Annotated in this window: 54 protein-coding genes (1 of these 54 only partly in view); 13 read left to right on the plus strand and 41 right to left on the minus strand. The window is 61.2% G+C overall.

From position 1 onward, the window contains the following. Together JJ869_RS00420 and JJ869_RS00425 are read left to right on the plus strand one after the other, a co-directional pair. On the plus strand, positions 1-276 hold a 276-nt coding region (locus JJ869_RS00420), incomplete at its 5' end, for an ABC transporter permease subunit (RefSeq protein ID WP_292263889.1). A gap of 229 nt (positions 277-505) precedes the next feature. Then, entirely contained in the window at positions 506-1,558 is a 1,053-nt protein-coding gene (locus tag JJ869_RS00425) for a YeeE/YedE family protein (protein WP_292263892.1), read from the plus strand. Here the strand turns inward: JJ869_RS00425 and JJ869_RS00430 are convergent, their stop codons facing one another. The 6 genes from JJ869_RS00430 to scpA all read right to left on the minus strand — a co-directional run bounded on the left by JJ869_RS00430 (position 1,559) and on the right by scpA (position 7,033). Then, a complete protein-coding gene (locus tag JJ869_RS00430; RefSeq protein WP_292263895.1) occupies positions 1,559-1,918 on the minus strand; it encodes a hypothetical protein in 360 nt (119 codons plus the stop codon). A 41-nt stretch (positions 1,919-1,959) separates the two neighbouring features. Continuing rightward, positions 1,960-2,985 carry an endonuclease/exonuclease/phosphatase family protein gene (locus JJ869_RS00435; RefSeq protein WP_292263897.1) on the minus strand — a complete coding sequence of 342 codons (1,026 nt, stop codon included), beginning with the start codon at positions 2,983-2,985 and terminating at the stop codon, positions 1,960-1,962. 21 nt (positions 2,986-3,006) lie between these two features. Then, positions 3,007-3,690, minus strand: a complete 684-nt coding sequence (locus tag JJ869_RS00440) for a molecular chaperone DjiA (RefSeq protein WP_292263900.1) — start codon at positions 3,688-3,690, stop codon at positions 3,007-3,009. 42 nt (positions 3,691-3,732) lie between these two features. Next, complete coding sequence (locus tag JJ869_RS00445) at positions 3,733-4,212, minus strand: GNAT family N-acetyltransferase (protein ID WP_292263902.1); 480 nt, start codon at positions 4,210-4,212, stop codon at positions 3,733-3,735. Then, positions 4,209-4,826 carry a VOC family protein gene (locus JJ869_RS00450; RefSeq protein ID WP_292263904.1) on the minus strand — a complete coding sequence of 206 codons (618 nt, stop codon included), beginning with the start codon at positions 4,824-4,826 and terminating at the stop codon, positions 4,209-4,211. The genes JJ869_RS00445 and JJ869_RS00450 overlap by 4 nt, the downstream gene beginning before the upstream one ends. A 77-nt stretch (positions 4,827-4,903) precedes the next feature. Continuing rightward, the gene (gene scpA, locus JJ869_RS00455) at positions 4,904-7,033 is read right to left on the minus strand and encodes a methylmalonyl-CoA mutase (RefSeq protein ID WP_292263906.1); all 2,130 of its coding nucleotides are present in this window, start codon (positions 7,031-7,033) and stop codon (positions 4,904-4,906) included. 162 nt (positions 7,034-7,195) lie between these two features. On the opposite strand from scpA, the gene JJ869_RS00460 reads away from it, so the two are divergent. Next, complete coding sequence (locus JJ869_RS00460) at positions 7,196-7,669, plus strand: DUF4174 domain-containing protein (RefSeq protein ID WP_292263908.1); 474 nt, start codon at positions 7,196-7,198, stop codon at positions 7,667-7,669. A gap of 72 nt (positions 7,670-7,741) precedes the next feature. On the opposite strand, the gene JJ869_RS00465 is transcribed toward JJ869_RS00460, so the two are convergent. The 6 genes from JJ869_RS00465 to JJ869_RS00490 form a co-directional block, all read right to left on the minus strand. Then, positions 7,742-9,742, minus strand: a complete 2,001-nt coding sequence (locus JJ869_RS00465) for an acetyl/propionyl/methylcrotonyl-CoA carboxylase subunit alpha (RefSeq protein WP_292263909.1) — start codon at positions 9,740-9,742, stop codon at positions 7,742-7,744. A 126-nt stretch (positions 9,743-9,868) separates the two neighbouring features. Beyond that, a complete protein-coding gene (locus JJ869_RS00470) occupies positions 9,869-10,084 on the minus strand; it encodes a hypothetical protein (protein WP_292263911.1) in 216 nt (71 codons plus the stop codon). A 337-nt stretch (positions 10,085-10,421) separates the two neighbouring features. Then, the gene (locus tag JJ869_RS00475; RefSeq protein WP_292263913.1) at positions 10,422-10,781 is read right to left on the minus strand and encodes a hypothetical protein; all 360 of its coding nucleotides are present in this window, start codon (positions 10,779-10,781) and stop codon (positions 10,422-10,424) included. A gap of 63 nt (positions 10,782-10,844) precedes the next feature. After that, the gene (locus JJ869_RS00480; protein WP_292263916.1) at positions 10,845-10,991 is read right to left on the minus strand and encodes a hypothetical protein; all 147 of its coding nucleotides are present in this window, start codon (positions 10,989-10,991) and stop codon (positions 10,845-10,847) included. Between the two features lie 214 nt (positions 10,992-11,205). After that, a complete protein-coding gene (locus tag JJ869_RS00485) occupies positions 11,206-11,928 on the minus strand; it encodes a DUF6497 family protein (RefSeq protein WP_292263918.1) in 723 nt (240 codons plus the stop codon). A 40-nt stretch (positions 11,929-11,968) separates the two neighbouring features. Then, positions 11,969-13,501 (minus strand): acyl-CoA carboxylase subunit beta, encoded by a 1,533-nt coding sequence (locus JJ869_RS00490; protein ID WP_292263920.1) that lies wholly within the window; start codon positions 13,499-13,501, stop codon positions 11,969-11,971. 176 nt (positions 13,502-13,677) lie between these two features. On the opposite strand from JJ869_RS00490, the gene JJ869_RS00495 reads away from it, so the two are divergent. Both JJ869_RS00495 and JJ869_RS00500 read left to right on the plus strand, forming a co-directional pair. After that, positions 13,678-14,907 carry a multidrug effflux MFS transporter gene (locus JJ869_RS00495; RefSeq protein WP_292263922.1) on the plus strand — a complete coding sequence of 410 codons (1,230 nt, stop codon included), beginning with the start codon at positions 13,678-13,680 and terminating at the stop codon, positions 14,905-14,907. Positions 14,908-14,960: 53 nt separating this feature from the next. Then, on the plus strand, positions 14,961-16,358 hold the full coding sequence (locus JJ869_RS00500; RefSeq protein WP_292263924.1) for a helix-turn-helix transcriptional regulator: 1,398 nt from the start codon (positions 14,961-14,963) through the stop codon (positions 16,356-16,358). Positions 16,359-16,457: 99 nt separating this feature from the next. Here the strand turns inward: JJ869_RS00500 and JJ869_RS00505 are convergent, their stop codons facing one another. The 7 genes from JJ869_RS00505 to bchE form a co-directional block, all read right to left on the minus strand. Beyond that, positions 16,458-17,033 (minus strand): N-acetylmuramoyl-L-alanine amidase, encoded by a 576-nt coding sequence (locus JJ869_RS00505; protein WP_292263926.1) that lies wholly within the window; start codon positions 17,031-17,033, stop codon positions 16,458-16,460. Between the two features lie 83 nt (positions 17,034-17,116). Then, positions 17,117-17,824, minus strand: coding sequence for a hypothetical protein (locus JJ869_RS00510; protein ID WP_292263928.1), 708 nt, complete (start codon positions 17,822-17,824; stop codon positions 17,117-17,119). A gap of 23 nt (positions 17,825-17,847) precedes the next feature. Next, positions 17,848-19,332, minus strand: coding sequence for an Asp-tRNA(Asn)/Glu-tRNA(Gln) amidotransferase subunit GatA (gatA, locus tag JJ869_RS00515; protein ID WP_292263930.1), 1,485 nt, complete (start codon positions 19,330-19,332; stop codon positions 17,848-17,850). Then, complete coding sequence (gene gatC / locus JJ869_RS00520; protein WP_292263932.1) at positions 19,332-19,619, minus strand: Asp-tRNA(Asn)/Glu-tRNA(Gln) amidotransferase subunit GatC; 288 nt, start codon at positions 19,617-19,619, stop codon at positions 19,332-19,334. The genes gatA and gatC overlap by 1 nt, the downstream gene beginning before the upstream one ends. 151 nt (positions 19,620-19,770) lie before the next feature. Next, positions 19,771-20,934 (minus strand): HWE histidine kinase domain-containing protein, encoded by a 1,164-nt coding sequence (locus JJ869_RS00525; RefSeq protein WP_292263933.1) that lies wholly within the window; start codon positions 20,932-20,934, stop codon positions 19,771-19,773. A gap of 193 nt (positions 20,935-21,127) precedes the next feature. Beyond that, complete coding sequence (gene bchJ, locus JJ869_RS00530) at positions 21,128-21,784, minus strand: bacteriochlorophyll 4-vinyl reductase (RefSeq protein ID WP_292263935.1); 657 nt, start codon at positions 21,782-21,784, stop codon at positions 21,128-21,130. Next, complete coding sequence (bchE, locus tag JJ869_RS00535; protein ID WP_292263937.1) at positions 21,729-23,393, minus strand: magnesium-protoporphyrin IX monomethyl ester anaerobic oxidative cyclase; 1,665 nt, start codon at positions 23,391-23,393, stop codon at positions 21,729-21,731. Before bchE ends, bchJ begins: the two co-directional genes overlap by 56 nt. A 138-nt stretch (positions 23,394-23,531) precedes the next feature. On the opposite strand from bchE, the gene JJ869_RS00540 reads away from it, so the two are divergent. Continuing rightward, positions 23,532-24,224: a metal-dependent hydrolase gene (locus tag JJ869_RS00540; RefSeq protein WP_292263939.1), complete on the plus strand. Its 693-nt coding sequence runs from the start codon at positions 23,532-23,534 to the stop codon at positions 24,222-24,224. Between the two features lie 83 nt (positions 24,225-24,307). Here JJ869_RS00540 and JJ869_RS00545 read toward each other — a convergent pair whose 3' ends face one another. Together JJ869_RS00545 and JJ869_RS00550 are read right to left on the minus strand one after the other, a co-directional pair. Then, positions 24,308-26,179 (minus strand): OmpA family protein, encoded by a 1,872-nt coding sequence (locus JJ869_RS00545; RefSeq protein ID WP_292263941.1) that lies wholly within the window; start codon positions 26,177-26,179, stop codon positions 24,308-24,310. 175 nt (positions 26,180-26,354) lie between these two features. Next, positions 26,355-27,644: an O-acetylhomoserine aminocarboxypropyltransferase/cysteine synthase family protein gene (locus JJ869_RS00550; protein WP_292263943.1), complete on the minus strand. Its 1,290-nt coding sequence runs from the start codon at positions 27,642-27,644 to the stop codon at positions 26,355-26,357. A gap of 226 nt (positions 27,645-27,870) precedes the next feature. Here JJ869_RS00550 and JJ869_RS00555 point away from each other — a divergent pair, with 226 nt between their 5' ends. Next, positions 27,871-28,860: an NAD(P)H-quinone oxidoreductase gene (locus tag JJ869_RS00555; RefSeq protein WP_292263945.1), complete on the plus strand. Its 990-nt coding sequence runs from the start codon at positions 27,871-27,873 to the stop codon at positions 28,858-28,860. Between the two features lie 47 nt (positions 28,861-28,907). Here the strand turns inward: JJ869_RS00555 and glpK are convergent, their stop codons facing one another. The 8 genes from glpK to glpD all read right to left on the minus strand — a co-directional run bounded on the left by glpK (position 28,908) and on the right by glpD (position 38,394). After that, positions 28,908-30,398, minus strand: a complete 1,491-nt coding sequence (glpK, locus tag JJ869_RS00560; RefSeq protein WP_292263947.1) for a glycerol kinase GlpK — start codon at positions 30,396-30,398, stop codon at positions 28,908-28,910. Positions 30,399-30,551: 153 nt separating this feature from the next. After that, positions 30,552-32,264: an ABC transporter substrate-binding protein gene (locus JJ869_RS00565; RefSeq protein ID WP_292263949.1), complete on the minus strand. Its 1,713-nt coding sequence runs from the start codon at positions 32,262-32,264 to the stop codon at positions 30,552-30,554. A 77-nt stretch (positions 32,265-32,341) separates the two neighbouring features. Beyond that, a complete protein-coding gene (locus JJ869_RS00570) occupies positions 32,342-32,620 on the minus strand; it encodes a DUF2160 domain-containing protein (RefSeq protein WP_292263951.1) in 279 nt (92 codons plus the stop codon). A gap of 121 nt (positions 32,621-32,741) precedes the next feature. Further along, complete coding sequence (locus tag JJ869_RS00575; RefSeq protein WP_292263953.1) at positions 32,742-33,608, minus strand: carbohydrate ABC transporter permease; 867 nt, start codon at positions 33,606-33,608, stop codon at positions 32,742-32,744. 114 nt (positions 33,609-33,722) lie between these two features. Further along, positions 33,723-34,592: a sugar ABC transporter permease gene (locus JJ869_RS00580; RefSeq protein WP_292263955.1), complete on the minus strand. Its 870-nt coding sequence runs from the start codon at positions 34,590-34,592 to the stop codon at positions 33,723-33,725. Further along, entirely contained in the window at positions 34,592-35,689 is a 1,098-nt protein-coding gene (locus JJ869_RS00585) for an ABC transporter ATP-binding protein (protein ID WP_292263957.1), read from the minus strand. The genes JJ869_RS00580 and JJ869_RS00585 overlap by 1 nt, the downstream gene beginning before the upstream one ends. Positions 35,690-35,699: 10 nt before the next feature. Continuing rightward, positions 35,700-36,788 carry an ABC transporter ATP-binding protein gene (locus tag JJ869_RS00590; protein WP_292263960.1) on the minus strand — a complete coding sequence of 363 codons (1,089 nt, stop codon included), beginning with the start codon at positions 36,786-36,788 and terminating at the stop codon, positions 35,700-35,702. Between the two features lie 10 nt (positions 36,789-36,798). Continuing rightward, positions 36,799-38,394 carry a glycerol-3-phosphate dehydrogenase gene (glpD, locus tag JJ869_RS00595; protein ID WP_292263962.1) on the minus strand — a complete coding sequence of 532 codons (1,596 nt, stop codon included), beginning with the start codon at positions 38,392-38,394 and terminating at the stop codon, positions 36,799-36,801. A gap of 241 nt (positions 38,395-38,635) precedes the next feature. Here glpD and JJ869_RS00600 point away from each other — a divergent pair, with 241 nt between their 5' ends. Beyond that, complete coding sequence (locus tag JJ869_RS00600; RefSeq protein ID WP_292263964.1) at positions 38,636-39,400, plus strand: DeoR/GlpR family DNA-binding transcription regulator; 765 nt, start codon at positions 38,636-38,638, stop codon at positions 39,398-39,400. On the opposite strand, the gene JJ869_RS00605 is transcribed toward JJ869_RS00600, so the two are convergent. Next, positions 39,397-40,875, minus strand: a complete 1,479-nt coding sequence (locus tag JJ869_RS00605; RefSeq protein ID WP_292263966.1) for a cobyric acid synthase — start codon at positions 40,873-40,875, stop codon at positions 39,397-39,399. The genes JJ869_RS00600 and JJ869_RS00605 overlap by 4 nt on opposite strands. A 69-nt stretch (positions 40,876-40,944) precedes the next feature. Then, positions 40,945-41,967: a LacI family DNA-binding transcriptional regulator gene (locus JJ869_RS00610; RefSeq protein WP_292263968.1), complete on the minus strand. Its 1,023-nt coding sequence runs from the start codon at positions 41,965-41,967 to the stop codon at positions 40,945-40,947. Between the two features lie 341 nt (positions 41,968-42,308). Here JJ869_RS00610 and hisD point away from each other — a divergent pair, with 341 nt between their 5' ends. The 4 genes from hisD to JJ869_RS00630 are packed head-to-tail and all read left to right on the plus strand — an operon-like array spanning position 42,309 to position 45,785. Then, the gene (gene hisD, locus JJ869_RS00615; protein ID WP_292263970.1) at positions 42,309-43,616 is read left to right on the plus strand and encodes a histidinol dehydrogenase; all 1,308 of its coding nucleotides are present in this window, start codon (positions 42,309-42,311) and stop codon (positions 43,614-43,616) included. Continuing rightward, the gene (locus JJ869_RS00620) at positions 43,609-44,370 is read left to right on the plus strand and encodes an SDR family oxidoreductase (protein ID WP_292263972.1); all 762 of its coding nucleotides are present in this window, start codon (positions 43,609-43,611) and stop codon (positions 44,368-44,370) included. Before hisD ends, JJ869_RS00620 begins: the two co-directional genes overlap by 8 nt. After that, on the plus strand, positions 44,367-45,347 hold the full coding sequence (locus tag JJ869_RS00625) for an alcohol dehydrogenase catalytic domain-containing protein (protein WP_292263974.1): 981 nt from the start codon (positions 44,367-44,369) through the stop codon (positions 45,345-45,347). The genes JJ869_RS00620 and JJ869_RS00625 overlap by 4 nt, the downstream gene beginning before the upstream one ends. A gap of 24 nt (positions 45,348-45,371) precedes the next feature. Continuing rightward, a complete protein-coding gene (locus tag JJ869_RS00630; protein ID WP_292263976.1) occupies positions 45,372-45,785 on the plus strand; it encodes a universal stress protein in 414 nt (137 codons plus the stop codon). 29 nt (positions 45,786-45,814) lie between these two features. Here JJ869_RS00630 and JJ869_RS00635 read toward each other — a convergent pair whose 3' ends face one another. The 4 genes from JJ869_RS00635 to JJ869_RS00650 all read right to left on the minus strand — a co-directional run bounded on the left by JJ869_RS00635 (position 45,815) and on the right by JJ869_RS00650 (position 49,855). Next, entirely contained in the window at positions 45,815-46,684 is an 870-nt protein-coding gene (locus tag JJ869_RS00635; RefSeq protein ID WP_292264018.1) for a mechanosensitive ion channel domain-containing protein, read from the minus strand. 228 nt (positions 46,685-46,912) lie between these two features. Then, the gene (locus tag JJ869_RS00640; protein ID WP_292263978.1) at positions 46,913-47,680 is read right to left on the minus strand and encodes an ATP-binding cassette domain-containing protein; all 768 of its coding nucleotides are present in this window, start codon (positions 47,678-47,680) and stop codon (positions 46,913-46,915) included. Beyond that, positions 47,680-48,741: an ABC transporter permease gene (locus JJ869_RS00645; protein WP_292263980.1), complete on the minus strand. Its 1,062-nt coding sequence runs from the start codon at positions 48,739-48,741 to the stop codon at positions 47,680-47,682. Before JJ869_RS00645 ends, JJ869_RS00640 begins: the two co-directional genes overlap by 1 nt. A gap of 94 nt (positions 48,742-48,835) precedes the next feature. Further along, positions 48,836-49,855 carry a sugar ABC transporter substrate-binding protein gene (locus JJ869_RS00650; protein ID WP_292263982.1) on the minus strand — a complete coding sequence of 340 codons (1,020 nt, stop codon included), beginning with the start codon at positions 49,853-49,855 and terminating at the stop codon, positions 48,836-48,838. A 197-nt stretch (positions 49,856-50,052) separates the two neighbouring features. Here JJ869_RS00650 and JJ869_RS00655 point away from each other — a divergent pair, with 197 nt between their 5' ends. Continuing rightward, on the plus strand, positions 50,053-51,252 hold the full coding sequence (locus tag JJ869_RS00655; protein WP_292263984.1) for an ROK family transcriptional regulator: 1,200 nt from the start codon (positions 50,053-50,055) through the stop codon (positions 51,250-51,252). A gap of 8 nt (positions 51,253-51,260) precedes the next feature. Here JJ869_RS00655 and JJ869_RS00660 read toward each other — a convergent pair whose 3' ends face one another. From JJ869_RS00660 to JJ869_RS00685, 6 genes are all read right to left on the minus strand, one after another. Beyond that, entirely contained in the window at positions 51,261-52,061 is an 801-nt protein-coding gene (locus JJ869_RS00660; protein WP_292263986.1) for an arylamine N-acetyltransferase, read from the minus strand. A 10-nt stretch (positions 52,062-52,071) separates the two neighbouring features. Continuing rightward, the gene (locus JJ869_RS00665; RefSeq protein WP_292263989.1) at positions 52,072-53,028 is read right to left on the minus strand and encodes a VOC family protein; all 957 of its coding nucleotides are present in this window, start codon (positions 53,026-53,028) and stop codon (positions 52,072-52,074) included. A gap of 7 nt (positions 53,029-53,035) precedes the next feature. After that, complete coding sequence (locus tag JJ869_RS00670; protein ID WP_292263991.1) at positions 53,036-54,340, minus strand: TRAP transporter large permease; 1,305 nt, start codon at positions 54,338-54,340, stop codon at positions 53,036-53,038. Next, complete coding sequence (locus JJ869_RS00675) at positions 54,337-54,843, minus strand: TRAP transporter small permease (protein WP_292263993.1); 507 nt, start codon at positions 54,841-54,843, stop codon at positions 54,337-54,339. Before JJ869_RS00675 ends, JJ869_RS00670 begins: the two co-directional genes overlap by 4 nt. Then, positions 54,844-55,818, minus strand: coding sequence for a TRAP transporter substrate-binding protein (locus JJ869_RS00680; protein WP_292263995.1), 975 nt, complete (start codon positions 55,816-55,818; stop codon positions 54,844-54,846). It abuts the gene before it with no gap. A 90-nt stretch (positions 55,819-55,908) separates the two neighbouring features. Next, positions 55,909-56,601 carry the 3' end of an aminomethyltransferase family protein gene (locus tag JJ869_RS00685; RefSeq protein WP_292263997.1) on the minus strand. 714 nt of this gene lie beyond the right edge of the window, so only the last 693 of its 1,407 coding nucleotides appear in the window; its start codon lies off the right edge, out of view; it ends in the stop codon at positions 55,909-55,911.

The following is a 56,601-nucleotide window of genomic DNA, read 5'->3' on the forward strand; positions in this document are numbered from 1 at the left end:
CTGCTGCCCAACGTGCTGTCTCCGATCATGGTGTCGGCCACCTTGGGCCTTGCAACGGCGATCATTACGGAGTCCGCCCTCAGCTTCCTTGGCGTCGGCTTCCCGTCGGACTTCCCGACTTGGGGCAAGATGCTGGCCGACGCGGTACAACGGATGCAGCAATTCCCCGAACGGGTGTACCTGCCCGGCATCGCGATCTCGTTGACGGTGCTGAGCGTGAACTACCTCGGCGACGGCCTTCGCGACGCGCTTGACCCGCGTATCCGGGGACGCTGAACCGGACAGGCAGAAAAGACAGGCAGAAAATAAGATCAATTGGATCGGGGTGGCTGCTCCACCCTGAACGTCGCCTCCGATTTTTCCCGAAAAATCGGAACGGCGTTCAGAAATCAGCCAAAATCACAGGAACCGATCCCCAAAACTGCACCTCTTGCTGCACCCCCCGGCCTTGTCACAGGGAAATTTTCCCGCCATCTGCCTTTCAACTTCATGGAAGGACAGACCCATGTTCGAATCCCTTGGCTTTGAAAATTTTACCGCGCCGCAGGTGGCAGTGGGTCTTGCGCTGGTCCTTGGCGCCGCGTTTGGCCTGCTGGCAGAGCGCACCAAGTTCTGCTTCCGTCGCGGGCTTGTCGGGGACGATCGCCGTCAGGCAATGGGCGTCTGGCTGACCGCGCTGGCGGTGGCTGTTCTGGGCACGCAGGCTGGCGTTCTGTCGGGTCTTATCACCTTCGACGAGCACCGTTTCATGGCAGGCGACCTGCCGGTGCTGGCCATCATTCTGGGCGGTCTGATGTTCGGCGCGGGTATGGTGCTCACCCGTGGTTGTGCCTCGCGCCTGACAGTTCTGTCGGCCACCGGCAACCTGCGCGCCGTGTTCGTACTGATGGTCTTCGCGATCACCGCGCACGCGACACTGAAAGGCGTCTTGGCCCCGGTCCGCACAACACTGGGCGCGGTCACCGTGCCTTTGGGCGACACCCTGTCCCTCGCTTCCCTGCCCGGCGGCGCAGTGCTGTGGTCGCTGGTCATCGTCCTGGCGGCGCTGGCCTTTGCCGCCCGTTCGGGCAACCGCGCAACGACCCTGATCATGGCAGCCCTGCTGGGCGCTCTGGTCCCTGCGGGCTGGATCGGCACCGGTTTCGTGCTCTATGACGATTTCGACCCCGTCGCGCTGCAAAGCCTGTCCTTCACGGCACCCTTCGCGGACACGCTCTTCTGGTCCATCGCTTCCACCTCCATCCCGGCGAATTTTGGGGTTGGCCTGATCGGAGGCGTGCTGGTCGGTGCATTGGTCTCGTCGCTGCTTTTCGGCAGCTTCCAGTGGCAATCCTTCCACGCGCCCGCCGAAACCGGTCGCTATGCGGGCGGTGCAGTCCTTATGGGCGTCGGGGGTGTTCTGGCCGGAGGATGTACCGTGGGCGCAGGTCTGGCGGGTGTGCCGACACTGTCCATCGCAGCACTTCTGGCAATCCTGTCGATTGCAGGCGGCGCACTGCTGACCAATGCGGCCCTCAAGCCGTCACGCCAAAACGCCTACGTCCAACCGGCAGAATAATCAGATATCGATCTCGCCGTCCTCGGGCGGCGGGAGCGCTTCGAGCCGCGGCGCATCCTGTTTTCGTTTCAACAGGATATCCCCGTTGGGCAAAACGACCGGCGGCTCATACGCCGACCAATCCTCGACCTGTTCCATCAGATCGCGCAAGGCAGGGCCCATCTCCTCGGCAAAGCTGCGGATGGCGGGCTCGATCTCTTCAGCCAGACCTTCCAGCTCGCGCAGGGCGGGCTCCATCTCTTCCATAAGCCCGCGAAAGAACAGCTTTGCGCCTTCTTCCATCAGGCTTGTGCCCTCCTCGGCAGAAGCGGCAGAGGCCGACAAGGCGGCCACCAGAACATATGCGGGTATTTGTTTCATGCGGTCTATATAAGCATGCTCCACAGAAATTTCACCTAGAGTTACAGATCCAGAGTAACCGGGAAGTGATCCGACGCCGTCAGCAACGCCTCGCGTAGTTCGGGTGTGTTCCAACAGACCGGATCATCGAACGGGTGCCAGATGCGCCAGCGTTTGGCCTTGGACCGCAGGTCGCGCGACACCATGATGTAGTCCAGCAATGCCTGCAGATACCGATCCTCGTGCGGGATGTAGAAGCGCGCCGTGGTCGGCTGCGCCCCGATCCGCCGCAACAGCGCCTTGGATGCATGTGGATCGTAAAGCACCGCATCCCCATCCCCCAGGATGATCTCGACCGAACTGCGCCCGAAAAGATGCTCGTACTCATCCAGACCGGGACCGTCGTTCAGATCGCCCATAACGATCAGTGGATCGCCTGCCTCCAGATGTTCCGCCACCCGCGCCCGCAGCCAGATCGCCTGCGCCAATTGCTTGCGCCGGTTGGCAATCGACAACCGCATCACCGCATCGCGGTTGGTGGCCCCATGTGGCGCTTTCGACTTGAGATGCGCCCCGATCAGGCGGATCACCTGCCCGGTCGCCAACACCGTCATTTCAACCTCGAGCGGCGGTTTCGAAAACACCACCTTGTCCTCGGTCGCGTCGATATCGAGGTCGATGCGGAACGTCCCGTCAAACCTCGGCGCGCCCGCCACCTGCGGCGCGCCGGGCACAGGGGCCTGTCCCTTGGGATCATGGCGTATATCCACCACATAGGGATCGTACATCACCGCAATTTCCTGCTGGGTGTCATTGCTGAACCCAATGACAGCGCTGTGCGTCCGCAGATCAAACGCCTTGGCAAAGGCTTCCAGCGCCCGCACCGTATTGCGGCTGCGGCTGGTGTCCGGCGCTTCGATCACCATGATCACATCCGCGTCCAACGCCGTGAACACGATCCCCAACGCTTCTGTCTGCATGGCCTTGGTCACGTCATGCCGCGCAGACCACGACCCATCCGCAATCGGGAGACCCGAGTCATCGAACAGCGCGTCGAACCATTCGACATTGTAGGTGGCAAGTCTCATCTGCGCCGCGTCATATCGGCATCAGGCGTGTTCGCGCGCCGCGATCTCTTCCCAGGCGCGGTTGATGTCGATCAGCCGCCGTTCCGACAGCTTCACCGCTTCTTCCGGCACGCCTCGGGCGATCATACGATCCGGATGGCTCTCTCGCACAAGCTGCCTCCAGGTTGCGCGGATCTCGTCAAGTGACATCCCCGGCTCGACACCCAGCACATCGTACGGGTCAGGCTCTGCATCCGGGACAAAGCGCGACTTCAAGCGGCGGAACGACCCTTCGGGCAACTCGAAAATCTCGGCCACCCGCAGCAGGAACGCGTCTTCACCGGGGTGATAGGTCCCATCCGCCATCGCGATGTGAAACAGGCCTTCCATCAGGTCACACAAGGTTCCCTGATCAGGCCCGAACATCGCGCGGATGCGCTTGGCGTATTCCTCGAACCCGGCCACGTCCTGCCGGGCAAGGTTGAACACGCGGGCCGCGCCCGACTCGTCTTCGCGCGGGATGTGGAACACTTCGCGGAACGCCATCACCTCGTCACGGGTCACAAGACCATCCGCCTTGGCCATCTTGGCCGACAGAGCAATCACGGCAATAGTGAAGGCCACGGTCTTTTCCGGCGGCGTGCGCAGGCGGTCAAACACCGTTGCAAGACCCTCGCCCGAGGCAAGGGCCGAAAGAGCATCCGCAATGCGCGACCAGATCGACATAACCGCATCCTACGGCAAACGCCCGGTTTTGTCAGTGCGGCATCAGAGCTTTTTCTGCATCAGCACAAGGTCGATCCAACGCCCGAACTTGAACCCCACCTCGGACAGCGTCGCCACCTCGGTAAAGCCAATCGCACGGTGAAAGGCATGACCTGCCGGGTTTTCCGCGCTCACACCTGCCCAAAGCGAATGCACACCTTCGGCCCGTGCCACGCCCTCCAACGCCGTCATCAGCTTTCGTCCGGCCCCGGTGCCACGAGCCTCTTTGGTCAAAGCAATGGAATGTTCCTTGGTCCGCGCATAGCCGGGACCGTTGCGAAACGGAAAATAACTGGCATAGCCGACAGCCACCCCGTCCGTCTCGGCCACAAGAAACGCAGGCCCCTTGGCGGCGATATCGTCGCGCACATAGTCGACGGTCTTGAGCTCCGAGGTGAAGGTGATCGTGGTGTTCGCGATCACGTCATTCAGGATCACCGTCAACGCCTCGGCATCGTCGGCGCGCGCGGGTCGGATGATCATGTGAGGATACGTCTCCCGCTGGTGGTCAGAAACACGGCCTGCATCATCCGGTCAGCCATGGTGCGATAGATCACCCGGTCATCATCCAGAACCGGGGCCAACCGCGCCTGAAGATCGGTCACATCCGGCCCACAAATCGTCAACGCCTCAAGCCGCAACCCGGCACTTTGCAAGGTCATTCCCGGCGGTGTGTCGGTGTGCCATTGGATGATCGCGGGGAATTGGTCGCCAAAAGGCAAGCGGCCATCCGGAGGCACCAGCATGGTCCAACTGAGATCGCCCCGCGACAGCTCCACCGGCTCTCCGGCTTCGGGGAACGTCCGCTGCGCGGCCTCGATGTCATCGCAACGCAGGATCCACTTGTCGAGCTGGGCCGGACCGTCAAAATCATCCAGCCCGAACCAGCGCGGATAGCCCGGCTTGGGCTGCGAGGGATCGGGGGCAATGGCCTCGAAGTAAAGGTCGTTCTCAAGCCCGAGAACCCGGTTATGCGTGGCATAATGCGCGTGCTGACCGCCAGCACCCAGCGTCACGCCCAGCGCTTCTTCGCTGTGGCGCACCGCCTCCTCCAGCGTTTCGCCCGCAACCGCGATATGATCCAGTTCGAATTTCATGCGGACATTGACACACGCGGCAGGTTTTCCGTCAACGGAAAACAGCGGACGCGTCGACGCGTCCGCCTACCCGTGCGTTAACCGCGCGCTTCGCGGATCAGCCGCAGGATGTCCTGCGCGGCTTCCGGAATGTTGGTCCCCGGCCCGAAGATCGCCTTGACCCCGGCGTCATAGAGGAACCGGTAGTCCTGCTGCGGGATGACCCCACCGCAGATCACCAGAATGTCCCCCGCACCCTGCGCCTTCAGCTCTTGCACCAGTTGCGGCGCCAAAGTCTTGTGCCCAGCCGCCTGAGAGGAAATCCCGATCACATGCACATCGTTGTCGATGGCATCCTGCGCGGCCTCGGCCGGGGTCTGGAACAGCGGCCCCACATCCACGTCAAAGCCGATGTCCGCGAATGCCGTCGCGATCACCTTGGCACCCCGGTCATGGCCGTCCTGCCCCATCTTTACGACCAGCATACGCGGACGGCGGCCTTCGTCCTCGGCAAACGCCTCGACCGACCGCTGGATGGCTGCAAAGCCTTCGTCGCCCTCATAGGCCGCGCCATAGACGCCCGCCAATGTCTTCACCTCGGCCCGGTGGCGGCCGAACACTTTTTCCATCGCCATGCTGATCTCTCCTACCGTGGCGCGGGCGCGGGAAGCCTCAACCGCCGCTTCCAACAGATTGCCGCCTTCGGCTGCGCGTTTCTCAAGTTCGGCCAGCGCCGCAGCGCAGGCCGCCTGATCGCGGGTGCTTCGGATGCTCTCCAGCCGGGCGATCTGGCTCTGCCGCACCTTGACGTTGTCCACATCCAGAATGTCCAGCGGGTCTTCCTTGGCGAGCCGGTACTTGTTCACACCCACGATCACATCGGTGCCCCGGTCGATATCCGCCTGACGCTGCGCTGCCGTTTCCTCGATCCGCAGCTTGGGCATGCCAGAGGCCACGGCCTTGGTCATGCCGCCCATCTCGTCGACCTCTTCGATCAACTTCCACGCGGCTTCGGCCAGATCATGGGTCAGCTTCTCGACGTAGTAAGATCCCGCCAGCGGGTCGACCACCTTGGTCACGCCGGTTTCTTCCTGCAAGATCAACTGCGTGTTCCGCGCGATCCGGGCACTGAACTCGGTCGGCAGCGCAATCGCTTCATCCAACGCATTGGTGTGCAGCGACTGCGTGCCGCCCAGAACCGCGCTCATCGCCTCGAAAGCGGTGCGGATCACGTTGTTGTAGGGGTCCTGTTCCGCCAGCGACACGCCAGAGGTCTGGCAATGCGTGCGCAGCATCTTGGAGCGGTCATTCTTCGCGCCCAGATCGGTCATGATCCGGTGCCAGAGCAGACGCGCCGCGCGCAGTTTCGCCGCCTCCATGAAGAAGTTCTTGCCGATGGCAAAGAAAAACGACAGACGCCCGGCGAACTTGTCCACGTCCATGCCGCGTGCCATCGCAGTCTGCACGTATTCTTTGCCGTCCGCCAGCGTATAGGCCAGCTCCTGCACAAGGTTCGCGCCCGCTTCCTGCATGTGGTAGCCGGAAATCGAGATCGAGTTGAACTTCGGCATCTCGTTCGAGGTGTATTCGATGATGTCCGCGATGATCCGCATCGACGGCTCGGGCGGGTAGACATAGGTGTTGCGGACCATGAACTCCTTGAGGATGTCGTTCTGGATCGTCCCCGACAACAGAGCACGATCCACACCCTGCTCTTCGCCCGCGACGATGAAACTGGCGAGGATCGGAATGACCGCGCCGTTCATCGTCATCGACACCGACACCTGATCCAGCGGGATTCCGTCGAAGAGGATCTTCATGTCCTCGACAGAGTCGATGGCCACACCGGCCTTGCCGACATCGCCGACAACCCGCTCATGGTCGCTGTCATAGCCTCGGTGCGTGGCCAGATCGAACGCGACAGACACCCCCTGCTGACCGGCCGCCAGGTTCTTGCGGTAAAACGCGTTCGATTCCTCCGCGGTCGAGAACCCCGCATATTGCCGGATCGTCCAGGGACGACCGGCATACATGGTCGCTTTAACACCACGCGTGAACGGTGCCTCACCCGGCAGCGTGCCCAGATGCGGCAGGTCCTTGATGTCGTCCTCGGTGTAGAGCGGCTGAACCTCGATCCCTTCGAGCGTCTTCCAGGTCAGCGAGTCGACCGATTTCCCGCGCAGTTCCTTTTCGGCCAGCGCGCGCCATGTGTCTGTCTTGGACGTCATCTTCTGTCTGTTCCTCTTGTCGTCATCCGCACCCTGCCGCATGTGCACAGGTGCGATTGTGGAATGGGTCGAGAGCCGTGCCGCAGGAGCGCGGTCACTTTTTTGCGTGTGGACGCGCTTCGTGCCTTCGCATTGTGCAGAGCTCGCCCTATGTTTTCGGGTATGAACAAAGTCTTATCCGCAGTGCTTGCATCTCTCATGCTGTCCGCCCCGATTGCGGGACAGGCGCAGGAGTCCGGTGCAACCGTCGACGACCTGTCCGTCGACATGATCCGGTCCGCCGAAACCGTGACGCTTGAGGAATTCCTCTGGATCAAGCGCCCCGTCGTGGTCTTTGCCGACAGCCCCGCCGATCCGCGATACGTGCAACAGATGCAGTACCTGACCAGCGATCTGCACGCGCTCGATCTGCGCGACGTCGTGATCATCACCGACACCAACCCGGCGGAACGAACCCCGGCCCGCACCGCCCTCCGGCCGCGCGGGTTCATGCTGGCGATCATCGACAAGGATGGCGGCGTCAAACACCGCAAGCCCCTGCCCTGGGACGTCCGTGAAATCAGCCGCGCCATCGACAAGATGCCGACCCGCCAGCAGGAGATCCAGGAACGCACCGACGGGTTGCCGCGCGGATAGGCCCTTTCCCACCCGGTGCGGTCAGTCCACACCGGGTCGCGGCCTGATATGCGCGCAGCTGGGGTCACGGCCTTATTCGAACTCCATGATCACATCGTCCACGGCCAGGCTGTCGCCCGCCGCCGCGTTGATCTTGGACACGGTGCCCTTGCGTTCGGCGCGCAGGATGTTTTCCATCTTCATCGCCTCGACCGTGCAGAGCGCCTGACCTTCCTGCACTTCCTGCCCCTCTTCCACGTCGATCTTCACGATCAAACCGGGCATCGGGCAGAGTAGCAGCTTGGACGTATCCGGGGCCACTTTCTCGGGCATCATGCGGGCCAGTTCCGCCTGACGCGGGGTGCGGACATGGACCTTCAGCTCGGCTCCGCGTGAACGGATGCGGAAGCCGCCAGACACCTTGCCCACCTTCATCACCAACGGCGTGCCATTGACCGTCATGCGGGCCAGTTGATCGCCCGGTGTCCAGTCACCGCTGACCCGGATCTCGGATCCATCCGCAAAGCGCACTGTTGACCCGTCATGGTCAGCCGCGATGGTGACGTCAAAATCGACACCCTGAAGCGCGACGTTCCACTCTTCGCCCACCCGGCGCTCGTGGTTGTCGAGCGTGCCCGAGATGCGCGCGCGGCGAATTTCGGCCACCCGGTTCATCGCCGCACAGGCCGCCGCGATATTGCGCAGCGCGGCGTCACCAAGCGTCACCCCTTCAAAGCCGTCGGGATATTCCTCGGCGATAAAGGCCGTGGTCATGTCGCCGGAAATGAACTTGGGATGATCCATCACCGCGGCCACAAACGGCAGGTTGTGACCAATGCCTTCCACCTCGAAACTGTCCAGCGCGTTGCGCATGGTCTCGATCGCAGTGGCGCGGTCCGGGCCCCAGGTGCACAGTTTGGCGATCATCGGGTCGTAATACATGCTGATCTCGCCGCCTTCGAACACACCGGTGTCGTTGCGCACGATGCCATCGCCCAGCGGGCCTTCGGCAGGCGGGCGGTAACGGGTCAAACGGCCAATCGACGGCAGGAAGCCGCGATACGGGTCTTCGGCATAAAGCCGGTTTTCAATCGCCCAGCCGTTGATCTTAACGTCGTCCTGCGTGATCGACAGTGGCTCGCCATTGGCAACGCGGATCATCTGTTCCACCAGATCAACGCCGGTGATGAGCTCGGTCACCGGGTGTTCCACCTGAAGGCGGGTGTTCATTTCGAGGAAGTAGAAATTCCGGTCGCCATCGACGATGAATTCCACCGTGCCTGCGCTGGTGTAGCCAACAGCCTTCGCTAGTGCGACCGACTGTTCGCCCATAGCTTTGCGGGTGGCTTCGTCAAGGAACGGGCTGGGCGCTTCTTCGACAACCTTCTGGTTCCGGCGCTGGATCGAACATTCGCGCTCGTTCAGGTATATCCCGTTGCCATGCGCGTCGCAGAGCACCTGAATCTCGATGTGGCGCGGCTGGGTGACGAATTTTTCAATGAAGATGCGGTCATCACCAAACGAGGACGCGGCCTCGTTCTTGGACGACTGAAAGCCCTCGCGCGCCTCCGTGTCGTTCCACGCGATCCGCATGCCTTTGCCGCCACCGCCGGCAGAGGCCTTGATCATCACCGGATAGCCGATCTCATTCGAAATCTTGACCGCCTCATCCGCGTCTTCGATCAGGCCCATATAGCCCGGGACGGTCGAGACGTTGGCCTCCTGCGCGATCTTCTTCGACGTGATCTTGTCGCCCATCGCCTCGATGGCTTTTACAGGCGGGCCGACAAAGGCCACGCCTGCGGCTTCAAGCGCCTGTGCGAATTTAGGGTTTTCGGACAGGAAACCATAGCCCGGATGCACCGCCTGTGCGCCCGACTGTTTGATCGCGTCCATCACCTTGTCGATGACGATATAGGACTGGTTCGCGGGCGGCGGCCCGATATGCACCGCCTCATCCGCCATTTCGACATGCAGCGCGTGTTTGTCGGCATCCGAATAGATGGCCACCGTTTTGATGCCCATCTTGCGGGCGGTCTTGATCACGCGGCAGGCGATCTCGCCCCGGTTGGCAATCAGGATCTTGTCGAACATGTCTGTCCCTTTCCGTCAGTCTTTTCTTGGCCGGGGACACATCCCGCAGCGATGGCATAAAAAAGACCGCCCGGACGCTGAGTCCGAACGGTCGAAATCCGTGAGTAATTCGGGCGCGCTGACGCGTCAGCAGCGTTCCGGATATGTCTGGCAATAGGCGACATTGGCCGCAGCGCCAACAGCCGCCCCGGTGAGCGGATCGCCCCCTGCCGCAACCGCTGTGCCGCCACCGGCCGCACCGCCCAAGAGCGCCTGTTCGCCCAGCGTGTCACCGCAGGCCGAGAGGCCCAGCAGCGCGACAACGGCGAAAATCCGGGTGGGTTTGAAGGTGTGAGTGTCCATGTGTCTGCTCCTTTGCGGGTCTGTGCCTGTTTTGCAGTAACACCCCGGATCAGCCAGTTGTTCCAGCCTTTCTCCCCATCGGCCGGATTTTGGGCAGATCCTTGCCCGTCCCTGTAACATTCTGATCCAGAACAGAAAAAGTCGGGCGCTTGGCATGGGGTGTAACCAAGGCGCCCGACAGGGGAAGGGTAACGGTGAACAAAAGGCGCAATCTGCCAACGCCATGTCACTAGGAACAGGTCCACAGTGGCACAACCGCCTAACGCGTCAATGAAAAATGGAATACAACCCAAGGTGTCGGCTTTTTCCCGCCCAAACTGACCCGCCGTAAGCAACATCACGCCCATTCCCCGTCCTCAAACGCCTCGGGAAACGACACGCGCGCCACCGGTTCGTTGATGATGAGCAGCGACTCATAGCTTACCGGGTCAAACGGATCGTCATACGGCAGCACTTCACGGCCAAAGAGCCAGCTTAGCCGCCCCGCATCCAGATTGCCGCGTTCGAACGGCTCATTTCCGAAATGCGCCCAAAGCGCTGCCATGAAGACAGCATCGGCCTTGCGGTCGACAGACTTGCGGTCGCGATACCGTTCGCGCTTGATCAGCGGCGTAACCCCTTTGGGGTTCGGTCTGCGAATGACGAATTGGAAATCCGTTCCGGGAAGCCGCCCCGGAAAGCCGCGATGCTTCAGCATGGGACACCCCCGCACAGCATCGGTGAAAAGGGGGCGAGCGCCTCTGCCCGCCCCGTTTCAAGGTTACTTGTACTTGCCTGTGTACATGGGCTCGTGGCTGATCGGCTCAGGGTCGATAACCACAAACTCTTCTTCGGCCTGCTTCTGTCCGCATGCGGACAAAACTGCAAAAAGACCGACTGCGGCAAGAAGCTTGATGCTCTGTGACATCTAGTTCTCCTGTCAGGTTCAAAGGACCCAACAGGACCTGCTGGTCCTGCCTGTCCTCGGTTCGAGGTAATGACTGCTTGGGTGCAGTCCGTCCCAGAATATCCTGAAATCACAGACAAAAGATATCCACAGCCCGCAACATCGCGGCCCTGTGACGCAAAAGACTCAAACCGGACGCGGCCCGCGCGGAGTGTCGCAACATGTTGTGGAAGCATCAAAAAAACTCCAAGATGCAGGTCTCGCCTTCGACGCGATACGCCTCGAAAAACTGGGTGACGTCTTCCGTGGCGACGCCGAATTCGGTCTCTTGCTGGCTGAAGGAAATCACGATCTGGCTGGGCTGTGGCCCGGTTTGCGCAAGGCGCGGGATGGCGAAGGTCTCGCACAGATGGTGCATGTCAACTTCCACATCCTCATAGGCGCGGCCCTCCTGCCCGATCTCGGGCGCGACGAACCGGAAGCGGTAAATCAGCCCCCCACCCGGCCGGTCCCACAGCATCTCGTGGAACGTCACAGGCTGACCGGAGGGCACGTCCAAGGGCTCATCGGCAAGAACAGGCAGCGCCAGAAACACCGCGAACACATGCGCCAGATATGTGCGCCCGCTGGCCCAACGAAGCCAGCGCGCCCGATTGCCCGGATCGGTCAAGACAGCTTCGAGCCGATCCGAGACACAGGCGGATTGACTGGACCGGGGCAAACGCCCACCTGCCGTGACACGCATCACGTCCGCCAGACGTTCCACCCGCACGACGGGGGAAAACCCCCTCACGCGCTGCAAGGCCCGACAGACATCCTGCCGAACCTGTCGCGCCAGACGACCCGCGTCGCACATCGGAAGGTCTGACACAACCGACACATCAAAGCGCGCAGGAACATGCCGGGCCAAGGTCAGCCCGGTTTCGTCGCGCAGAATGTGCCAGCCGTTACGTGCCATGACTGCCTAACTCGTAGGCCGGGCTTCAGCCCGGCACCCCTCAAAGCGGAATATTGTCGTGCTTCTTCCACGGCATCGATTGCTGCTTGGACCGCAGCGCAGCGAACGCCCGCGCCACCCGCTTGCGCGTGCTGCGGGGCTGGATCACCTCGTCGATGAAGCCGCGCTCTGCCGCCACGAACGGGTTGGCAAAGCGGTCCTCATATTCCTTGGTGTGTGCCGCGATCTTTTCCGCATTGCCCGCATCGGCACGGTGGATGATCTCGGTCGCCCCCTTGGCTCCCATCACGGCGATCTCCGAGGTCGGCCACGCATAGTTCACATCCGCACGCAGGTGCTTGGACGCCATAACCACATAAGCGCCGCCATAGCTCTTGCGGGTGATGACCGTCACCTTCGGCACCGTCGCCTCGCCATACGCAAAAAGCAGCTTCGCGCCGTGTTTGATGACGCCGTTATATTCCTGGCTGGTCCCCGGCAGGAAGCCCGGCACGTCCACCAGCGTCAGGATCGGAATGCCGAAGCAGTCACAGAACCGCACAAACCGCGCCGCCTTGCGGGCAGAGTCGATGTCCAGAACACCGGCAAGCACCATCGGCTGGTTGGCAACCACACCCACGGTCTGCCCTTCCAGGCGGATGAAGCCGGTGATGATGTTCTTGGCGAAGTCTTCCTGAATCTCGTAGAAGTCGCCTTCATCCGCGATCTTCAGGATCAGTTCCTTCATGTCGTAGGGCGTGTTGGCGTTTTCGGGCACCAGCGTGTCTAGCGATTCCTCCAAACGGTCCACATCGTCGAAGAACGGCCGCGTCGGGCTGGGCTGACGGTTGTTCAGCGGCAGGAAGTCGACCAGACGGCGCACTTCGGCCAGCGCCTCAACGTCGTTCTCGAACGCGCCATCCGCGACCGAGGATTTCTTGGTATGGGTGGACGCGCCGCCCAGTTCCTCTGCGGTCACCTGTTCGTTGGTCACCGTCTTCACCACGTCGGGGCCAGTGACGAACATGTACGAGCTGTCTTTCACCATGAAGATGAAGTCGGTCATCGCAGGGCTGTAGACCGCCCCACCCGCGCACGGCCCCATGATCACACTGATCTGCGGCACCACACCCGATGCCATGATGTTGCGCTGGAACACCTCGCCATAGCCCGCAAGGCTGTCCACACCTTCCTGAATGCGCGCACCACCCGAGTCGTTGATTCCGATCACCGGAGCGCCGTTCTGCATCGCCATATCCATGATCTTGCAGATCTTCATCGCATGGGTGGCCGAAACCGACCCGCCCAGAACCGTGAAGTCCTGGCTGAACACATAGACCATGCGGCCATTGACCGTGCCCCAGCCGGTCACAACTCCGTCGCCTGCCGGGCGGTTCTTTTCCATCCCGAAATCGGTGCAGCGATGGGTGACGAACATGTCGTATTCTTCAAAGCTGCCCTCATCGAGCAGCAGTTCCACCCGTTCGCGCGCCGTCAGCTTGCCCCGGGCGTGCTGTGCGTCGATGCGGGCCTGCCCGCCACCCAGACGGGCATCGGCGCGGCGGGTTTCCAACTCTTGCAGAATATCTTTCATGGACCGTCCCTTTGTCGCTTTGCGGCGAACATACTGCGCCGCGGCAAAGCCTCAAGCGCTAATGAGCAAATTTGCAAACCATGAAAAGAAGAGGTCTTGCAAATTGCAAATCAGCAAATTGTATCGTTACGCTTGCCGATATGGACAATCCGCAACCGCAGGCGTAGCGATGGGGTATGAGTTACGCCTCTAAGGTCCGATTTCTCGACCGCTCCACACCGCCACATATTGTCACACTGATCCTGCTCGCAGGTCTTTCGGCGTTGGTGATGAACATCTTCCTGCCGTCCCTGCCCAATATGACGGCCTATTTCCAGACCGAATATTGGCTGATGCAGCTCTCCGTGGCCGTCTATCTGGCGGTCAACGCAGTTCTGCAGATCCTGATTGGCCCGATCTCGGACAAGATGGGCCGCCGCCCGGTGATCCTGTGGGGAATCGGCGGCTTCTGCGTTGCCACGCTGGGCTGCATCTACGCGCCCGACATCTACACCTTCCTCGGCTTCCGCATGGCACAAGCGGTGATCGTGACCGCCATGGTCCTCAGCCGCGCGGTCGTGCGCGATTGCGTCCCGCAGGATCAAGCCGCATCCATGATCGGCTACGTGACAATGGGCATGGCCGTGGTGCCGATGATCGGCCCCGCCTTTGGTGGCGTGCTGGACCAGTATTTCGGTTGGCAGGCGAATTTCTGGCTGTTGCTGATCCTCGGCCTTGCCCTCTTCTGGCTGACATGGAGCGATCTGGGAGAAACCGCCAAGGTCAGCGGGCTTAGCCTTGGCCAACAATTCGCGCAATATCCCGAATTGCTGACCAGCCCGCGCTTTTGGGGCTATGCGATCGCCTCGGGCATGTCCTCGGGCGCGTTCTTTGCCTATCTCGGCGGCGCGCCTTATGTGGGCACCGAAGTGTTTGGCATGTCCCCAGCCCAGCTTGGCTTCTTCTTCGGCGCACCGGCCATCGGATATTTCTGCGGCAATTTCATCTCGGGCCGTTTCTCGGCGCGGATGGGTGTCAACCGGATGGTGATGCTGGGCACGTTGATCAACTGCATGGGGATCCTTCTGTCGATGCTGGTCTTCTGGCTTGGCCTTGGATCGGAATGGACGTTCTTCGGCTTCATGACCTTTGTGGGCCTCGGCAATGGCATGACCATCCCCAACGCCACAGCGGGTATGCTGTCGGTACGTCCGCATCTGGCGGGCACGGCGTCCGGCCTTGGAGGCGCGATCATGCTGGGCGGCGGCGCGGGCCTGTCAGCTCTGGCAGGCGCGTTGCTGGTGCCGGGCACCGGCGCATGGCCGCTGCTGTGGATCATGCTGGCCACGGCGGTCTGCGCCATCATCGCAATCCAGCTGGTGATCTGGCGATCTGTGCGGCTCGCGGGGCTGGACAGCGCGAGGTGAATTTGCAAACTCGGGCCTGACAGGTTGCAAAACTGCAAAGCGCCGAGGATGCCATGCCCACCCAGAAACTCTATGCCGGAGCCAAGCTGCGTGAAATCCGCACCCGGCTGGGCATCACGCAACGCGACTTCGCAGCCAAGCTGGGCGTTTCCTTGCCCTATCTGAACCAGATGGAAAACAACAAGCGCCCGCTGTCCACGACCGTGGTGCTGGCGCTGGCGCAGGAGTTCGGCGTCGATGTCACCGAACTGGGTCAGGGCGACGCAGAGCGCATGATCTCGGACATGCGCGAGGCGCTGGCAGACCCGGTCTTTGCCGATGCAGCCCCCCCGGTTGCCGATCTGCGCCTGACAGCATCGAACGCGCCAGGGCTGGCACGGGCCTTTCTGGAATTGCACCGCGCCTATCGGCAGACCCACGAGCGGCTTGCCTCGCTGGACGAGGCTTTGGGCCGCGAGGGCGCACAGCTTCAGCCCTCCCCATGGGAAGAGGTGCGAGACTTCTTTCACTATTGCGACAACTACATCGACCCCGTGGACAAAGCCGCCGAACACGTTGCAACCAAGCTGACCGGAACCGACCGGGTGCGCGCCGCCCTTCGCGGGCTGGAAAACGAAGGCCTGCATGTGAGGTTCGCCAATGTCCCCGACCTGCGCCGGTTCGATGAGTTGCGGCACGAGTTGACGCTGTCCTCGCTCGCGGCCCCTGAGACACAGACCTTCCAGATGATGCTTCAACTCGCGCTGACACGGCATGGCAAGCTGCTGGATGCCACGCTTGATCTGGGGCGCTTCCAGTCGGATGCGGCACGGGACATCGCCCGGCTGGGGCTGGCGAACTACTTTGCCGGGGCGGCGGTCATGCCGTACGGCCAATTCCTGCAGGCGGCGCAGGACACGCGGCACGATCTGGAACTGATGGCGCGGCGCTTTGGAGCATCGATCGAACAGGTCGCGCATCGTCTCTCGACGCTGCAACGGCCCGGTGCCAAGGGCATTCCGTTCTTTTTCGTCCGCGTCGATCAGGCGGGCACGATCACGAAGCGCCATTCCGCCACCCGCCTGCAATTCGCGCGTTTCGGCGGCGCATGCCCGCTCTGGAACGTGCACCGGGCGTTCGAGACACCCGGCCGGTTCCTGCGTCAATTGGCGGAAACACCGGACGGGGTGCGCTATATCTCGCTGGCGCGCGACGTGTCGAAAACCGGCGGGCATTTCGGGGCACCAGTGCGGCGCTACGCCATCGCCCTTGGATGCGAGGTCAAACATGCCGGCGCACTGGTCTACGCGGACGGGCTGGACCTCACGCGGGATGGGGCGTTCGAGCCCATCGGGATCTCCTGCCGCATCTGTGAGCGGTCGAACTGTCATCAAAGGTCCGTCCCACCCCTTGAGCGGAAGCTGACGATCCAGACGCATCGGCGGGGGATCCTGCCGTATGAGTTGAGTTGAAGGCGCGGGCGATGCGTCGACGCATCGCGTGTTTCCGCAGGCGGAAACACTTGGGGGCGCTGCCCCCAAACCCCCGAAGTATTTTGAAACCAGAGAAGATCAGGACGCGGCGACAGGCCAACGGTTTGCGAGATTGGCCATGATCGCGCGGTCGGTGTCGTCCAGCGGGCCTGAGGCATTGGGACGAAAGCGCAATCGAAAGCTGTGCAGCAGTGTGTCGAGCGGGACGTCGGCGGTATAGCCAAAGCGGCGCGCGTTTTCGGTGAAATCTCCGGAGCCTTTGGCCTCAGGCCATATGGCTAGCCCTTGCCGCGCGAGGCGCAGCCAATCGAAGCGCGCGCCGGGGTCGATCTTGCGACCCGGTGCCATGTCAGAATGTCCGATCACCCGCTCCGGCGGGATGGCGTTCCGCTCCATGATACCCGCAACCAGATCGTCCAGCGCATCCATCTGTTTCGCAGCAAAAGGCGTGCTACCGGTGTTGGATATCTCTATACCAATGGACCGGGAATTGACGTCCGTCACCGGCCCCCACACGCCCGCACCTGCATGCCACGCGCGGTCCGCTTCGTTAACCAGTTGCCAGACCGTGCCATCTGGGGCGATCACGTAATGCGCCGAGACCTGCGCCTCTTCTTGGCAGAGCCAGTCGCGCGCTTTTTCTGCGCAGTCCATCGCCGTGTAGTGCAGGACGATCAGGTCAGGGCGCGCGCCGTCCCGCCGCGGCCCGCAATTTGGCGAGGGATGCCAGAGCGGCGTCAGTTGCGCACCGCGCGGAACGGTGCCGGATCCCAGCCACAGGCAAAGCCATCGCCATCGGGATCAAGGTTCTGCCGGTCACGTTCCGGCCCGCCATTAGCGAGAAATTCCTCTTGCGCCAGGTCCGCCGAGGTGAAGGCCGCGCAATTGCGCAGATGCCGGTTTTCCGACGCAAAGGACGACCGGCGATAGATCGGCGCACCTTTGGGGTTCGTGGTTTGCAGCGCATATGCCACGATGTTCGGCGTGTTGGTTCCGGGCCGCGTGGGCAATGCCTCAGGCGCGATGACCTGATACCGGGCACGGTTCTGCGCGATCAGCGCGGCATCGCCTTCGATACTGCGGGTGTTGGCAACAGCGTCGAAGTTGTTTTCCTCGGATATCCCGGCTGCGTTGGCCACGATCTGAGGAGCGGGATTGCCCGGCGAGGCCTGCACCGGATCGACACCGGAATTGGCGCGGCGCGCTTCCAGATCGGCAGCGTCAAGAGGACCTGTGGCCGAGAGCGGCGCTCCAGTCACCGTGGGCGGCGGGCCGATCGTGGTCGGCGCTGCACGACCTTCGAGCACAGCGTCGCGTTGTTGCTGGTAGCCATCGATGCGGTCGAAGCCCACGGCACTGTCTGGAATGCTGGGGCTGCACGCGGTCACGACAAGAAGCGCTGCGCCCCCGGCCAATGCGCGGATAATGCCGTGTGTCTGGATCATGTCCTGCCTCATTCGGCGTGAAGTTACCACCATTGGGTGGGCTTTGCCACAAAGCCCGCCGCCTGCTCCAATGCGTAGGCGGTATTCAGCAAATCGCCCTCTTCCCACGGCCGTCCAATCAGTTGCAGCCCAAGCGGCAGGCCTTGGCTGTCCAGCCCGGTCGGCACCGAGATGCCCGGCAGTCCGGCGAGATTGACCGTCACGGTGAAGACGTCGTTGAGATACATTTCAACCGGGTCGGTCACTTCCTTGCCCAGCTCAAATGCGGAAGACGGCGTGGCCGGTGTCAGGATCGCATCCACACCTTGGCCAAAGACCTCTTCGAAGTCGCGCTTGATCAAGGTGCGGACCTTGCGTGCGCGGTTGTAATAGGCGTCGTAGAAGCCCGCTGAAAGCACGTAGGTGCCGACCATGACGCGGCGCTGCACCTCTTTGCCGAAGCCTTCGGCTCGGGTCTTCTCGTACATCTCGGTGATGCCGTCGCCCTGCGCCAGTTTCGCGCGGTGACCGTAGCGCACGCCGTCATAGCGGGCGAGGTTGGACGACGCCTCGGCGGGTGCGATCACGTAATAGGCGGGTAGCGCGTATTTGGTGTGCGGAAGCGAGATGTCGCGGATTTGCGCGCCTGCATCCTCGAGCATCTTGCGGCCTTCGGCCCAGTGCGTTTCGATCTCTTCAGGCATGCCGTCCATGCGGTATTCGCGCGGGATGCCGATCACCTTGCCCTTGATGTCGCCGGTGAGCATCGCCTCGAAATTTGGCACGGCCAGATCGGCGGATGTGCTGTCCTTGGGGTCGTGGCCGCACATGGCTTCGAGCATGATGGCGGCATCGCGCACGTCTTTGGTCATCGGACCGGCCTGATCGAGCGAGGACGCGAAGGCCACAATGCCCCAGCGCGAACAGCGCCCATAGGTCGGTTTGATGCCGGTGATGCCGGTAAAGGCGGCAGGCTGGCGGATGGAGCCGCCGGTGTCGGTGCCCGTGGCGCCAAGGCAGAGGTCCGCGGCGACGGCCGAGGCCGAGCCACCGGATGAGCCGCCCGGTGTGAGCGCGGTGTCGTCATTGCCGCGCCGCCACGGGTTGATGGCATTGCCATAGGTCGAGGTCTCGTTCGACGACCCCATGGCGAACTCGTCCATGTTGAGCTTGCCCAGCATGACTGCGCCCGCGTCGAACAACTGGCTGGTGACGGTGCTTTCGTATTCTGGTTTGAACCCGTTGAGAATGGCGCTTGCGGCCTGTGATGGCACACCCTTGGTGCAGAAGAGATCCTTGATCCCGAGGGGAATGCCGCAGAGATCTGGCGCATCCCCGGCCTTGATCCGGGCGTCGGCGGATTTGGCCTGCGTCATGGCAATTTCGGGCGTCTTGTGCACAAACGCGCCCAGCGCATCGGCCTTGTCGATCGCTGCAAGGCAGGCTTCGGTCAGGTCTACGGAGGACACGTCGCCTTTGCGCAGCGCGTCGCGGGCCTCGGCGATTTTGAGCTTGGTCAGATCGGTCATTATTCCACCACCTTCGGCACGGCGAAAAAGCCCTCGCGGACATCGGGGGCGTTGGCGAGAACCTTGTCCTGCATGCCCCCATCGGTGACGCCGTCCTTGCGGCGCTTGAGGCGCATCGGCTCCACGCTGACCATCGGCTCGACACCCTCTACATCGACCTCGTTCAGCTGCTCGATGAAGCCGAGAATGTTGCTGAATTCCTGGGCCAGTGCGGGCAGTGCGTCCTCTTCGACGCGGATGCGCGCGAGCTTGGCCACGCGGGCGGCGGTTTCGATGTCAATGGACATGAGGCGAGGTCCCCTCGGTTTCTGCAGATAGCGGATCTTTCGCAGCGTTTAGCTGTAGACGGGGGTGGGTTCAAGTGGCGCAACCGCCGCTTCACCGCGACATGCGCCATTGCAAGTCCAACATGCGTGGAGAAGCGGCATGACTCCGGTCTCAGACCTCGAACACGGAAAGCGGCAGGCTAAGCGAATGGACCACTCCGGTACTGCGCCAATCGCTGTCCAGCGCGCCGTTCATCTGGCGCTCGACCGTCGCCTCGATCAGCTTGCTGCCGAAGCCCTTGTCGGTTGGTGCTGCAACAATCTCTGGTCCGCCCTCTTCGTGCCAGACGATCCGGACGGTTTCGCCCTGCTGCGCGCCGGTGATCGAGACCCGCCCGTCCCCGCGGGACAGCGCGCCGTATTTGGCCGCGTTGGTGGCCAATTCATGAATGACGAGGGACAGATCGGTGACCGGCCGCCCAGCAAGCCGCAGTTCCGGAAGATCGATATGCAGCTGCGCCTGACCGGATGTCAGATGCGGACTCACCAGCCGTTCGGTAAGCGCATGCAGGTCGAGGGTTTCCGCATCGCCCCGGCCATCGGACAGTGCCGGGCTGACCATCGAATGCGCGATATCAAGCGCGGACAGGCGTCCTTTGAGGACATGGGCCATATCAGCAGGAGTGTCCGCGCTGCGGGCGGTCATGGAGATCATGCCCCCGACCACGGAAAACAGGTTCTTCACCCGGTGATTCATCTCGCGGGCCAGCGTCTCCATACCGTCGCGCTCATGGCGCAGCTGCAATTCGGTTTCGATCATCGCGGCAAGATCGGTCAGCACAGACACATCCTCGTGCGTCCAGGTGCGCGGCTGGCTGTCGATGGCACAGAAGGAGCCGATGGGTTCACCGCTTGGCGCGTGAATGGGGATGCCGAGATAAGCCACAACGCCCAAATCCGGAATCGCCAGATTGTCCTTGAGCAAGGGATGATCGCGGGCATCCGACACAGCCAAGGCACGGTCATGCGACACGACATACTGACAGAGCGAATGGCTGAGCGGCGTTTCTTGCACGGCGCTCGCGCCTCCCGGCAGTCCACACTGTGCCTTGAAGTACTGCCTGTCTGCATCAACGAATGACGCAAGTCCGACCGGCACACCAAGACATGCAGTTGCAAGGCGCGCAACGCGGGTGAACCCCTCTTCCGGCGTACTGTCCATGATTCCGGTCGCGTCCAAAGCCGACAACCGCGCAGGATCGGACAACCGCGCCTCGTGGTCGGTCGCAGCTTGTGACGGAAACGGCGTTGCACCGCTTGGTTTCTGCATATTCATACGCGCTGCCCCCCAGTGACGCGTCCCTCGACCAATCTCTCAAAAAAACAAACCTGCACCCACCCCTGAGCACAGGTCTTCATGCGGTTTAAAGGGTGTCAGCCGCTGTAAAGTCGCATGTCCGGCGCACGATAACGCCCAATCCTGCGCAGGCAAAGCAGGAATGTCAGACTGTTCAAGATTTTCTGCGTTATCAGTGGGTTCCGATTGTCAGCGCATACTGACAAACCTGATGCCCCGGCATCGCGCAACAGGCCGTTTCAATGCATTGGGCACGGGGATGCACCAAAGACCGATACAGATGCTCGAACACGGCGGCATGCCAATGGCAGAGCGGCAGGTCGCTGTGTTCGCCCTGAACGATGGGATTGTGAGCGATTTCAAACTTCCATGGGCTGATGGCCGTGAAGGCGCCTGACCCGGCAAAGGTCCAGGCATGTTTGCCGATGGCCGCAGACAAGGCACGGGCGGCGAATGGCGCAGGCAACAGCCTGAGCACACCCTGAACCGGTTTGGGGATGCGATGCGCAAGGATGTACTCGGCTGTTCCCCGCCCAGCGCGAGCGGCAAGTTCGGCCGCCATCTCGGGCTCATCCCGGCGCAACACCTGATGGAGCCGCGCCGCATCGCCTTCGGGGATCATCTGCGTGCCGTCCGGCACCTCGAACACCCCTGCTTCGGCCAGCATCTGCACCACCCGCGCCTCGCCGCCGATCCGTTCGATCTGTGGCAGAAGCTGCAGGATGGCGTTGGGCCCGATCAGCGCGCCAGCGTGGCTAGTTGCGCGGGCATCCTCAGACGTCCTCCATTTGCTGCGAACCCCCTCCGCAGGCCTTGATCTCGGCCCCATTGGGCATCTTGAAATCCTGCGTGCGTTCGGCCGAGCGTTCCTTCATCTGCGCCTTAACTGCTTCGCGGCGTTCCTTGGCCGCAGCGGCCTTGTCGGCAGAGGACACCCAATCCTCCATCTGCGCCTCGGCGATGGTGCGGCTGTCGTCGAATTGGAAGTCGAGCTTGTTCTTGGATTGCGGGCCAGTGTAGCCCACTTTGCCCAGATCGTAGAACGTGCGCCCCACACCCGCCTTGAGGAAGGCGTAAAGACAGCCCAGCAGATACCTCCGCCGGAAGCCAGTGCCCCGCCATGGGTAATGGAAGAGCGCCTTTTTCATGTAGAACCGGCGGTAGTTGTTCATCACGCCATCGAGCAATTCCCCGCGCTCCATCGCGGCAGGTTTCATGATGGGTGTAACAAAGTTATAGCGACTGAAATCAAAGACTTCGACTTGATCCTTCAACTCCTGGAAGAGCGGCGTGAAAGGCCACGGCGTGTACATCGACCAGTTCGCGAGATCAGGCTGCCAGTCCCACGCCATCTGGTAGGTCTCTTCCAGCGTCTCAGGCGTTTCGTTGTCGAGACCCACGATGAACTGCGCTTCGACCAGAATGTCAGCCTCGCGCAGCAGGCGGATCGCGGTCTTGTTTTCGTCGACCTTGGTTTCCTTGTTGAAGATATCGAGCTTCATCTGCGCCGCAGCCTCGGTGCCAAGCGACACGTGCACCAGACCCGCCTTGCGATAGAACTTGAGCAGATCGCGGTCGCGGTAGATGTCGGTCACGCGGGTGTTGATGCCCCACTTGACCTTGTCCGGCAGGCCCCGGTCGATCAGTTCCTGACAGAAGGCGACGAATTTCTTTTTGTTGATGGTTGGTTCTTCGTCGGCAAGGATGAAGAAGCCAACGCCGTGGTTTTCCACCAGATCCTCGATCTCATCCACCACATCCTTGGGATCGCGCACGCGGTAGTCGCGCCAGAATTTCCACTGCGAACAGAAGGAACATGTAAAGGGACAGCCACGCGCAAGGTTGGGGATCGCCACGCGCGTGCCCAGCGGGATGTAGATGTATTTGTCCCACTCCAGAACGGTCCAGTCGGGTTTGATCTTGGACAGATCCTTGACCGTGCTCGCCGCCGGGGTTGCGACGATCTGGTCGCCATCCATGAAGGCGAGACCCTTGATATTGTGCTTGTCCGCAGGCCAGCGCCCGTCTTCGATGGCGAGCATCAGTTCGGTGCAAATCTCCTCGCCCTCGCCGCGCACGATCACATCGACCCACGGCGCCTCGGACAGGACCTGCTTGTACATGAAGGTCGCGTGCACCCCGCCCAGCATCCGCACGGCGTTCGGCACAACCTCGCTCGCGACCTTGAGCACATCCTCGGCGCGGTAAATCGACGGGGTGATCGCGGTCACACCCACCACGTCAGGCTTGATCTCTTCCATGCGCTTGGCCAGATCAGCGTCAGACACGTTGTCGGTCATGGCATCAATGAAATGGATGTCGTCGAACCCCGCCTGTCGCAGATGGCCAGACAGATATGCCACCCAAGCCGGTGGCCAGGTGCCCGCGATCTCGGCACCGCCAGAGCGGTAATTCGGATGGACAAACAAAATGCGCATGGCGACTCTCCCAGTTTATGTCAACTTATCCTGACATCTTGTGCGTCTGATTTAATTGACATGGATCAAAATGCCGGAGGGCCTTTTCCGTGGCGGCGTCTGTGCTAGCCTTCACACAACCAAAAAGGAGGCATTCAGATGAACATCATATGGCTTGGGCACGGATCGTTCCGGATCGAGGTTGGCGATCAGGTGCTGCTGATCGACCCGTGGCTGAACGGCAATCCGATGATGGAGGGACACGACAAGGAAGCGGCGATTGCGGGAGCGACGCATATCCTTGTGACCCACGGGCACGGCGATCACACCGCCGATGTCGTCGAAATCTCGGGAAAAACCGGTGCGCCGGTGTCGGGCATGGTTGAACTGGCGCAGACTCTGTACGCTGCGGGCGCAACCAAGGGACATGCTTTCAACAAAGGCGGAACCATCACCTTGGGCAATGTGGCGGCGACACTGGTACCCGCCTCGCATTCCTCATCGATGGAGGTCGACGGCACAAAGCGCTACATGGGGATGGAGACTGGCTTCATCCTGCGCGGCGATGGCAAGACGCTCTATTTCTCAGGCGATACGTCGATCATGGCCGATATGGACTGGATCGGGGATTACTACAAACCCGATATCGGTATCCTGTCAGCAGGTGGCTACTACACGATGGACATGGCAGGCGTGGCCTATGCGGCGAAACGGTATTTCGACTTCAAGACGCTGATCCCATGTCACTACCGGACCTTCCCCGCGCTAGAGCAATCCGCTGAAGGTCTGGTGCGCGCATTGCCGGAGGTGGATGTGATCGAGCCGCAGGTGATGCAGGCGATCACCGTCTGAGCATGCCATCCCAGAGATAAGGCCGGGGAATGCGATATTACCCGGCCTTTGCCCCAACTCAAAAATTAACGCGGTTAACCTGTTCAGCTGCCCTGCAACAGCGGCGTGATCCGACGCACAGCTGCACGGCGATTGGCACGCTCTGACACTTGCGTTTCGATCAGAAGATCGCCTTCACCGTAGCCTTGAAGCACCATGTTTTCTGGCGGCACATCGAAATATTCGGTCAAGGCCAGTGCCACCGACTCGGCGCGGCGATCCGAAAGCGCAAGGTTGAATGCGTAGTTCCCCACCGCATCGGTATGGCCTTCGATCAGGAACACCTCGCCGGGATTGCGGTCGATGGCGACGCGCATCGCGTTACCCAAGGCGCGCAGTTCTTCGGCCTCTTCGGCACGGATAGCGGCACTACCGGTCTCAAAATTGATGCTGCTCACCGTCACCTCCGGCACCAGTTCGCGCACCCGGTCGATGTTCCGAACCTGATTGAGAGAAAAGCGGCGCGTGATCTGAGTGTCCGATTGCGTTGCCAGCGCCCGTTCCAATTGATCCGCATCCGAACCACCTTCGTAGATCACGCGGTTCCGGGTTCCGGATTCCGTGGTCTGCGGCAGGTCGTTCACCACCACCTGCTCGGTTTCCCGTGTGTCGTCAAACAGGACGACTTCGGTGCCGTCCTGCAACGTCCGGGTCCGGCGTAGAACCTGACCATTGGCGGCGCGCACTGTCTCGACGACCGTGCCGTCATCATAGCTCACAACGTTGCGAGTCGACCCGTCATTGTATTCATACGTCGTGATTTCGGCACCGGGACGGCGCAGCAACACATCGTCATTGCGCAAGACACGATACTGACCGTTGTTTTCGATAACCACACGGTCGCCACTGTTCGAGACGACTTCATCATCGCCTTGCAGGATATCGGCAAGAACAGCCGCCCCAAAAGCTGCAGCGCCCAAGGCAAAAATCGGGTCGATGCCGTCATCATCGTCATCGTCTTCGTTGCGCGCCTCTTGTGTTTCCGTGTTGGTTTCGGTCTCCGGTGCCTGCGTCACATCCGTCTCGAAATCTTCTGTGGATTGGCGCACGTTGTCCTGCGTCACGGTCTCCTGTCGCGCCTCAGGTTCCTCTGCATCAGACCCCGCTCCCGCAGCGGCACTTTGCATCGCCCGGTTTTCGCTTTCCGCCACGGCGGCAGCCTGAGCCTCTGCGTCGAGCTCAGGAACTTCCGGAGAATTGGCAGTTGCTGTGTCGGCTGCTGGATCAGCAGGCTCATCGGCCGACGCGGTTTCGTTTTCCGAAGCGTTGCCCTGTTCAAGGGCCTGAGCCAAATCGTCATTGGCAGTTTCACCGGAAGTCTGGGCAGGTGTCTCCGTATCCTGCGCGGTCTCTTGATCAGTCTGTGCGATCGCGGTTGCGTCAGTCGACGCGTCCGCAGTCACGGCCTGCTCCGGATCAGTGGCCTCTTCCTCGAGCGATTGAGCCAGCTCTTCCGTCTCGGGGGCTGCATTGGGCGACGCAGGTTCAGCAACCTCAGCATCGGTTTCCTGAGTTTCGGCTTGCGGCTCGACAGCACTCTCAGCGGTATCGGCAGGCTGCGGTGCCGGGGACGCATCGGCGGTCGCTGCGGTGCTTTCGTCCTGTGCGTTTGCACCACGGGCAAGGAATTGCTCCAGATTCACACCAGGCAATTCAACGCCTGCCTCCAACATGGACTCGGCCATGTCCACAACCTGCGGTTCAAGCGAGGGGTCGGACGATGCCGCTGCGACAAGCGTGCAGTTCAACGTGTTCGGCTGCTCGGCGTCGGCTTCACACTGATCGACCAGCGCTTGCAGCAGTTGTTTCATTTGACCCGGCGGCAGAGTCCCCTCTGCCTGTTGGGCCGCCACCGGACCACTCAGGGCGATCATCAGTGCTGTGGCCGAAGCTGTCATCAGTTTGACCGATGTCATGGCGTTCTCCTTTGAAATGTCCAATGGGATCTGTGAGGAGAACGTGAGGTTGGGTTGTTTTGTTCCGCCGAGATCCCTGCCAAAGACAACAGGCCCCACCTGACGTTCAGGAGGGGCCCGCTAAATCTTCTTTCATTCAAAAGACTATGTCCGGCTCTGAGGCTGGGCAAACATCCTATCTCGAGGCGTTCAGCGCCTTGTTCAGGTCGGCAATCAGGTCAGCCGGATCTTCAATCCCGATGGAGATACGGACCACGCTCGGACCCGCGCCCGCCGCTTCCTGCTGTTCCGGTGTCAGCTGGCGGTGCGTGGTCGAGGCCGAGTGGATCACAAGGCTGCGCGTGTCGCCAAGGTTCGCCACATGGCTGAAGATCTCGAGCGAGTCGACGAACTTCACACAGGCGTCATAGCCGCCCTTGAGCTTTACCGTGAACAACCCACCCGCGCCTTTCGGACAAATCCGCGCAACCCGGTCGTTGTAGGGTGAGGACGGCAGGCCCGCATAGGTCACGGCCTCAACCGCGTCATGGGTTTCAAGCCAGGACGCCACTTCCATCGCGTTCTCGACATGCTTCTGCATCCGCAGGCTCAGCGTCTCGATCCCCATCAGCGTGTAATGCGCCGCCTGCGGGTTCAGCGTCATGCCCAGATCGCGCAGACCGATGGCGATGCCGTGGAAGGTGAAGGCCAGCGGGCCAAAGGTCTCGTGGAACTTGAGACCGTGATAGGCGGGCTCTGGCGCGCTGAGCGACGGGAACTTGTCATTGGCGGACCAGTCGAAACGGCCCGAGTCCACCACGACACCGCCGGTCACGGTGCCGTTGCCGGTGAGGTACTTTGTCATCGAATGCACCACCAATGTGGCGCCATGTTCGATCGGGCGACACAGGTACGGCGTGGCCGACGTGTTATCGACAATGAGCGGAATGCCGGCGTCGTCCGAGATCGCGGAGATCGCATCAAGATCGGTGATGTAGCCGCCCGGGTTGGCGATGGATTCGCAGAACACCGCGCGGGTGTCATCGTTGATCGCCGCCTTGACCGCGTCCAGATCGTCGAAATCGACAAAGTTCGCGGACCAGCCGAAGCGTTTGATCGTCTGGCTGAACTGGGTGATCGTGCCGCCGTAGAGGCGTGTCGAAGCGACAATGTTCTTGCCCGGCCCCATCAGCGGGAAAAGCGCCATGATCTGTGCCGCGTGCCCCGAGGAACAGCAGACCGCGCCGACACCGCCTTCGAGGGTCGCAACCCGTTCCTGCAGCGCTGCCACGGTCGGGTTGGTCAATCGGGAATAGATGTAGCCCACTTCCTGAAGATTGAAGAGCGCCGCAGCGTGATCGGCATCGCGGAACACGTAAGCAGTGGTCTGGTAGATCGGCACCTGCCGGGCGCCGGTGGCCGGATCGGGCCGAGCGCCCGCATGGATCTGAAGCGTGTCGAAACCGTAGTCGGGTCCGTCGGTCATGGTTTTCTCCCCTTTGGAATATCTTGTTGGGCACAGGATTAGGGCATCGCGGGAGGGCTCACAACTGTTGGTATGTGCGAAAAAACGAACGCACGGGGTCACCGGGCTGTGCAAGGAACGATGTTTCGTATTTGGCGGACAACCCAAAACGCCGGTTCTGTGGGCTTGCAGAGCGTCTGCAATCTGCGACACAAGGAGAACCAACCAGACAGGAGCCTGCCCCGCCATGACCTTTCCCGCGACCATGACCGCTGTCGAAATTTCCAACCATGGCGGACCCGAGGTCTTGCAGCCCGTGACAGTCCCGGTGCCCACACCCAAGGCGGGCGAGATCCTCATCAAGGTCGCCTATGCCGGGGTCAACCGCCCCGACGCGCTGCAACGCGCGGGCCTCTATAACCCACCACCCGACGCCTCGCCCCTGCCCGGACTCGAGGCCGCTGGGACCGTGGCGGCGGTTGGGCCCGGCGTGTCACGCTGGCAGGTGGGCGATGCGGTAACGGCTCTGCTGCCTGGTGGCGGCTATGCCGAATACGTCACCACCTACGCGGACCACGCGTTGCCCGTGCCCGAGGGCATGCCGATGGATCAGGCCGCAGCACTGTGCGAGACATATTTTACCGTTTGGTCAAATGTGTTCCGGCGCGGCGGATTGAAGGCGGGTGAACGGTTCCTCGTGCATGGCGGCTCAAGCGGCATCGGGACGACCGCAATCCAACTCGCCGCCTTGCGCGGTGCGCGGGTGTTCACCACCGCCGGTTCGGAGGACAAATGTGCTGCTTGTGTTGGTTTGGGGTCCGAGGCCGCATGGAACTACCGCGAGGTGGATTTTGTCGATGCGATGCGCGCGATGGGCGGTGCGGATGTGATCCTCGACATGGTCGGCGGCGATTACATCCCGCGCAACGTCAAGGCGCTGGCCGATGACGGGCGGCTGGTGCAGATCGCGTTTTTGCAAGGCCCCAAGGTCGAGATGAACTTCACCCAGATGATGACTCGGCGGCTGACACTCACGGGATCAACCCTGCGGCCTCAGTCGGTTGCCGCCAAAGCCGCCATCGCGCGAGATCTGGAAGCCGAGGTCTGGCCGCATCTGGCCTCGGGTCGGATCGCGCCAGTGATGGACAGCGAGTTTGCACTTGCGGACGCAGCCAAAGCTCATGCGCGGATGGAAGGATCGACCCATATCGGGAAGATCGTGCTGAAGGTGGAGTGAGGCGCGAAGGGCTTTCGAAAGCCCTTCAAGTCGCGTCGATGCAGCTTTTATCCCGCCAAGCCAATCGTCGCATCAATCGCCCGCTTCCACGCGCCGTATTTGCGGTTGCGCACGTCCGCCGCCATGTCCGGCTCGAACCTGCCATCCACCGCCCATTGCGCGGCAAACGCCTCCATGTCGGGCAGAACACCTGCCTTGTAGCCCGCCAGCCACGCTGCCCCCATCGCAGTTGTTTCCAGCACCTTCGGCCGTTCGACGGGCGCGTCGATGATGTCGGACAGGAATTGCATCGTCCAATCCGACGCGCTCATCCCTCCGTCGACCCGTAACGCGGTTTCGGACTGCCCCGACCAATCCGCCTTCATCGCCTCCAGCAGATCGCGGGTCTGGTATCCGACGCTTTCCAGCGCGGCGCGGGCGAATTCCTCTGGCCCCGAGTTGCGGGTCAGGCCGAAAATTGCCCCCCGACATTCGGCGTTCCAATACGGTGCGCCAAGGCCTGTGAAAGCAGGCACCAGCACCACCTCTTGCGTGTCGTCGGCCTTTTCTGCCAGCGGCTGGGTTTCTTTCGCTTCGCGGATGATCTTGAGCCCGTCGCGCAGCCATTGCACCACCGCCCCCGCGATAAAGATCGACCCTTCCAGCGCATAGGTCGGCTTACCGTCCAACTGATACGCGATGGTCGTCAAAAGCCGGTTGGTCGAGGTCACGGGCGTGTCGCCGGTGTTCAAAAGCGCGAAACAGCCCGTGCCATAGGTGGATTTCAGCATCCCCGGCTTGAAGCACGCCTGCCCGACGGTCGCGGCCTGCTGGTCGCCCGCGATGCCGCAGATCGGGATCGCGCGGCCAAAGAGATCGGCGCGGGTTTCGCCAAAATCGGCGGCGCAGTCTTTGACCTCGGGCAGCATCGACATCGGGATGCCCAGCTTGTCACAGATCGTCTTGGACCAGCGGCCTTTGCGGATGTCATAAAGCATCGTGCGCGCGGCGTTGGTGGCGTCGGTGACATGGACCTTGCCCCCGGTCAGGTTCCACACGAGCCATGTGTCCACGGTGCCAAAGGCCAGCTCTCCAGCCTCGGCACGCGCGCGGACACCGTCCACATTGTCGAGAATCCACGCCAGTTTCGTGCCGCTGAAATAGGGGTCGAGCAGCAGGCCGGTACGGTCGGTCACCACCTCTTCGAACCCTTCGGCCTTCAGCCCTTTGCAGAACTCGGATGTGCGGCGGTCCTGCCAGACAATGGCGTTGAACACAGGCTTGCCTGTGGCGCGGTCCCAGACCAGCGTGGTTTCACGCTGGTTGGTGATGCCAATGGCGGCGATGTCAGCGGTTCCGCCGCCGGCCTTTTCGATGGCGGCGCGGCAGGTGGCGGCAGTGGTGGACCACAGGTCCGACGGGTCATGTTCAACCCAGCCGCTTTGCGGATAGTGCTGGGTGAATTCTTCCTGCGCCGAGGCAACGACGGTCAGGGTTTCGTCAAACAGGATGGCGCGCGTCGAGGTCGTGCCTTGGTCGATGGCAAGGATATGGGTCATGTGCGGCGGGCCTCCCTTTGTCTTTTGGTCAAAGGACCACCCGATGTCACCGGGTGGTCCGTTTTTGCTGTTCGCGTCGTCACCGGGCGTATTCCGGTGATCTCTACGGTCAGAGGCCCTCGGGTCAAGCCCGAGGGCGACCTTGTATCAGGCTTACTGCCAGGACTTGATCAGCTCGTCATAAGAGACGGTCTGAGGCTCTTCGTCCTCGTTCTCGAGCTTGGGGTACGGTGCACCCGGCTGGTCGAACCAGTACTGCGCGTCACGCTCTTCGTTCATGACCGGGCCAAGATCGCCCTGGACGCCTGCACGCTCAAGACGCTCGAGCACACGCTCCTGATCGGCGCAGAGTGCATCCAGCGCTTCCTGCGGGGTTTTCGCACCGGACATTGCGTCGCCGATGTTCTGCCACCACAGCTGAGCCAGCTTCGGGTAATCCGGAACGTTGGTGCCGGTGGGCGACCATGCGACACGTGCCGGGGAGCGGTAGAATTCCACCAGACCACCCAGTTTGTCCGCACGCTCGGTGAAGCTGTCATGCTGCACCGTGGACTCGCGGATGAAGGTCAGACCCACATGGGACTTCTTCACGTCGACGGTCTTGGAGGTCACGAACTGCGCATAGAGCCATGCGGCCTTTGCACGATCCACCGGGGTGGACTGCATGAGTGTCCAGCTGCCTGCGTCCTGGTAGCCGACCTTCTGGCCTTCTTTCCAGTAAACGCCATGCGGGCTGGGCGCCATGCGCCACTTGGGTGTGCCGTCTTCGTTCATCACCGGCAGGCCGGGCTTTACGGTGTCCGCAGTAAATGCGGTGTACCAGAACATCTGCTGTGCGATGTTGCCCTGTGCGGGGATCGGGCCCGCTTCGGAGAAGGTCATACCGGCCGCTGCGGGAGGTGTGTACTTTTCCAGCCATTCGATCGCCTTGGTCACAGCGTAGACCGCTGCGGGCGAGTTGGTGGCGCCGCCGCGAGCCACGCAGGACCCGACGGGCTGCGACTTCTCGTTCACGCGGATGCCCCATTCGTCGACCGGCAGGCCGTTGGGTTCACCCACGTCGCCCATGCCAGCCATGGACATCCACGCGTCGGTGTAACGCCAGCCAAGGCTGGGGTCTTTCTTGCCGTAGTCCATGTTGCCAAAGACTTCGCCTTCGACGCCCATGTGGCTCAGGTCACGACCGGTGAAGAACTCGGCGATGTCCTCGTAGGCAGACCAGTTCACCGGAACGCCTAGGTCGTAGCCATAAGCGGCCTTGAAGTCTTCCTGGTTCTTGGGATCGTTGAACCAGTCGTAGCGGAACCAGTACAGGTTCGCGAACTGCTGTGTCGGCAGCTGGTAGACCTTGCCATCCGGGCCGGTGGTGAAGCTGAGGCCGATAAAGTCGGACAGGTCCAGCGTCGGCAGGGTCACGTCAGCACCCTCGCCCGCCATCCAGTCGGTCAGGTTGCGCACCTGCTGGTAGCGCCAGTGCGTACCGATCAGGTCGGAGTCGTTGATGTAGCCGTCGTAGATGTTTTCACCCGACTGCATCTGGGTCTGAAGTTTTTCCACCACGTCGCCTTCGCCGATCAGGTCATGGGTGACCTTGATGCCGGTGATACGCTCGAATGCCGGGGCAAGAACCTGGCTTTCGTATTCATGCGTGGTGATCGTCTCGGACACGACCTTGATTTCCATGCCCTGGAACGGCGCCGCTGCGTCCACGAAGAACTGCATCTCCGCTTCCTGCTCGGCACGGCTGAGCGACGACAGATCGCCGATCTCCGCATCGAGGAACGCACGGGCGGCGTCCATGTCGGCGAATGCCGGACCCGCAAGGATCAGCAGCGCCGCTGTTGAGGATTTCAGATTCAAGTTCATTAGGTACCTCCCAGTTATTGAGAACTTGGTTGAAAGGTGGCATCGCCCCGAAATCGGGACAGTGCCGGCTTTTTCGTTCACACCCAGCGGAACACCGCTGCGGCGTAGAGCGCGCAAACCGCCATTGCCCAGGGCTGGTTTTCGCCAACCAGGCCAAGCCATGCGATATTGATGAAAGCGCTGCCCAGAAGCGTGATGAACAAGCGATCACCGCGCGTCGTTTCGATCCGCAAGATGCCGGTGCGCGGCGTCTCGGGGAACTTGATCGCAAGGATTGTAAAGACGACCAGCAAGCTCGCAATGATCATGAAGAAAATCGCTGTGGGCCATGTCCATGCCATCCATGAAAGATCCATCAGAGGGTCCTCCTGTTCATATTGCGCCCGTCATCCTCGGGCTCGACCCGAGGACCTCGGTGGCATGAGAACCTCGGGTCAAGCCCGAGGATGACGGAGGGATGGTTAACAACTCGTTGCATCACACCCGTCCCAGGGCAAAGCCCTTGGCGATGTAGTTGCGGACGAAATAGATCACCAAAGCGCCCGGCACGATGGTCAGCACACCAGCGGCGGCAAGCACGCCCCAGTCGATGCCCGACGCGCCCTGTGTGCGCGTCATGATCGCGGCGATGGGCTTTGCATCCACCGTGGTCAGCGTCCGCGACAGCAGCAGCTCCACCCACGAGAACATGAAGCAGAAGAACGCCGCGACACCGATACCGCTCGAGATCAGGGGCATGAAAATCCGGGTGAAGAAGCGGCCAAAGCTGTAGCCGTCCAGATACGCGGTCTCGTCAATCTCTTTCGGCACGCCGCGCATGAAGCCTTCGAGGATCCACACCGCAAGCGGCACGTTGAACAAGCAATGCGCCAAGGCCACCGCGATATGCGTGTCGAAGAGGCCGACCGACGAATAAAGCTGGAAGAACGGCAACGCGAACACGGCGGGCGGCGCCATGCGGTTGGTCAGCAGCCAGAAGAACAGGTGCTTGTCTCCCATGAAGTGGTAGCGGCTGAACGCATAGGCTGCGGGCAAAGCCACGGCCAAGGAAATCACCGTGTTCATAATCACATAGATCAGGGAGTTCACATACCCCATGTACCAGCTCGGGTCCGTCAGGATCGTGCGGTAATTGTCGAGCGTCAGATCATTCGGCCAGAGCGTGAACGAATTAAGGATCTCGGTGTTCGTCTTCAGGCTCATGTTCAGCAGCCAGTAGATCGGCAACAACAGGAACAGCAGGTAGAGCCCCACCACGATGGCCGAGCCGTTGACCTTGACGCGCTTCTTGGTGCCGCCTGCGGTCAGATTGCCGGGAATGCTGGTTGTGGTCGCGTCGGTCATTGAAGCACTCCCTCGGATTTGGCGTCTTCACCGGGCTTGACCCGGTGATCTTTTGATCCGGAGATGCTCGGGACAAGCCCGAGGATGACGGGACGGGAAAACGCGCAGTTCATCTCAGCCCTCCCGCTTATCGAGGTTGGTCATCACGGTGTAGAACACCCACGAAATCAGCAGGATCACGAGGAAGTACATGATCGAGAACGCCGCCGCCGGTCCAAGGTCGAACTGACCCAAAGCCATCTTCACGAGGTCGATGGACAGAAGCGTGGTGGTGCTGCCGGGGCCACCGCCGGTGACAACGAAGGGTTCGGTGTAGATCATGAAGCTGTCCATGAAGCGCAGCAAGATCGCGATCATCAAAACGCCCATCATTTTGGGCAGTTCGATGAAGCGGAACACTTTCCAGCGTGACGCCTGGTCAATCTTGGCCGCCTGGTAATACGCGTCGGGGATGGATTGCAGACCGGCATATGCCAGCAGCGCCACCAGCGAAGTCCAGTGCCAGACATCCATCACGATGATCGTGACCCATGCCGCAAAGGGATCGTTGGTGTAGTTGTAGTCGATACCAAGTGCGGCCAGCGTGTGACCCAAGAGGCCGATATCGACACGGCCAAAGACCTGCCAGATGGTGCCGACCACGTTCCACGGGATCAGCAGCGGCAGCGACATGAAGACAAGGCAGAAACTGGCCCAGAAGCCCTTTTTCGGCATGTTGAGCGCCACGAACACGCCAAGCGGGATCTGGATTAGCAGGATGATGCCCGAGAACATCAACTGCCGCCCCAACGCGCCCCACATGCGGTCGTCGTTGAGCATTTCCTCGAACCACTCAAGCCCTGCCCAGAAGAACTGGTTGTTCCCGAACGTGTCCTGCACCGAGTAGTTGACCACGGTCATCAGCGGTATCACCGCCGAGAACGCCACGAGTATCAGCACAGGCAGGACAAGAAACCACGCCTTTTGGTTGACTGTTTTCTCCATCAGGCGGCCTCTCCCACGGATTGCGATTGATCGGGTGCGATGCGCCAGTCGTTGACGTAGACGTTCACATGGCCCGGATCGAAGCTGACGCGGTTCATGTCGGCGCTGACGCGGTCGTCCTCACCGGCGATGATGTTGATGTCGTGACCTTCGAACGTCGCGCGGATGATCTTGTGGCGGCCCACATCTTCGATCCGTCGGACCGTGACGGGCAGGCCTTCGGACTGGCTGAGCTTGGCGAATTCGGGGCGGACGCCGATTTCGACCTTGCCGCTGGCCGGTTTGTAGCCGCCCGCGAGTTGGATCGTCTGCGACCCGACCTTCGCTGTGGTGCCTTCCACTTCGGCAGGCAGCACGTTCATGCCCGGCGAGCCGATGAAATAGCCGACAAACGTATGTTCAGGCCGTTCGAACAGCTGCTCCGGCGTGCCGATCTGCACAACGCGTCCGTCATACATAACCACCACCTTGTCGGCGAAGGTCAACGCTTCGGTCTGGTCGTGGGTCACGTAGATCATGGTGTGGCCGAAATCGTGGTGCAGCTTTTTCAACTGCGTGCGCAATTCCCACTTCATATGCGGGTCGATCACGGTCAGAGGCTCATCGAACAACAGTGCGTTCACATCCTTGCGGACCATGCCGCGCCCAAGGCTGATCTTCTGCTTGGCATCCGCCGTAAGGCCACGGGCCTTTTTCTTCAGCATGTCCTCCATGCCGATCATCTTGGCGATTTCCTGCACGCGGGCGGCGACATAAGCCTCATCGCGTCCGCGATTGCGCAGCGGGAAAGCAAGATTATCGTGAACGGTCATCGTGTCGTAGACGACCGGAAACTGGAACACCTGCGCGATGTTGCGTTCCGCCGTAGGCGCGTGGGTCACGTCTTTGCCATCGAACAGGATCCGGCCCTGCGACGGATGAAGAAGACCGGATATGATATTGAGAAGTGTGGATTTTCCGCAGCCAGACGCCCCCAAAAGCGCATAGGCTGCACCGTCGTCCCAATCGTGGTTCAGCTCCTTGAGGGCGAAATCGTCCTCGGAGGTCGGGTTGGGCAGGTAGGAATGTGCCAGATTATCGAGTGTGATCTTTGCCATATCCGTTCCCTCAGGCCGCCAGCGCGTAAGACGCGGGGGCGATCATCTTGCCCTGCTCGTCGAAGACATAAACGTGACGTGGGTCGAGCCAGACCGTAAGGTCATCGCCCAGTTTCAGGTCATGCACGCCATGGATCAGACCGACCCAGCGTTGGCCGTGGTGATCCAGATGCACAAAGGTTTCCGAACCGGTGAGTTCGGTCACGGTCAGGCGCGTGGTGAAGGACATGGCGTCCGCCGAATGCTGTCCGATTTCCAGATGATTTGGGCGGAAGCCAGCAAGGTATTTGCCGTCCGGCAGTTCGGCCAACCGGCCCTTGGCCGCCGTCGACTGGTTATTGCCGAAGACAAGCTGACCACCGGACTTGGTGATTGGCAGGAAGTTCATTGGCGGATCGCTGAACACCCGCGCCGTGGTCGCATCAACCGGCTGGCGGTAGACCTCGGGTGTCGGGCCAAACTGCGTGACCCGCCCTTCCCAGAGCGTCGCGGTGTTGCCGCCCAGAAGCAGCGCCTCTTCGGGTTCGGTGGTCGCGTAGACGAAGATCGAACCGGATTCCTCGAAGATCTTGGGGATCTCGATGCGCAGCTCTTCACGCAGCTTGTAGTCGAGGTTGGCCAGCGGTTCGTCCAGCAGCACCAGCCCCGCATTCTTGACCAACGCGCGCGCTAAGGCACAACGCTGTTGCTGACCACCTGACAGTTCCAGCGGCTTGCGGTTCAGCATTGGCGTCAGCTTCATCAACTCGGCCGTTTCGCGCACACGACGGTCGATCTCGGCCTTGTCGACCCCCATCAGCTTCATCGGTGAGGCGATGTTGTCGTAGACCGTCATCGACGGGTAGTTGATGAACTGCTGATACACCATTGCGACCTTGCGGTCCTGCACGCGCATGCCAGTGACATCCTTGCCCTGCCAGATGATCTGGCCGGTCGCGGGCACGTCCAGCCCCGCCATCAGCCGCATCAGCGATGTCTTGCCCGAAAGGGTCGGCCCCAGCAGCACGTTCATCGTGCCTTTTTCCAGCGTCAGGTCGGTGGGGTAGATGTGCGTCTGCCCCTCCACGACCTTGGACACGCCCTTAAGCTCGAGTGTCATGTCCAGCCCCTTATTCTGCGGCCTTGGACAGAGAGCGACGATGATCCGCCATCCACTCGTCCAACGCGGTGATCTGTTCAGCGCTCAGTCGCAGACCAAGCTTGTTCCGGCGCCACACGACGTCTTCGGCGGTGTGGGCGTATTCGTGGGTCATCAGCCAATGCACTTCGGCTTCGGTCAGGGTCGCGCCGAAATCGCGGCCCAGATCAGCAGGCTCCTTCGCGGTGCCGAGGATCGACGCAGCCTCTGTCCCATAGGCGCGGACAAGGCGACAGGCCCAAAAGGCGTCAAGGAACGGGAAGGCGTCCTGCAGTTTGGCGACCTGCGCCTCGAACCCGTCGACCGGGAAATCGCCACCGGGCAGCGTGACGCCTGCGGTCCAAGGGCCTTTGACGTTCGGCAACTGCTCGGCGATCTTTTCAAGCGCGCTTTCGGCCAGGCGGCGATAGGTGGTGATCTTGCCGCCAAAGATGTTCAGCACCGGCGCGCCGCCATTGGCGTCTACCTTGAGCGTGTAATCGCGTGTCGCGGCCGTCGCGCTGCTCGCACCGTCATCGTAAAGCGGGCGGACGCCGGAATAGGTCCAGACCACATCGGCATCCGACAGGTCCTGCTTGAAGTACTGGTTGGCGAAGTTGAGCAAGTAGGACTGCTCTTCCGGGGTGCAGACCGGTTTGTTTGCCGGATCGTCATGTTCGGCGTCGGTGGTGCCGATCAGGGTGAAATCGGTCTCATAGGGGATCGCAAAGATGATCCGGCCATCGGTGCCTTGGAAAAAGTAGCACTTGTCGTGATCGTAAAGCTTGCGCGTCACGATATGCGAACCACGGACAAGGCGGACACCCTCTTTCGAATTCAGCCGCACTTTGGTCTGGATGATGTCACCGACCCAGGGACCACCCGCATTCACCAGCATCTTCGCGGTATGTGTGCGGGTTTCGCCGCTTTCGGTATTTTGCGTTTCGATGCGCCAGAGATCACCGTCCCGCGCCGCCGACAGAACCTTCGTGCGCGGCAGGATCATGGCCCCCCGCGCCTCGGCATCGCGGGCATTCAGAATGACCAGACGCGAATCCTCGATCCAGCAATCCGAATATTCGTACGCCATGGCAAACCGATCCTCGAGCGGCGCACCTTCCGCGGTGCCGCGCAAATCAAGCGTCTTGGTGCCGGGCAGAATATTGCGTCCACCCAGATTGTCATAAAGGAAAAGACCAAGGCGGATCAGCCAAGCCGGACGACGCCCTTTCATCCACGGCATGATGAAACTCAGCAGGCGCGACGTTGGCGTGTCGGATTCGAATCGCATATCCTTATGATAAGGAAGGACAAATCGCATCGGCCAGCTGATATGCGGCATCGCCTTGAGCAGCACTTCACGCTCGACCAGTGCTTCGCGCACAAGACGGAATTCGAAATATTCGAGATAGCGCAGACCGCCATGAAACAGCTTCGTCGACGCAGAGGACGTTGCAGAGGCGAGATCGTTCATTTCGGCGAGCGTCACCGACAGCCCACGGCCAGCCGCATCCCGTGCGATCCCGCAGCCGTTGATGCCCCCACCGATGATGAAAAGATCTGTTGGTTCGACGTTTTGGTCGATCACCGCGCGCCACCTCCCAATGCCACGTATGTCAGGTGCAATGTATGCGGATTGAGTCGCTTTCACGCAAGGCGATTTTTTTCGTTTATGTTCGTTTTTGTCTATCCGACTGAAACTAAAAGAAATTTGACATTAGGGTTTTGCGACCTGTGCCCGCTATGATCAGAAAAACGGCACAACCCCGATGTGACGCCACGGAATCAGCGCCGCTACACTTTCGAAACTTGACAAGACCGAGACCCCTATGTCCCACGCCTTCCGCCACCGTGACATTCTGGACATCGCGCGCAAGGAGGGGAAAGTCACGGTCGAAGGGTTGGCGCAGCATTTCGGCGTGACGCTCCAGACCATACGCCGCGATCTGTCCGATCTGGCTGAGGAAGGTCGGCTTGAACGGGTGCATGGCGGGGCGATGCTGCCTTCAAGCACCAGCAATATCGGCTATGAACAGCGCCAGTCATTGAACGCCAAGGCCAAGACAGCCATGGCCAAGGCCTGCGCCGAACGTATTCCCAACAACATTTCGTTGTTTCTCAACATCGGCACCAGCACCGAGGCCGTGGCGCGCGAATTGCGCAACCATCGCAACCTGCTCGTGATCACCAACAACATGAACGTGGCGAACATTCTGGCCGAAACGCAGGAATGCGAAGTCGTGGTGACGGGCGGCAACCTGCGCCGTGCCGATGGCGGTCTCGTGGGCAAACTGGCGACTGAGACGATCCTGCAGTTCAAGTTCGATCTGGCGATCATCGGCTGTTCGGCATTGGATCGGGATGGCGATCTGCTCGATTTCGACATTCAGGAGGTGAGCGTGAGCCAAGCCATCCTGCAACAATCGCGCAAGACCTATCTGGTGGCCGACGCGTCCAAGCTGAAACGCAACGCCCCGGCACGTATCGCGTCCCTATCCGAGATCGACACCCTGTTCACCGATGCGCCCCTGCCCGCTGATCTGCCCGCCAAATGCGCCGCCTGGGACACCGAAGTGGTGATCGCGCGCCCCTAAACCTTGATCGGACGGGCCGCCGCCAAGAGGCCGTCAATGTCGAGATGCTGTTCCATATGGGCCGCGAGTTCGTTCAAAGTGCGCTCCACAGTGCGCGTGTAGTCGGCCCCTCCTGATGCATGTCCCATCTGAGCCAGAAATGCCTGCCGGAACCCACCATTTGCGAAAAGACCATGCAGGTAGGTGCCCATCACCCGCCCATTTCCCGAAATCGCCCCGTCCGGCACATCCCCGATGCGGGCGAAGGGGCGCATGGCGTCGGGGCCAGAGGTCTGGCCGATGTGGATTTCGTAGCCGTCAAAGCCCATGCCCGTTGGCACATGCACCGCATCAACGCGGGTCAACGTTTTGCGCGGCTGCATCGTAGTTGTCACGTCCAGAAGCCCCAGTCCGGGTGTGGACCCTGCATCCCCTTCCAATCCTTGGGGATCGTCAATCCGGGTGCCAAGCATCTGGTATCCCCCGCAAATCCCCAAAACCCGACCACCGCGCCGCAGATGAGCGAGGATGTCGATGTCCCATCCCTGCGCGCGCAGAAACGCAAGATCGGCACGGGTGGATTTGGTGCCCGGCAGAACGATCAGATCGGCATCACCCGGCAACGCCTGCCCCGGTGGCACCATGGTCAGGCGGATGTTCGGTTCGGCCTTGAGCGGATCGAGGTCATCGAAATTGGCGATCCGAGACAGCATTGGACAGGCGATATGGAACCCCTGCCCGCCGCTGGCCTCTGACAGGTCCACCGCGTCCTCGGCGGGCAGCAGATGCGCCGCGTCGAACCACGGCAGCACGCCGTAGCCGGTCCAGCCGGTGTGGTCTTCGATGGCGCGGTAGCCGTCTTCGAACAAAGACACATCGCCGCGAAACTTGTTCACGACGAAACCCACAACCTGCGCCACATCCTCGTCGGACATGACTGTGCGAGTACCAACAATCTGCGCGATCACCCCGCCCCGGTCGATGTCTCCGGCAAGGATCACGGGCACATCCGCCGCACAGGCAAAGCCCATATTGGCGATGTCACCGCGCCGCAGATTGACCTCGGCAGGGCTGCCCGCGCCTTCGACAAGGATCAGATCGGCGGTCTGGGCAAGTCTGTGAAAGCTGTCCAGCACCACATCCAGCAAAACACCCCGATCCTCGCGAAAGCGGCGTGCCTCCAGCCAGCCTCGCACCTGCCCCTGCACGATGACCTGTGATCCCCGGTCGCTTTCCGGTTTGAGAAGCACCGGGTTCATATGCACCGACAGCTCGCGCCCGCAGGCGATGGCCTGCAACGCCTGCGCACGACCGATTTCGCCCCCATCGGCGGTCACGGCTGCATTGTTCGACATGTTCTGCGGCTTGAACGGTGCCACGGAAAGCCCGCGCAGATGCGCCGCACGACACAGACCCGCCACCAGCATGGACTTGCCGACATTCGACCCGGTGCCCTGGATCATAAGCGCGCGTGCGTTGGTCTGTGCGGATGTCATGGCGCTGCCCTCAAGGCTTGGGATCGCGGCCCGAGTACCTCCTAAAGGGTCTGTTGTCGATGTAACAGTTCAACCGTTCAGATTGCGCAGCGAACCCCGCATTTGCACCGTGCTCTTGAGCTCTACCGACGCGCCGGTGCTGCGCTTTTCGACGATGTCGATCAGGGCCTCCGCAGCCTTGCGCCCCATCTCGTGATGCGGAACATGCACCGTGGTGATCTGAGGTGTGACAATACGGGCCAGTTCGATGTCGTCGAACCCGGTGATGGACACGTCTTCGGGCACGGACAGACCCATCTCGCGTGCACCGCGCAGCGCACCAACCGCCAGAACATCGTTGCCGCACATCACGACCGTAGGCTTTCGGTCCGACTGCATCAGGTTCTGTAACGCGGCAGCCCCGGTGTCGATTTCGTAGGGCGTTTCGATCACCGGCATCGCGTCAGCGTCAATTCCATTGGACTGCAACGCATCTCGCAGACCGACCAGACGCGCTGAAGCGCGGTCATTGCCCCGGGTGATGCCAGAGATCATCGCAATCCGCCGATGGCCAAAGTCGATGACCTGCTGCCCCAGCACCCGCATGGAACGACGGTTGTCGAACCCCACCGTCGGTTGTTCGCTGTCCGGAGCATAGACCCAAGCTGACAAGACCGGAATCGACCGTGCCCTGAGATACTCGTAGATCGCCGGATCGCGGTCATGGCCGATCAAGAGAAGCCCATCGGCCCCCCGTGCCACAAGGGCGCGGATTTGCTCTTCTTCGATCTTCGGCTGATAGGCCGAGCTTGCCACAAGTAGCGTATACCCCCGCGCATGCAGCTCTTCCTGAAAGGCCTGAAGCGCGCGCGCAAAGATCGCGTTCTCCATCGTCGGGATGATCGCGCCGATGGTGAAAGTGCGCTTGGCCGCCATGACACGTGCGCCGAAATTCGGTGTATATCCAAGGGCTTCCACGGCGTTCATCACGCGCTTTCGGGTCTGTTCGACCACCCGTTCCGGCGAATTGAGACAGCGCGACACCGTTGCCGTCGACACGCCAGCGGCGCGGGCAACATCGTCCAAAGTGGGCACGGAGCGCAGGTCTGGCATCGGTCTCCTTTCTTTGTCAGCATCCGCCTGATGAAGCCAAGGCAGCGTTGCAAGCATCAGAGCGCGAAATGTACGCGCTTGCAAGATGAGAATGTAAGCGCTTACACTCGCGCCAGAATCAATGCGAATTTCGGGGTCTATAATGCGTCTCGCGACGTCCATGTTTGCTTCTGTTGTGCTGATCGCCATGGGCACGGCGGCGGCTTTCCGCAGGGACTGTCGTGCTGTCGGATGTCACAGAGACATGGGCTCTTGTTGTGGCGTCGATCCTGTTCATTGCAACGTTCCCGGCCGCTCCGAGACAGCCGCTGCCAGATATCTACAAGTAGGACTCTTCGACCATGACACGTGAATACCTGAAAAAAGCGACCCTGACGGCGAAATCGGATGCCTCCGAAGTGCATGAGACGGTCAAGACGATCCTTGCGGATATCGAAGCAGGCGGAGATGCGACGGCGCTTGATTATGCCAAGAAGTTCGACAAATACGAAGGCAATGTCCTGCTGACCGCCGAAGACATCGCCGCCGCCAGTGCGCTGGTTCCGGAGAAGCTCAAGCGCGATATCGAATTCTCCCACAACAACGTCAAACGCTTTGCAGAAGCGCAGAAATCCACTCTGACGGATGTCGAGGTGGAAATTGTACCGGGCATGATCGCCGGCCAAAAGGCGATCCCGGTGGATGCGGCGGGCTGCTATGTGCCCGGCGGGCGCTACAGCCACATCGCGTCCGCCATCATGACTGTAACCACCGCCAAAGTCGCGGGTTGCCGTCACATCACCGCCTGTTCCCCGCCCCGCCCCGGTGTCGGCATTGCGCCCGCCATCGTTTACGCCGCGCATATCTGCGGTGCGGACAAGATCATGGCGATGGGCGGCGTGCAGGGTGTGGCGGCGATGACCTTTGGCCTGTTCGGTCTGCCCAAAGCCAACATCCTTGTCGGCCCCGGCAACCAGTTCGTCGCCGAAGCCAAGCGCATCCTTTTTGGCCGCGTCGGCATCGACATGATCGCGGGGCCCACCGACAGCCTGATCCTTGCTGACAAGACCGCTGACGCGCATATCGTGGCAACCGACCTCGTGAGTCAGGCGGAACATGGCTACAACTCGCCGGTCTGGCTGGTCACTGATGACCGCGCGCTGGCGGAAAAGGTGATGGAGCTGGTGCCCGGCCTGATTGCTGATCTTCCAGAGGTAAACAGCCAAAACGCCGCCGCCGCATGGCGCGACTACGCCGAGGTGATCCTCTGCTCCGACCGCGAGGAAATGGCCGCCTGTTCCGACGATTACGCGCCCGAGCACCTGACCGTGCAGGCCGAGGATCTCGATTGGTGGCTGAACCGCCTGACCTGCTATGGCTCGCTCTTCCTTGGGGAAGAGACCACCGTGTCCTATGGCGACAAGGCGACCGGCACCAACCACGTGCTGCCAACCTCCGGCGCGGCCAGCTATACGGGCGGTCTGTCGGTCCACAAATACATGAAGATCGTCACCTGGCAGCGCGCCACCCGCGAAGGTTCAAAGGCAATTGCGGAAGCCACAGCGCGTATCTCGCGCCTGGAAGGCATGGAAGGACACGCCCGCGCGGCGGATGTGCGTCTGGCCAAATACTTCCCCGGCGTGAACTGCGACCTGACCGCAGATGGCTGATATCGAAGACCTGTTTCACCTTGGCGGCAAGGTGGCCGTCGTCACCGGGGCCAGTTCCGGCCTTGGACGACGGGCGGCGATCACGCTTGCAGCGGCCGGTGCGATGGTGGTCGGCGTGGCCCGGCGGAAGGACGAGTTGGAAAGCCTGTGTCGGGAAATCGGCTTTGCGGCGGCCTATGTCGTTGGAGATGTGACAGACCGCGACAACCTGCCTGCGCTGGTCGAGGCGATCTCGGCCCCCTTTGGCGCGCCGGATATCGTGGTGCACGCCGCAGGCATCAACACGCGCGAAGTGGCGGATAACGTGACGCCCGACGGCTGGGACGTGACACTGGCGCTGAACCTGTCAGCCCCGTTCTTCCTGTCGCAGGCGCTGGTACCCGGTATGAAGGAAAAAGGCTGGGGCCGGATCGTCAATTTCGCCTCGCTCCAATCCACACGCGCCTTTCCCGGCGGCATCGCCTATGGCGCGACCAAGGGCGGCATCGCCCAACTGACCCGCGCCATGTCCGAGGCTTGGTCGCCCCACGGCATCACCGCCAATGCCATCGGTCCGGGCTTCTTCCCGACCGAGCTGACGCAGGCGGTGTTTTCCGACCCCGACCGTGCCGCCCGCAATGCGGCACAGACCTGCATCGGGCGGAACGGCCGGATGGAAGACATCGACGGCCCAATCCTGTTCCTCTGCTCGGACGCATCGGCCTATGTGACTGGTCAGGTTCTCATGGTGGACGGAGGGTTTACCGCGAAATGAAGGCGCTCATTTACGAAGGAGTTGAAACGCTGGTCTATCGGGACGTGCCCGACATCACTGCGCGCGAGGGTGAGCACCTGATCCGTATTGCGGCGGTGGGCATCTGCGGGTCCGACATGCACGCCTATCTGGGCCACGACGCCCGCCGCCCTGCCCCGCTGATCCTTGGGCATGAGGCGGCAGGTGTGGTTCAAGGCGGGCCGATGGATGGCACGCGCGTGACGATCAACCCGCTGGTGACCTGCGGCACCTGCCCCGCGTGCACAAGCGAGCGGGAAAACCTCTGCCCCACACGCCAGATCATCTCTATGGAGCCGAGACCGGGCGCATTCGCCCAATACGTGTCGATGCCCGCATCAAACCTTGTGACCGTGCCGGATGCTGTTCCGCTGGACAAGGCGTCGTTGGCGGAACCCCTGGCGGTCAGCTGGCACGCCGCACGGCTGGCTCTGGCGGCGCTGCATCCGTCGATGGAACGGCGGGCGCTTGTGCTGGGTGGAGGTGCCATCGGGCTGGCAGCATCGCTCGCGCTCAAGGCGATGGGGATCGCCGATGTCACGATCGTCGAGCCGAACGCGACACGCCGCGCTTTCCTGACCGACACCTGCGGCGAAACCGCCGTGGCTGCGCCGGATGGGATGTACCCCCTCATCATCGACGCGGTGGGCTATGCCGCCACCCGCGCCGCGGCTTCGGCCCATGCGGTGCCCGGCGGTGTAATCACCCATGTGGGTCTTGGCGAAGACACCGGTGGTCTCGATGTGCGGCGCATGACGCTGCAAGAGATCACCTTCATCGGCACCTACACCTACACCGCGCAGGATTTCCGCGACACCGCGCAGGCGATCTTTGACGGACGGCTTGGCCCGCTCGACTGGTTCCAGACCCGCCCGCTGGCCGAAGGAGCCGCCGCATTCCAGGACCTGCGCAAGGGGGCTGTCGCCACACCGAAGATCGTCCTCGACCCTTGGGCCTGACCTGGCCTCAATAGGAGACCCGATATGTACAAGAAGATCCTCGTTCCGATGGCTTTGGACCACGGCATCTCCCCGCTGACGCTGCAAATTGCGCGGGTTCTGGCCTCGGATGGTGCCGAGATCACCGCACTACACGTCTACGAAGCGCCGCAGGGCACCGTCAGCGCCTATGTCGACGAAGAGGTCATGAAGGCCGGGTTTGAGCGTGCGCGGGAGCGGTTGCACGAAAAGCTTGAAGGGCTGGACGGCATCACGCCTGCCCTAGTCAAAGGACACTCGGCCCGCACGATCATCGACTATGCCACCCAGCACAGCATCGACTGCATCGTGATCGGCTCTCACAAACCGGGGCTGAGCGACTTCTTTCTGGGCTCAACCGCCGCCCGCGTGGTGCGCCACGCCCCCTGCGCCGTTCATGTCCACCGCAATGGCGAATGAACCTGGCTGCGCCGAGTGGCTGCTGACCTTTACTGAACCGCCATTGGCTTGACCGCGCTCTTGGCGTCCACCTCGTCCTTCTGGATGACCAGCGTCCGTGTAGGAAAAGGGATGTCCACGCCTGCCTTGTCCAGCGCCTCTTTCACCTTGCGCTTCATATCGGCCTGATACTGAAAATAGACCGACGCATCGCACCAGACGCGGACAAGGAAATCGACGCTGCTGCTGTTGAGGTTGTTGACCTGAATAAACGGCTCCGGGTCTTTGTGCGACCGCGGGTCAGACATGATCGTGTCGCGGATCACCCGCTCTGCATCCGCCAGATTGGCCCCGTAGCCGACACCGAATTCCCATTCCGCACGGCGGGTCTTGTAGCCGGAGTAGTTCTTGATGGTGTTGCCCCAGACTTCCGAATTCGGGACCACAACCTTCACATTCCCCACATCCGCGATCTCGGTATAGTTCAGCGTGATCTCCTTGACCGTACCGACCACGTCGTTGACCTGTACGAAATCGCCATTCTTCAAAGGCCGGAACAGGATCAGCATCACCCCAGCCGCGACATTGGACAGCGTGCCCTGCAGGGCCAGACCAATCGCCAGACCGGCCGCACCGATAACCGCGACGACAGACGTGGTCCGCACGCCAAAAGTGTTGAGCACAAACAGCGCCGTGAAAGCGAGGATCGTATAGCGGGCGATATTGCCGAAGAAGATGAAGAGCGTGTCGTCAAGGCTCGCATGCATCTTACCGATCCGGGTGATGCGACGACTGAGAACGCCTGAGATGATGAAACCCGCACACAGGATCAGGATCGCGGCAATCGTATTGCCCAGCAGCGACAGCATCGCTTCAAGCGTCAGAAGGTCCGCGAAGGATTTGCCGTTGTAGATCTCCATCGTGAAGATCGACGCGATCTGGTCCCAAACACTGGTTGCGACGGCTTCAACTTCTTCCATGCGTCTCTGTCCTGTTCTTGCATACGTCCTGCGCGGCTCGCGGCCACGTCCGACTGGAGCAACGCACGACAGAATGACGGGTTCCCGAATGCTGGAAAAAGAATTTGACCGCTTGGTAAAAAAGGGCTCGGCATTTGGACCGGGCCTTTTGCGAAAATGTGCTTAAGGTCAGGCCGCTTCGGGCGCTTCCTTGGCCCCGGTCATGAAGGCCACCGCGTCGGACATGGTGTAGTCCTTGGGGTCGATCACACAGAGGCGCTTGCCCAGACGGTGCACATGGATGCGGTCGGCCACTTCGAAGACATGGGGCATGTTGTGGCTGATCAGAATGATCGGAATGCCGCGCGATTTCACGTCCTGGATCAATTCCAGCACCTTGCGGCTTTCCTTAACACCCAAGGCAGCGGTCGGCTCGTCCAGGATGATGACCTTCGACCCGAACGCTGCGGCACGGGCCACGGCCACACCCTGACGCTGGCCCCCGGACAGGGTTTCCACCGCCTGGTTGATGTTCTGGATTGTCATCAGGCCCAGTTCCGACAGTTTGTCGCGCGCCATCTTTTCCATCGCCGGACGGTCCAGTTGCCGAAGCCACTTGCCACGCCAGCCGGGTTTGCGGATCTCGCGGCCCATGAACATATTGTCGGCAATCGACAGGGCGGGCGACATGGCAAGGGTCTGGTAGACCGTTTCAATGCCAGCCTCGCGCGCTTCGATCGGAGAAGAGAAACGCACCTCTTTGCCCTCAAGCGTCACGGTGCCTTCATCAGGGATGATCGCGCCCGAGACGGCCTTGATCAAAGAGCTTTTACCCGCCCCGTTGTCTCCGATCACCGCAAGGATTTCCCCCGGCATCAGGTCAAAGTCGCAGCGGTCCAAGGCGGTCACGCGGCCATAGCGTTTGACCAGACCGCGGCCTTTCAAAATCGGTTCCATTATGCTGCCACCTTTCTGATCCACTGGTCTACCGCAACAGCGGCAATGATGAGTGCGCCGATCAAGAGGAAGGTCCATTGCGCATCGGCGCCCGCCAGCCGCAGACCAAGCGTGAACACGCCCACGATCAACGCCCCGAAGAACGTCCCGAGGATCGATCCACGCCCGCCAAACAGCGAGATGCCCCCGATCACCACAGCGGTGATGCTTTCGATGTTGAGCAATTGTCCCGAGGTTGGCGACACCGATCCGATGCGCCCGATCAGGGCCCAGCCCGCAAAGGCGCAGATCAGACCGGCAAGGGCATAGACGGAAATCAGCGTGCGCTTGACGTTGACACCCGAAAGCTCTGCCGCTTCCGGATCATCCCCGACCGCGTAGACATGCCGTCCCCATGCCGTGTGTTTGAGGACATAGGCCAGGACCAGAACCAAGAGCACCATGAATACGACGCCGAACGTGAACACGGCCCCGCCAACGTTGAACTTATTACCCATGAACTGCAAAAGCGGCGCTTGTTCCGCAATATCTTGAGACCGGATGGTCTCGTTCTGAGAATAAAGGAAGTTTGCCGCCAGAACGATCTGCCACATGCCCAAGGTCACGATGAAGGGCGGCAGTTTCATCCGCGCCACCAGCCAACCGTTGAGTGCGCCAATGGCCGTTCCAAAGGCCAGCCCGCACACGATGGCAACGCTGGGCGGCAGGCCATAGCGGAAGGTGAATTGACCCATCACCACTGAGGAAATCACCGCGATGGCACCAACGCTCAGGTCAATGCCGGCTGTCAGGATCACCAGAGATTGTGCCGCGGCCACGATGCCGACGATCTGCACCTGTTGCAGGATCAGCGTCAGTGCAAAGGGCGAAAAGAAGCGCGATCCCAGAGCGAGACCGAAAATGATGATCGCCGACAGGAGAACGATCAAAGGCACCAGCGCCGGTGTCGTATGCAAAGCGTGATGGAACCGGTCGATCAGGCTTTTGTCGCGTCCACCAAAGGATGCGACTTCGGCATTCGCCTTGCTGACAACCGATTCATAATTGTCTGATGATGGCATTGAATCCTCCCTCACGAAGAAACGGGTCGTTCTTGCGAAAAGGGCGGGTCGATCCCCGCCCTTTTCACGACTGTTCAGTCAGATGTGAGTCGGATCAACCCCAGCAGAGGTTGGTGCCTTCGGTGGTGTCAATCGACTCGACGCCATCGACCGGCTTGTCGGTGACCAGAGCCACACCGGTGTCAAAGAAATCCTTGCCATCTGTCGCCGACGGCTTGGTGCCATCTGCGGCCCATGCAGCAATCGCTTCGATGCCCTTGGAGGCCATCAGCAGCGGATACTGCTGCGAGGTGGCGCCGATCACGCCATCCTTGACGTTCTGGATGCCGGGGCAACCGCCGTCGACCGATACGATCAGCACGTCGTTTTCACGACCGATGGCCTTGAGCGCCTCATAGGCACCGGCAGCCGCAGGTTCGTTGATGGTGTGAACCACGTTGATGGTCGGGTCTTTCGCTAGAAGGTTCTCCATCGCGCGGCGACCGCCCTCTTCGTTGCCCTGTGTCACGTCGCTGCCGACGATGCGCGGATCGGTTTCATCACCGATCACGTTCGGGTCGGCCAGGTCGATGCCAAAGCCCTGCAGGAAGCCCTGGTTGCGGAGCACGTCGACGGTCGGCTGGCTCACGGCAAGGTCAAGCGTTGCGATGCGTGCGTTTGCAGCGTCGTCACCCAGAGCAGCGCGTGCCCACTGGCCAATCAGCTCACCCGCAAGGAAGTTGTCGGTAGCGAAGGTCATGTCGGCCGCGTCAATCGGCTCGAGCGGCGTGTCGAGCGCGATCACGAGGATGCCCGCGTCACGTGCCTGCTGAACCGCAGGAACGATGGAGGACGTGTCGGATGCGGTGAGCAGGATACCCTTTGCGCCATTGGCGATGCAGGTTTCGATGGCTGCCACTTGCGTTTCGTGGTCACCATCGACCTTGCCCGCGTAGCTGTTGAGCGTGATGCCCAGCTCTGCAGCCTTGGCTTCGGCACCTTCGCGCATCTTCACGAAGAACGGGTTGGTGTCGGTCTTGGTGATCAGGCACGCGCTGACGCCGTGACCCGCAGCAAAGGCCGCACCGGACATGGACGCAAGGGCAACAGCCGAGCTCAGCAGTAGTTTTTTCATGGTTTCCTCCCAGAAATCTTCAATGGTCAATCATACGGACTGTGTTCAGACCGCTTCCCCCTGCCTGCGGTTTCCGCTGCAGGTTGAAAGCGAAAAGGCCAGATTCCAAACCGCCTGTCAATAAATAAATAAACTTTATTTATTAAATATCATCTGCCATCATTGCGAGGAAACAGCGTTAGGCTAAGGTCCGCGACATGGACGGTGGTAAGATCAGAGGAGCAAGCGGGGGCGTCAACCAAAGCGGTGTGCGCAACCATAATGAACGCTTGCTGCTTTCGATGTTGCAGCGCCGTGGTGGCATGGCGGGAATTGACCTTGCCCGCCTGACGGGCCTGTCGCCGCAAACGGTCTCAGTGATCTTTCGCAAAATGGAACAGGACGGGTTCCTGCGCCGTGGCGATCCCGTGCGGGGCAAGGTCGGCAAGCCGTCCATTCCGATGGAGTTGTCGCCCGATGGCGTCCTGTCGCTTGGCCTGAAGATCGGACGACGCAGCGCCGATCTTCTCTTGCTCGATTTCACCGGTAACGTCCGCGCCCAGGTCAGTACGGCCTATACCTACCCCCTGCCCGACGAGGTGTTCGCCTTTCTCGAATCAGGCATGGCCACGTTGCTGGCCGATCTCGACGCCGAGGAACGGGACCGGGTCTGCGGTATCGGGATCGCGGCCCCGTTCGAACTTTGGAAATGGAACGACCTGATCGGCGCGCCGTCGCAACGCTTCAAGTCGTGGAAGGATCTGGACTTCGCCGAACAGGTCGCCCGGTTCAGCGATCTCCCTGTGTTCGTGGTCAATGACGCGACGGCCGCATGCCGGGCCGAACACCTGTACGGACGGACACATGAGTTCCGCGACTACGCGTATTTCTTCATCGGCTCATTCGTGGGTGGCGGGGTTGTCGTCAACGACACGGTGTTCGAAGGCAATCAGGGCAATGCAGGCGCGCTTGGATCGCTGCGCAGCACGGGGCCATTGGGCGAAAGCCAGCAATTGATCGACGTGGCCTCGATCCACCTGCTGGAAGGGCGGTTGGTACAGGCCGGTATCAACCCGCGCGTGTTGTGGAACCAGCCGCAGAACTGGGACGACCTGTCCCGATATGTCGATCCGTGGATCGGGGAGACGGCGCAGGAATTGGCCAAGGCATCGCTGTCGGTCTGCGCGGTGATAGACTTTGAAGCGGTGTTGATCGACGGAGCCTTTCCCGCCGCAGTCCGGACCGAGCTGGTGGAACGGGTGCGGCGCTATCTTGTCAATCAGGACACCCGTGGTCTGATCGCACCACAGATCGAACCCGGCAGCGTGGGCGGCAATGCGCGGGCCATCGGTGCAGCCAGCAGCCCGATCTTCACCCAGTTCCTGTTGAACACCAATGCGGGCTTGGCGGCTTTTTGACCATCTGGTCAAAAAATCCCTTTGTCGATCAACGCGTCCGTGAGTTCTGGCGGTGGGTCCAGATCAAACGCCTCCCGCAGGCACGACAGGACCGCCTCCGGAGTTTGCAAAACCCAAACCTCGGGTGCCCTGCCCTTCGCAAATTTGCGAAACGTCGCGCCCTCCAGCACCAACCTCGTGTCACCGATATGGCGGGTGACGATCAGCGTGCGGGTGAAAAGCGATCCCGGCAGAGTCGCCGCGAGCCAGTTGCCGGCCTGCACATCCGACATCGTCGTCACTTCGTCGGTGAAGGCATAGAGATCACGCCAATCGCCTTCGGCAACCTGACGGCTCAGGACCGTGCCAAGTCCAGCCCGGTGTTCCGTCCGCAGGTCCGGGCTGTCTGACCCCAGCATGAAAGGTTCGGTTGGCCCCGGCCCACCAAACCCCACGTCGACAAGGTAGTCTGCTCCGTCCAGCCGAATGATGCACAGGCAATGACTGCGTGGCCCCGGCACGTCGCGCTGCCACAGAACACGCGCCATGCACAACCGGGCGTCAAAGCCCAGACTGCGCGATCCGGCGCAGAGAAGCGGGTTCAGTTCGACACAATAGCCCCCGCGCTTCGCATGCAGGATTTTGGTGGCAAGCGCGTCGATCCCAATTTCGGGAACATCGCCACAGAAAACGGTCAGGTTTTCAAACGGAATGCGGTCCAGATGCGCGCGGATGATGGTCGTCAGACTGGCCAGCGTCACAGGCAAACTGGCGGTCAGCCCCAAGCGGGACAGCCACGTGTCGACAATGACCTTGGGCGCTGCCTCCACCAATGCGCCTTTAACCCTCGACCGGAGGCGTGCCGTGGGTGTGGAAGGTCTCGATCGTCTTGAGCCCCCAGGCCTGCCCCTTTTTGCGTTCCGTTTCGGTCCAGGTCACGGTTTCCCAATCAGGTTGCAGGATCAGCCGTGCGCCCGCATTGGCCAGTTCCACCCGGTTGCCCGCCGGTTCCCAGACATACAGGAAGAACGTGCCCTGAATGCCGTGCTTGTGCGGTCCGGTTTCGATGTGGACACCGTTTTCCAGAAAGATGTCAGCCGCGCGCAGGATGTCTTCGCGCTGGTCGGTCGCGTAGGTGACATGGTGCAGACGGTTCTGGCCGCGCCCATGTTCTTCGGTGCAGGCCAGATCGTAGGTCTTGTTGTTGATCGTGAACCAGCAGCCGCCCAGCCGCCCGTTGTCCAGTCGGATTTGTTCGGTCACGCGGCTGCCCAGACAGGTCTGCATGAAGTCGCGGAACTGGGTCACGTCCTCGGCCAACAGGTTCAAATGGTCGATCCGGCGCGGAGAGACACCCTGCGCGTGAAAGCGGCTCGACATGTTCTTCAGGGCTGGCTTGTCATCCTCGGGCGGATCGTATTTCACCGTGTCCCAGTAGAGTTCGAACACATGGCCGAAGGGGTCTTCAAACCGATACGCGCGCCCATGGCCCAGATCGCCGTCGACCCAGCCATGTATCTTGTAACCCGATGCCTCGATCACCTTGACCCGTCGTTCCAGCGCCGCCTCGGAGGACACGCGATAACCGATATGGGCGACACCTGTGGTGTGGGATTTGGTGAGCTTGAGTGTGTGAAACTCGTAATCATCCCACGCCCGCAGATAGGCGCTGTCGCCCTCCAGCGCGGACAGCTTCAACCCGTAGACCCGCGTGAAGAAATCAAGGCTCTCGTCGAACCTGTTGGTCAGGACCTCTACATGGCCAAGATGGGCTACGTCAAAGCAGGGTTCGGTCATAGGGGCCTCAATTGAACATGGTGTTTGGCAGGAAGAGCGAGATCTGCGGGAAAGCTACAAGTATGGCCAGAGTGATCAGCATCATCACCCAGAACGGGATGACCCCGACAAAGATCCGCCCCAGCGACACGCCCGGCGCCACGGATTTCACGATAAACACGTTAAGCCCCACAGGTGGAGAGATCAGCCCCATCTCGAGCGAAAGCACGACCAGCACGCCGAACCAGATCGGGTCGATCCCCGTCTCCAGCACGATGGGAAAGAAGATCGGCAAGGTCAGCACCAGCATCGCGAAGCCTTCAAGGAAACACCCGAGCACGATGTAGATGCCAAGGATCAACAGCAGGCTGCCCATCGGCCCGAGATCAAGCGCGACAAAGGCTTGCGCCACCAGATCGGTCATATGGCTGAGCGCGAGGAACGGATTGATCATATGCGCGGCGATGAGGATCAGCATGACCGTGGCCGTGGTCACGACGCTGTCTTTCGAGGCGGCCCAGAGCATGGAGAGCGTCATTGTTCGGGTGACCACGCCGATCAGGATCACCGCCCCTGCCCCAACGGCGGCTGCCTCAACCGGCGAAAAGAAACCGCCATACATGCCGCCGATGGTGATGAAGATGACCAGCACAATGGGTCCGGCACCTCCAATCGCCCGGAGTTTCTCGGACAGGGCGGTCTTTGGCCCGGCTGGTCCCAATTCTGGGCGGATCATGCAGAGCATCGTTACCGCAAGTACGAACATGGTGAGCAAGAGCAGGCCCGGAAGTACACCGGCAAGGAACAGGCGGCCGATGGATTGCTCGGTGAGGATGGCATAGATCACAAAACCTGTGGAGGGCGGGATCAGAATGCCCAGCGTGCCGCCCGCTGCAACCACGCCAGTGGACAGGCGGTCGTCGTATTTGAAGCGGTCCATTTCCGACAGGGCGACCTTGCCCATTGTCAGGGCAGACGCGACGGACGACCCTGATAGCGCCGCGAACCCGCCGCAGCCGATCACAGTGGCCGAAGCCAAGCCGCCGCGGATCGACCCGATTACAGCATAAGCGGCGTCGAACAATTGGCGGCTCATACCGGTCTGCGATGCGACATTGCCCATCAGGATGAAGAGCGGGATCACCACCAATTCCGGCGAGGAGGCCAAGGTGAACGCCTCGGACGCCAAGAGCGAGGTGGCCGCGTTCAGACCGTTCAGCGCCCAGATGCCGAGAAAGCCGATCACGAACATCGCAAAGGCCACGGGTACCCGCAGCGCCAGCAGCGCAAACAGCGCGAGCATCCCAACCACGCCTGTGACGGACGCGCTCATGAGTGGGTCTCTTTGCGGATGTCGCGGCCCGTGATCGAAAGCTCAAGCGCGCGCAGGGCAAGGCCAAGAGATGCGAGGCACAGAAACCCGATAGAGGCCCATTGGAACCACGCCTTGGGCAGATAAAGAAGGTTGGTCGACAGGTTGAGCATGACTGACAGTTTGGCGCTGTCCCATGTGGCCCATGCCAGCGTGGCAAAGATAACCGCGCCCATGGTGGCAACACAGATGTCGATCAGACAGTTCATTGCGTCCGGGAAATAGCGTTCGAACAGATCGACCGAGATGTGCCCGCCCAGCCGGTCACAGAGCGCCATTGGCGCAAAGACAAGGATCACCGTCGCCATCGTCGCGACGTCCTGGCCGCCGTAGAGAGGTTTGCCAAAGGCCCGCCCCACCACGTCAATCAGCACCACACCCACAACAAACAAGAGAGCGGTCGATCCAATAGCGGCGGACAGGCCGATCAGCCTGTCCGCAAGGGTGCGTATCCGCTCCAACACTTAGTTCTGCATTGCAGCCAAAGCTGCTTCGCCGCCAACACTGGCGACATATTCGGCCACCACGCCAGACACGGCATCGGCAAAGGCCTGTGTTTCTTCGGGGGTCAGATCGACAAAGGTGTTCTTGCTGTCCTGACGGGCCCGCGCCACGCCTTCTTCTGCGGTGACGTTCCATGCGGTTTCGGCATTGTTGCCCAGCGCACAGCCGCTGGCAGCGTCGAAGGCCGCCTTGGCCTCGTCGGACAGGCCATTATAGGCGTTCTGGCCCATCACGGCAAAGAACGCGAGGCGGCCCAGCGGTGCGCCGATGGTGAAGGCATCCGCCACTTCGTCAAGTTTGAAGTCGTTGAGCGTGGAGGATCCGGTGAACACGCCGTCGATCAGTCCGGTCTGCAAGGAGTTGTAGACCTGGTTGATCGGCATTTGCACCGGCGTTGCACCCAGAGCTTCGGCCACTTTGCCAGCTGTTGCGCCCGCGACGCGGATCTTGAGGCCCGCCAGATCGGCAGGGGTGCGGACAACCTTGTCCTTCATGATCATGATGTTCGGCTCGGACGTCCAGAGCGCCACAGGCACCGTGCCGGGGAATTCGCCCGCGATCTCGTCCATCGCATCGCAGAGCGCGTCTGCGCCGGATTTGCCTTCCGGCACAACACCCGGCAGTTCGACGATCATGGTCTTTTCGAACTGCTGCGAGGTATAGCCCGGCAGACCCCATGTGATGTCGGCCACGCCCTGTACCGCGCGGACATATTGCTCGACCGGACCCGCGCCCAGTTCACCGCCGTGATAGCCGCGCACGGTCAGGCTTCCGCCCGTCGCCGCCGACAGATCGGCGTTCAGTTTTTCGATCACGCTGGCATTGACCGTGTGGAACGGCGGCGTGAAATTGGCGAATTTCAATTCCTGAGCGGCCAGAGGTGCAGCGGCAGCCACAGCCAAAGCGGCTCCGATAAACGTCGTTCTGAGTGTCATGTCTTCCTCCCATGAGTGGTCCGACCCTGTCAGACCAAGTGTGACAGGCGGCGCCCCTTCTGCGTGGGCGCCACCTGAATTTCGTGCCGATCAGACGGCTTTTGTCCGCCAGCTGTTCTCAGCATAGCTCGAACGGGCTTCGTTCGAATACGGTGTCGGCGACACACGGACACGAATTTCGGCCTGTTTGTGCTGCTCGGTCGAGGTTTTTGCCGTGTCATCGCTTTCACCCCAGCGCAGAGTGAGGACATCGCCCACCTCGACGCTCTGGTCCACGACGCCAAGCGAAAGCACGCAGCGTTCGTTATAGCTGTAGCCGTTGAACATGCTCATGCCGACCATTTTGTCACCGTGCATGACCATATCCACCGACGAGGACGCGTAGTTCGGCTGCGGGAAGTCGATCCACTTGTAGGGGATGCCGTCCTCAAACGCCGATGCGATGACCTTGAGCACATCTTCCTTGTTCCACTCGAAGGTGACTTTCTTGCGGTTGGTCTTGCTCTCTTTCATCTTGAGAAGCGCGTCCTTGCCGATGAAGTCGTCCTTCTTCCAGCCGATGTAGAAGTCGTAGCCCAGTTCGAACGGGTTCACGTAGTAGTCTTCGATGTTGTCGCTGATGAAGCTGCCGCCGATGGCGCCTGCCGCTTCGTACATGTCGGTGCCCAGCCAGTCGCGGTAATCGGCCAACATGCCGTCGCCGGTGTAGATGCCCGGCAGCGGTGACGGAATCCAGCCCGACTCAAGCGTGTTGGTCGAATAGGCGCGGCTGCCGCACTGGAC

This window comes from Marivita sp. (genome assembly GCF_017643905.1).
Taxonomy (GTDB): domain Bacteria; phylum Pseudomonadota; class Alphaproteobacteria; order Rhodobacterales; family Rhodobacteraceae; genus Marivita.

Coding starts and splice junctions, on each gene's coding strand:
- JJ869_RS00425 (WP_292263892.1), top strand. CDS start 506: ATGTTCGAATCCCTTGGCTTTGAAAATTTTACCGCGCCGCAGGTGGCA.
- JJ869_RS00430 (WP_292263895.1), bottom strand. CDS start 1,918: ATGAAACAAATACCCGCATATGTTCTGGTGGCCGCCTTGTCGGCCTCT.
- JJ869_RS00435 (WP_292263897.1), bottom strand. CDS start 2,985: ATGAGACTTGCCACCTACAATGTCGAATGGTTCGACGCGCTGTTCGAT.
- JJ869_RS00440 (WP_292263900.1), bottom strand. CDS start 3,690: ATGTCGATCTGGTCGCGCATTGCGGATGCTCTTTCGGCCCTTGCCTCG.
- JJ869_RS00445 (WP_292263902.1), bottom strand. CDS start 4,212: ATGATCATCCGACCCGCGCGCGCCGACGATGCCGAGGCGTTGACGGTG.
- JJ869_RS00450 (WP_292263904.1), bottom strand. CDS start 4,826: ATGAAATTCGAACTGGATCATATCGCGGTTGCGGGCGAAACGCTGGAG.
- scpA (WP_292263906.1), bottom strand. CDS start 7,033: ATGACGTCCAAGACAGACACATGGCGCGCGCTGGCCGAAAAGGAACTG.
- JJ869_RS00460 (WP_292263908.1), top strand. CDS start 7,196: ATGAACAAAGTCTTATCCGCAGTGCTTGCATCTCTCATGCTGTCCGCC.
- JJ869_RS00465 (WP_292263909.1), bottom strand. CDS start 9,742: ATGTTCGACAAGATCCTGATTGCCAACCGGGGCGAGATCGCCTGCCGC.
- JJ869_RS00470 (WP_292263911.1), bottom strand. CDS start 10,084: ATGGACACTCACACCTTCAAACCCACCCGGATTTTCGCCGTTGTCGCG.
- JJ869_RS00475 (WP_292263913.1), bottom strand. CDS start 10,781: ATGCTGAAGCATCGCGGCTTTCCGGGGCGGCTTCCCGGAACGGATTTC.
- JJ869_RS00480 (WP_292263916.1), bottom strand. CDS start 10,991: ATGTCACAGAGCATCAAGCTTCTTGCCGCAGTCGGTCTTTTTGCAGTT.
- JJ869_RS00485 (WP_292263918.1), bottom strand. CDS start 11,928: ATGGCACGTAACGGCTGGCACATTCTGCGCGACGAAACCGGGCTGACC.
- JJ869_RS00490 (WP_292263920.1), bottom strand. CDS start 13,501: ATGAAAGATATTCTGCAAGAGTTGGAAACCCGCCGCGCCGATGCCCGT.
- JJ869_RS00495 (WP_292263922.1), top strand. CDS start 13,678: ATGAGTTACGCCTCTAAGGTCCGATTTCTCGACCGCTCCACACCGCCA.
- JJ869_RS00500 (WP_292263924.1), top strand. CDS start 14,961: ATGCCCACCCAGAAACTCTATGCCGGAGCCAAGCTGCGTGAAATCCGC.
- JJ869_RS00505 (WP_292263926.1), bottom strand. CDS start 17,033: ATGGACTGCGCAGAAAAAGCGCGCGACTGGCTCTGCCAAGAAGAGGCG.
- JJ869_RS00510 (WP_292263928.1), bottom strand. CDS start 17,824: ATGATCCAGACACACGGCATTATCCGCGCATTGGCCGGGGGCGCAGCG.
- gatA (WP_292263930.1), bottom strand. CDS start 19,332: ATGACCGATCTGACCAAGCTCAAAATCGCCGAGGCCCGCGACGCGCTG.
- gatC (WP_292263932.1), bottom strand. CDS start 19,619: ATGTCCATTGACATCGAAACCGCCGCCCGCGTGGCCAAGCTCGCGCGC.
- JJ869_RS00525 (WP_292263933.1), bottom strand. CDS start 20,934: ATGAATATGCAGAAACCAAGCGGTGCAACGCCGTTTCCGTCACAAGCT.
- bchJ (WP_292263935.1), bottom strand. CDS start 21,784: ATGGGGCCGAGATCAAGGCCTGCGGAGGGGGTTCGCAGCAAATGGAGG.
- bchE (WP_292263937.1), bottom strand. CDS start 23,393: ATGCGCATTTTGTTTGTCCATCCGAATTACCGCTCTGGCGGTGCCGAG.
- JJ869_RS00540 (WP_292263939.1), top strand. CDS start 23,532: ATGAACATCATATGGCTTGGGCACGGATCGTTCCGGATCGAGGTTGGC.
- JJ869_RS00545 (WP_292263941.1), bottom strand. CDS start 26,179: ATGACATCGGTCAAACTGATGACAGCTTCGGCCACAGCACTGATGATC.
- JJ869_RS00550 (WP_292263943.1), bottom strand. CDS start 27,644: ATGACCGACGGACCCGACTACGGTTTCGACACGCTTCAGATCCATGCG.
- JJ869_RS00555 (WP_292263945.1), top strand. CDS start 27,871: ATGACCTTTCCCGCGACCATGACCGCTGTCGAAATTTCCAACCATGGC.
- glpK (WP_292263947.1), bottom strand. CDS start 30,398: ATGACCCATATCCTTGCCATCGACCAAGGCACGACCTCGACGCGCGCC.
- JJ869_RS00565 (WP_292263949.1), bottom strand. CDS start 32,264: ATGAACTTGAATCTGAAATCCTCAACAGCGGCGCTGCTGATCCTTGCG.
- JJ869_RS00570 (WP_292263951.1), bottom strand. CDS start 32,620: ATGGATCTTTCATGGATGGCATGGACATGGCCCACAGCGATTTTCTTC.
- JJ869_RS00575 (WP_292263953.1), bottom strand. CDS start 33,608: ATGACCGACGCGACCACAACCAGCATTCCCGGCAATCTGACCGCAGGC.
- JJ869_RS00580 (WP_292263955.1), bottom strand. CDS start 34,592: ATGGAGAAAACAGTCAACCAAAAGGCGTGGTTTCTTGTCCTGCCTGTG.
- JJ869_RS00585 (WP_292263957.1), bottom strand. CDS start 35,689: ATGGCAAAGATCACACTCGATAATCTGGCACATTCCTACCTGCCCAAC.
- JJ869_RS00590 (WP_292263960.1), bottom strand. CDS start 36,788: ATGACACTCGAGCTTAAGGGCGTGTCCAAGGTCGTGGAGGGGCAGACG.
- JJ869_RS00600 (WP_292263964.1), top strand. CDS start 38,636: ATGTCCCACGCCTTCCGCCACCGTGACATTCTGGACATCGCGCGCAAG.
- JJ869_RS00605 (WP_292263966.1), bottom strand. CDS start 40,875: ATGACATCCGCACAGACCAACGCACGCGCGCTTATGATCCAGGGCACC.
- JJ869_RS00610 (WP_292263968.1), bottom strand. CDS start 41,967: ATGCCAGACCTGCGCTCCGTGCCCACTTTGGACGATGTTGCCCGCGCC.
- hisD (WP_292263970.1), top strand. CDS start 42,309: ATGACACGTGAATACCTGAAAAAAGCGACCCTGACGGCGAAATCGGAT.
- JJ869_RS00620 (WP_292263972.1), top strand. CDS start 43,609: ATGGCTGATATCGAAGACCTGTTTCACCTTGGCGGCAAGGTGGCCGTC.
- JJ869_RS00625 (WP_292263974.1), top strand. CDS start 44,367: ATGAAGGCGCTCATTTACGAAGGAGTTGAAACGCTGGTCTATCGGGAC.
- JJ869_RS00630 (WP_292263976.1), top strand. CDS start 45,372: ATGTACAAGAAGATCCTCGTTCCGATGGCTTTGGACCACGGCATCTCC.
- JJ869_RS00635 (WP_292264018.1), bottom strand. CDS start 46,684: ATGGAGATCTACAACGGCAAATCCTTCGCGGACCTTCTGACGCTTGAA.
- JJ869_RS00640 (WP_292263978.1), bottom strand. CDS start 47,680: ATGGAACCGATTTTGAAAGGCCGCGGTCTGGTCAAACGCTATGGCCGC.
- JJ869_RS00645 (WP_292263980.1), bottom strand. CDS start 48,741: ATGCCATCATCAGACAATTATGAATCGGTTGTCAGCAAGGCGAATGCC.
- JJ869_RS00650 (WP_292263982.1), bottom strand. CDS start 49,855: ATGAAAAAACTACTGCTGAGCTCGGCTGTTGCCCTTGCGTCCATGTCC.
- JJ869_RS00655 (WP_292263984.1), top strand. CDS start 50,053: ATGGACGGTGGTAAGATCAGAGGAGCAAGCGGGGGCGTCAACCAAAGC.
- JJ869_RS00665 (WP_292263989.1), bottom strand. CDS start 53,028: ATGACCGAACCCTGCTTTGACGTAGCCCATCTTGGCCATGTAGAGGTC.
- JJ869_RS00670 (WP_292263991.1), bottom strand. CDS start 54,340: ATGAGCGCGTCCGTCACAGGCGTGGTTGGGATGCTCGCGCTGTTTGCG.
- JJ869_RS00680 (WP_292263995.1), bottom strand. CDS start 55,818: ATGACACTCAGAACGACGTTTATCGGAGCCGCTTTGGCTGTGGCTGCC.